59 protein-coding genes, 1 pseudogene and 1 riboswitch (1 of these 61 running past the window's edge) are annotated in these 57671 nt (G+C 38.7%); of the genes and pseudogenes, 11 read left to right on the top strand and 49 right to left on the bottom strand.

The features are described from left to right. On the top strand, positions 1–181 hold the 3' end of the coding sequence (locus M3600_RS11385) for a Gfo/Idh/MocA family protein (RefSeq protein ID WP_248574437.1). The gene continues 836 nt to the left of window position 1, outside the view; 181 of the gene's 1017 nt are visible here — the last part of the coding sequence; the start codon falls outside the window, past its left edge; the stop codon is at positions 179–181. 30 nt (positions 182–211) lie between these two features. Here M3600_RS11385 and M3600_RS11380 read toward each other — a convergent pair whose 3' ends face one another. Then, entirely contained in the window at positions 212–850 is a 639-nt protein-coding gene (locus tag M3600_RS11380) for a C40 family peptidase (protein ID WP_251646019.1), read from the bottom strand. A gap of 77 nt (positions 851–927) precedes the next feature. On the opposite strand from M3600_RS11380, the gene M3600_RS11375 reads away from it, so the two are divergent. Together M3600_RS11375 and M3600_RS11370 are read left to right on the top strand one after the other, a co-directional pair. After that, positions 928–3111 (top strand): diguanylate cyclase, encoded by a 2184-nt coding sequence (locus tag M3600_RS11375; RefSeq protein WP_251646018.1) that lies wholly within the window; start codon positions 928–930, stop codon positions 3109–3111. 135 nt (positions 3112–3246) lie between these two features. Next, the gene (locus M3600_RS11370; protein ID WP_251646016.1) at positions 3247–3816 is read left to right on the top strand and encodes a GNAT family N-acetyltransferase; all 570 of its coding nucleotides are present in this window, start codon (positions 3247–3249) and stop codon (positions 3814–3816) included. 60 nt (positions 3817–3876) lie between these two features. On the opposite strand, the gene M3600_RS11365 is transcribed toward M3600_RS11370, so the two are convergent. From M3600_RS11365 to M3600_RS11355, 3 genes are all read right to left on the bottom strand, one after another. Then, positions 3877–4158, bottom strand: coding sequence for a hypothetical protein (locus M3600_RS11365; protein ID WP_237941453.1), 282 nt, complete (start codon positions 4156–4158; stop codon positions 3877–3879). Positions 4159–4300: 142 nt separating this feature from the next. Next, on the bottom strand, positions 4301–4498 hold the full coding sequence (locus tag M3600_RS11360) for a hypothetical protein (protein WP_233313789.1): 198 nt from the start codon (positions 4496–4498) through the stop codon (positions 4301–4303). Between the two features lie 401 nt (positions 4499–4899). Continuing rightward, the gene (locus tag M3600_RS11355) at positions 4900–6357 is read right to left on the bottom strand and encodes an MFS transporter (RefSeq protein WP_251646015.1); all 1458 of its coding nucleotides are present in this window, start codon (positions 6355–6357) and stop codon (positions 4900–4902) included. A gap of 97 nt (positions 6358–6454) precedes the next feature. Here M3600_RS11355 and M3600_RS11350 point away from each other — a divergent pair, with 97 nt between their 5' ends. From M3600_RS11350 to wrbA, 3 genes are all read left to right on the top strand, one after another. Beyond that, positions 6455–6871 carry a MarR family winged helix-turn-helix transcriptional regulator gene (locus tag M3600_RS11350; RefSeq protein WP_233313787.1) on the top strand — a complete coding sequence of 139 codons (417 nt, stop codon included), beginning with the start codon at positions 6455–6457 and terminating at the stop codon, positions 6869–6871. A 168-nt stretch (positions 6872–7039) separates the two neighbouring features. Beyond that, positions 7040–8500: an aldehyde dehydrogenase family protein gene (locus M3600_RS11345; RefSeq protein WP_251646014.1), complete on the top strand. Its 1461-nt coding sequence runs from the start codon at positions 7040–7042 to the stop codon at positions 8498–8500. 29 nt (positions 8501–8529) lie between these two features. Next, positions 8530–9147 carry an NAD(P)H:quinone oxidoreductase gene (gene wrbA, locus M3600_RS11340; RefSeq protein WP_233313785.1) on the top strand — a complete coding sequence of 206 codons (618 nt, stop codon included), beginning with the start codon at positions 8530–8532 and terminating at the stop codon, positions 9145–9147. Positions 9148–9187: 40 nt separating this feature from the next. Here wrbA and M3600_RS11335 read toward each other — a convergent pair whose 3' ends face one another. From M3600_RS11335 to fni, 5 genes are all read right to left on the bottom strand, one after another. After that, positions 9188–9865, bottom strand: coding sequence for a glycoside hydrolase family 25 protein (locus tag M3600_RS11335; RefSeq protein ID WP_396953808.1), 678 nt, complete (start codon positions 9863–9865; stop codon positions 9188–9190). A gap of 55 nt (positions 9866–9920) precedes the next feature. Next, positions 9921–10526 (bottom strand): GNAT family N-acetyltransferase, encoded by a 606-nt coding sequence (locus tag M3600_RS11330; RefSeq protein WP_311315903.1) that lies wholly within the window; start codon positions 10524–10526, stop codon positions 9921–9923. Between the two features lie 268 nt (positions 10527–10794). Further along, a complete protein-coding gene (locus M3600_RS11325; RefSeq protein WP_251646008.1) occupies positions 10795–11352 on the bottom strand; it encodes a DUF6434 domain-containing protein in 558 nt (185 codons plus the stop codon). 103 nt (positions 11353–11455) lie between these two features. After that, positions 11456–11806 (bottom strand): hypothetical protein, encoded by a 351-nt coding sequence (locus M3600_RS11320; RefSeq protein WP_233313783.1) that lies wholly within the window; start codon positions 11804–11806, stop codon positions 11456–11458. A 140-nt stretch (positions 11807–11946) separates the two neighbouring features. Next, positions 11947–13017 carry a type 2 isopentenyl-diphosphate Delta-isomerase gene (fni, locus tag M3600_RS11315; RefSeq protein ID WP_233313782.1) on the bottom strand — a complete coding sequence of 357 codons (1071 nt, stop codon included), beginning with the start codon at positions 13015–13017 and terminating at the stop codon, positions 11947–11949. A 199-nt stretch (positions 13018–13216) separates the two neighbouring features. Between fni and M3600_RS11310 the strand changes: the two genes are divergently transcribed. Further along, positions 13217–13756 carry a GNAT family N-acetyltransferase gene (locus tag M3600_RS11310; RefSeq protein WP_237941460.1) on the top strand — a complete coding sequence of 180 codons (540 nt, stop codon included), beginning with the start codon at positions 13217–13219 and terminating at the stop codon, positions 13754–13756. A 37-nt stretch (positions 13757–13793) separates the two neighbouring features. Here M3600_RS11310 and M3600_RS11305 read toward each other — a convergent pair whose 3' ends face one another. The 4 genes from M3600_RS11305 to M3600_RS11290 form a co-directional block, all read right to left on the bottom strand. Continuing rightward, positions 13794–14540, bottom strand: coding sequence for an MBL fold metallo-hydrolase (locus tag M3600_RS11305; protein WP_233313780.1), 747 nt, complete (start codon positions 14538–14540; stop codon positions 13794–13796). A 329-nt stretch (positions 14541–14869) separates the two neighbouring features. After that, the gene (locus M3600_RS11300) at positions 14870–16585 is read right to left on the bottom strand and encodes a glycosyl hydrolase family 18 protein (RefSeq protein ID WP_233313779.1); all 1716 of its coding nucleotides are present in this window, start codon (positions 16583–16585) and stop codon (positions 14870–14872) included. Positions 16586–16986: 401 nt separating this feature from the next. Then, on the bottom strand, positions 16987–17595 hold the full coding sequence (gene thiT / locus M3600_RS11295; protein ID WP_233313778.1) for an energy-coupled thiamine transporter ThiT: 609 nt from the start codon (positions 17593–17595) through the stop codon (positions 16987–16989). A 105-nt stretch (positions 17596–17700) separates the two neighbouring features. Further along, positions 17701–17803, bottom strand: a riboswitch (TPP riboswitch). 51 nt (positions 17804–17854) lie between these two features. Next, positions 17855–19351 (bottom strand): aminotransferase class V-fold PLP-dependent enzyme, encoded by a 1497-nt coding sequence (locus tag M3600_RS11290; RefSeq protein ID WP_233313777.1) that lies wholly within the window; start codon positions 19349–19351, stop codon positions 17855–17857. A 104-nt stretch (positions 19352–19455) separates the two neighbouring features. Here M3600_RS11290 and M3600_RS11285 point away from each other — a divergent pair, with 104 nt between their 5' ends. Next, the gene (locus M3600_RS11285) at positions 19456–20415 is read left to right on the top strand and encodes a tyrosine-type recombinase/integrase (protein WP_251646006.1); all 960 of its coding nucleotides are present in this window, start codon (positions 19456–19458) and stop codon (positions 20413–20415) included. A 135-nt stretch (positions 20416–20550) separates the two neighbouring features. Here M3600_RS11285 and M3600_RS11280 read toward each other — a convergent pair. The 4 genes and pseudogenes from M3600_RS11280 to M3600_RS11265 all read right to left on the bottom strand — a co-directional run. Next, positions 20551–20808, bottom strand: a pseudogene (locus tag M3600_RS11280) (hypothetical protein); the annotation flags it as partial. Between the two features lie 122 nt (positions 20809–20930). Then, positions 20931–21887: a LacI family DNA-binding transcriptional regulator gene (locus M3600_RS11275; protein WP_251645997.1), complete on the bottom strand. Its 957-nt coding sequence runs from the start codon at positions 21885–21887 to the stop codon at positions 20931–20933. Between the two features lie 206 nt (positions 21888–22093). Beyond that, positions 22094–24253 carry a beta-glucosidase BglX gene (gene bglX / locus M3600_RS11270; RefSeq protein WP_233313774.1) on the bottom strand — a complete coding sequence of 720 codons (2160 nt, stop codon included), beginning with the start codon at positions 24251–24253 and terminating at the stop codon, positions 22094–22096. A gap of 112 nt (positions 24254–24365) precedes the next feature. Beyond that, positions 24366–25112 carry a sugar phosphate isomerase/epimerase family protein gene (locus M3600_RS11265; RefSeq protein ID WP_237941466.1) on the bottom strand — a complete coding sequence of 249 codons (747 nt, stop codon included), beginning with the start codon at positions 25110–25112 and terminating at the stop codon, positions 24366–24368. 212 nt (positions 25113–25324) lie between these two features. Here M3600_RS11265 and M3600_RS11260 point away from each other — a divergent pair, with 212 nt between their 5' ends. After that, the gene (locus M3600_RS11260; RefSeq protein ID WP_237941467.1) at positions 25325–25522 is read left to right on the top strand and encodes an aspartyl-phosphate phosphatase Spo0E family protein; all 198 of its coding nucleotides are present in this window, start codon (positions 25325–25327) and stop codon (positions 25520–25522) included. A 38-nt stretch (positions 25523–25560) separates the two neighbouring features. Here M3600_RS11260 and spoIIP read toward each other — a convergent pair whose 3' ends face one another. The 6 genes from spoIIP to M3600_RS11230 form a co-directional block, all read right to left on the bottom strand. Further along, on the bottom strand, positions 25561–26700 hold the full coding sequence (gene spoIIP, locus M3600_RS11255; protein ID WP_233313771.1) for a stage II sporulation protein P: 1140 nt from the start codon (positions 26698–26700) through the stop codon (positions 25561–25563). Between the two features lie 175 nt (positions 26701–26875). Further along, complete coding sequence (gene fabZ / locus M3600_RS11250; protein ID WP_233313770.1) at positions 26876–27295, bottom strand: 3-hydroxyacyl-ACP dehydratase FabZ; 420 nt, start codon at positions 27293–27295, stop codon at positions 26876–26878. Then, positions 27292–27897, bottom strand: a complete 606-nt coding sequence (locus M3600_RS11245; protein ID WP_233313769.1) for a lysophospholipid acyltransferase family protein — start codon at positions 27895–27897, stop codon at positions 27292–27294. Before M3600_RS11245 ends, fabZ begins: the two co-directional genes overlap by 4 nt. Positions 27898–28067: 170 nt before the next feature. After that, complete coding sequence (locus M3600_RS11240) at positions 28068–29108, bottom strand: sugar ABC transporter substrate-binding protein (protein WP_251645994.1); 1041 nt, start codon at positions 29106–29108, stop codon at positions 28068–28070. Beyond that, the gene (locus M3600_RS11235; RefSeq protein WP_237941469.1) at positions 29101–30834 is read right to left on the bottom strand and encodes a methyl-accepting chemotaxis protein; all 1734 of its coding nucleotides are present in this window, start codon (positions 30832–30834) and stop codon (positions 29101–29103) included. The genes M3600_RS11240 and M3600_RS11235 overlap by 8 nt, the downstream gene beginning before the upstream one ends. Positions 30835–31036: 202 nt before the next feature. Beyond that, the gene (locus M3600_RS11230) at positions 31037–31813 is read right to left on the bottom strand and encodes an alpha/beta hydrolase family protein (protein WP_237941470.1); all 777 of its coding nucleotides are present in this window, start codon (positions 31811–31813) and stop codon (positions 31037–31039) included. 188 nt (positions 31814–32001) lie between these two features. On the opposite strand from M3600_RS11230, the gene M3600_RS11225 reads away from it, so the two are divergent. Beyond that, positions 32002–32799, top strand: coding sequence for a histidinol-phosphatase HisJ family protein (locus M3600_RS11225; protein ID WP_251645986.1), 798 nt, complete (start codon positions 32002–32004; stop codon positions 32797–32799). Positions 32800–32944: 145 nt separating this feature from the next. Here M3600_RS11225 and manA read toward each other — a convergent pair whose 3' ends face one another. The 26 genes from manA to M3600_RS11095 form a co-directional block, all read right to left on the bottom strand. Beyond that, the gene (manA, locus tag M3600_RS11220) at positions 32945–33892 is read right to left on the bottom strand and encodes a mannose-6-phosphate isomerase, class I (protein WP_251645982.1); all 948 of its coding nucleotides are present in this window, start codon (positions 33890–33892) and stop codon (positions 32945–32947) included. Positions 33893–33995: 103 nt separating this feature from the next. Beyond that, on the bottom strand, positions 33996–34331 hold the full coding sequence (locus M3600_RS11215) for a hypothetical protein (protein ID WP_233313763.1): 336 nt from the start codon (positions 34329–34331) through the stop codon (positions 33996–33998). Positions 34332–34359: 28 nt separating this feature from the next. Next, positions 34360–36324, bottom strand: coding sequence for a DUF6449 domain-containing protein (locus M3600_RS11210; protein WP_237941472.1), 1965 nt, complete (start codon positions 36322–36324; stop codon positions 34360–34362). Continuing rightward, the gene (locus M3600_RS11205) at positions 36296–37201 is read right to left on the bottom strand and encodes an ABC transporter ATP-binding protein (RefSeq protein WP_251646225.1); all 906 of its coding nucleotides are present in this window, start codon (positions 37199–37201) and stop codon (positions 36296–36298) included. The genes M3600_RS11210 and M3600_RS11205 overlap by 29 nt, the downstream gene beginning before the upstream one ends. A 19-nt stretch (positions 37202–37220) precedes the next feature. Next, positions 37221–37583 (bottom strand): GntR family transcriptional regulator, encoded by a 363-nt coding sequence (locus M3600_RS11200; RefSeq protein WP_233313761.1) that lies wholly within the window; start codon positions 37581–37583, stop codon positions 37221–37223. Between the two features lie 399 nt (positions 37584–37982). After that, positions 37983–38318: a bh protein gene (locus M3600_RS11195; protein WP_251645977.1), complete on the bottom strand. Its 336-nt coding sequence runs from the start codon at positions 38316–38318 to the stop codon at positions 37983–37985. A gap of 127 nt (positions 38319–38445) precedes the next feature. Continuing rightward, entirely contained in the window at positions 38446–39351 is a 906-nt protein-coding gene (locus M3600_RS11190; protein ID WP_245399977.1) for a sugar-binding transcriptional regulator, read from the bottom strand. A 180-nt stretch (positions 39352–39531) separates the two neighbouring features. After that, positions 39532–40269, bottom strand: coding sequence for an SDR family NAD(P)-dependent oxidoreductase (locus tag M3600_RS11185; RefSeq protein ID WP_251645975.1), 738 nt, complete (start codon positions 40267–40269; stop codon positions 39532–39534). 22 nt (positions 40270–40291) lie between these two features. Continuing rightward, positions 40292–40945 carry an SDR family NAD(P)-dependent oxidoreductase gene (locus M3600_RS11180; protein WP_233313757.1) on the bottom strand — a complete coding sequence of 218 codons (654 nt, stop codon included), beginning with the start codon at positions 40943–40945 and terminating at the stop codon, positions 40292–40294. 14 nt (positions 40946–40959) lie between these two features. After that, complete coding sequence (locus tag M3600_RS11175) at positions 40960–42027, bottom strand: alcohol dehydrogenase catalytic domain-containing protein (RefSeq protein ID WP_233313756.1); 1068 nt, start codon at positions 42025–42027, stop codon at positions 40960–40962. After that, positions 41999–42457, bottom strand: a complete 459-nt coding sequence (locus M3600_RS11170) for a hypothetical protein (RefSeq protein ID WP_251645974.1) — start codon at positions 42455–42457, stop codon at positions 41999–42001. Before M3600_RS11170 ends, M3600_RS11175 begins: the two co-directional genes overlap by 29 nt. 59 nt (positions 42458–42516) lie before the next feature. Then, the gene (locus tag M3600_RS11165) at positions 42517–42795 is read right to left on the bottom strand and encodes a PTS sugar transporter subunit IIB (protein WP_251645972.1); all 279 of its coding nucleotides are present in this window, start codon (positions 42793–42795) and stop codon (positions 42517–42519) included. 24 nt (positions 42796–42819) lie between these two features. Continuing rightward, a complete protein-coding gene (locus tag M3600_RS11160; RefSeq protein WP_233313753.1) occupies positions 42820–44235 on the bottom strand; it encodes a PTS galactitol transporter subunit IIC in 1416 nt (471 codons plus the stop codon). A gap of 54 nt (positions 44236–44289) precedes the next feature. Then, positions 44290–44766: a PTS sugar transporter subunit IIA gene (locus M3600_RS11155; protein WP_251645970.1), complete on the bottom strand. Its 477-nt coding sequence runs from the start codon at positions 44764–44766 to the stop codon at positions 44290–44292. Positions 44767–44964: 198 nt separating this feature from the next. Next, positions 44965–46371, bottom strand: a complete 1407-nt coding sequence (gene lpdA, locus M3600_RS11150; protein ID WP_251645969.1) for a dihydrolipoyl dehydrogenase — start codon at positions 46369–46371, stop codon at positions 44965–44967. Positions 46372–46379: 8 nt separating this feature from the next. Next, complete coding sequence (locus M3600_RS11145; protein WP_251645968.1) at positions 46380–47711, bottom strand: dihydrolipoamide acetyltransferase family protein; 1332 nt, start codon at positions 47709–47711, stop codon at positions 46380–46382. A 15-nt stretch (positions 47712–47726) separates the two neighbouring features. Further along, positions 47727–48716, bottom strand: coding sequence for an alpha-ketoacid dehydrogenase subunit beta (locus M3600_RS11140; RefSeq protein ID WP_237941479.1), 990 nt, complete (start codon positions 48714–48716; stop codon positions 47727–47729). Between the two features lie 17 nt (positions 48717–48733). After that, positions 48734–49720 carry a thiamine pyrophosphate-dependent dehydrogenase E1 component subunit alpha gene (locus M3600_RS11135; RefSeq protein WP_233313748.1) on the bottom strand — a complete coding sequence of 329 codons (987 nt, stop codon included), beginning with the start codon at positions 49718–49720 and terminating at the stop codon, positions 48734–48736. 191 nt (positions 49721–49911) lie between these two features. Beyond that, a complete protein-coding gene (locus M3600_RS11130) occupies positions 49912–50268 on the bottom strand; it encodes a PTS glucitol/sorbitol transporter subunit IIA (protein ID WP_233313747.1) in 357 nt (118 codons plus the stop codon). Between the two features lie 26 nt (positions 50269–50294). Beyond that, positions 50295–51572 (bottom strand): NAD(P)H-dependent oxidoreductase, encoded by a 1278-nt coding sequence (locus M3600_RS11125; protein ID WP_237941480.1) that lies wholly within the window; start codon positions 51570–51572, stop codon positions 50295–50297. A 209-nt stretch (positions 51573–51781) separates the two neighbouring features. Beyond that, complete coding sequence (locus M3600_RS11120) at positions 51782–52720, bottom strand: sugar-binding transcriptional regulator (RefSeq protein WP_233313745.1); 939 nt, start codon at positions 52718–52720, stop codon at positions 51782–51784. 23 nt (positions 52721–52743) lie between these two features. Beyond that, complete coding sequence (gene srlE / locus M3600_RS11115) at positions 52744–53763, bottom strand: PTS glucitol/sorbitol transporter subunit IIB (RefSeq protein WP_237941482.1); 1020 nt, start codon at positions 53761–53763, stop codon at positions 52744–52746. An 18-nt stretch (positions 53764–53781) separates the two neighbouring features. Continuing rightward, entirely contained in the window at positions 53782–54312 is a 531-nt protein-coding gene (gene srlA, locus M3600_RS11110; RefSeq protein ID WP_233313743.1) for a PTS glucitol/sorbitol transporter subunit IIC, read from the bottom strand. A gap of 16 nt (positions 54313–54328) precedes the next feature. Continuing rightward, a complete protein-coding gene (locus M3600_RS11105; protein ID WP_233313742.1) occupies positions 54329–54754 on the bottom strand; it encodes a transcriptional regulator GutM in 426 nt (141 codons plus the stop codon). A 295-nt stretch (positions 54755–55049) separates the two neighbouring features. Further along, positions 55050–56258 carry an MFS transporter gene (locus tag M3600_RS11100; RefSeq protein WP_233313741.1) on the bottom strand — a complete coding sequence of 403 codons (1209 nt, stop codon included), beginning with the start codon at positions 56256–56258 and terminating at the stop codon, positions 55050–55052. Beyond that, positions 56251–56688 carry a MarR family winged helix-turn-helix transcriptional regulator gene (locus M3600_RS11095; RefSeq protein WP_237941483.1) on the bottom strand — a complete coding sequence of 146 codons (438 nt, stop codon included), beginning with the start codon at positions 56686–56688 and terminating at the stop codon, positions 56251–56253. The genes M3600_RS11100 and M3600_RS11095 overlap by 8 nt, the downstream gene beginning before the upstream one ends. Positions 56689–56875: 187 nt before the next feature. Here M3600_RS11095 and M3600_RS11090 point away from each other — a divergent pair, with 187 nt between their 5' ends. Continuing rightward, positions 56876–57313 (top strand): VanZ family protein, encoded by a 438-nt coding sequence (locus M3600_RS11090; protein WP_233313739.1) that lies wholly within the window; start codon positions 56876–56878, stop codon positions 57311–57313. Positions 57314–57671 lie beyond the last annotated feature (358 nt).

The raw sequence follows: 57671 nt of genomic DNA, 5'->3' as shown, positions 1-57671 counted from the left end.
AAAGAATTATGAAGGCAGCTGGACAGCTCGTGAAGGGCATTGGGGCTGTCTTGATGAAATGTTTGCTTCCATTGAGAACGGCAGAAATGCAGAAACAGACTGCCGAGATAACATAAAAAGCATGAAGATGGTCTTTGGTGCAGTGGAGAGTGCAAAAAAAGGGGTAAAAATACATTTTTAAAGCTGGCGGTTAACGCCAGCTTTTTTGGATTTAGCCGACAGCCTCTTCTTTTTCAAGTTCGATGTAGATTTCCTCTTCCCATAGAGCGGAAAGCTGTTTAATATGACTATCAGTAGAAAAATCCATCGGCATAAGGCCGTTCAGCGGCATTTTTGGTTTATAAAGACCGAGAACCTCCAGCGTTTCCCCAATCAGCTTGCTGCAAGTATAATCTTTGCTTCTACTATGGATAGAGAAGATTCTTCCTTCAATTACTTCTTCAATCATCTTCCATTCAGATGGGTTCGGTATGCCGTGCACTTCCTTTATGTACGTATATAATTTGTCCATGTTAACAGCACTATGTTTTTTTAGAGAACGAACTGCATAAACCGGTGGTACATAAGGGACTAGATCCGCTCCGTATGTCTTCAGGCGATCAATCAGCTTAACTAGCTTAGGACCGGTTTTATGATCATGCTCAAGAACATCTTCTAAGTTTGTTAATGCAGTAGATTCAAAGAAATACACCTCTCCCTCAGGATCGGGCCTTACAACCATGCCTACATGGGACCACTTGCTATGCTCTAATTCTTCCACTAGCTTGCAGATAGGATATTTGCCATTAAACAAAATGATATCTCCTGTTTGGAAGTCTTTTACAAGTTTACTATATAATTTACTTTTCATTTTTTTCCTCCACTGGTAGAGAGTTTAGAAAATCATGGTATAATTATACTACTAATTTACATTAGAGGAGTTATTTTATGAAAGTATTCTTTCAGAGTCGTCTTCTGTTCCTGCTGTTATTTATTGCTGTATGGACGGCATCTGCACACCTTGTATCAGCTGCTGAGATTAAGATAGGGAACAGCCTGAACGAACTAAATGCAACAAACAAGACTAGCATTTTTATTGATTATTCCGATAAAATCGCTCCTAATAGTATAGTAGATAAACAGGATGAGTTCCGTCCATTTTCCGAAGCCAACCCTTCCGGTAACATCAGCTCAGCAAGCTACTGGATAAAGCTTCCTCTGACTAATATGTCTTCAAGTGAAAAGGAACTTCTTCTTGAAATTAAAAAACCACATCTCAGCTCTGTTACTTTGTACAGAGAAGTAGCAGGCAAGCTGATAGAAGAAGACACAATTGGCTACAGTCTACCTTTCAATGATCGGAAAATTAAGCATAAAAATTTGTTATTTCCTATCACTTTGGAGAAAGATGGTGAACAAGTTTATTTTCTGAAAATAAAGACAGACACTTTCTTTCAAGCACCGATTGTCTTATGGGACCCTATCTCTTTTTCAACTGATAATTATTTTACCCAAACCGCAAACGGCATTTATTTTGGAGTAATGATCGCAATGATCATTTATAATACTTTTCTATTCTTTTCATTAAAAGAAAAAACGTACTTATATTATATTTTCTTTGTCATTGGCTTTACGGTTATGCAGTTGATTTGGGATGGTTATGCATATCAATTCTTGTGGGGAGATTCCCCATGGTGGGCATTGAGGTCTAATTCCTTTTTTATCATATTCACGTCATTATTTGCCCTGCAATTCACCAAACATTTCCTGCAGGTGAAAACAGCTGCTCTTTGGCTGTATAAGCTGACCAATTGGATTCTTGCTGTTTTCTGTTTGTCACTGCTTGCTCCGCTAATGTTTGCTCCATCGCTATCAACGATGATTAGCACGGTTGTGGCGACGATTTTTGTCTTTTATATTATTGCTGTTGCAATAATCGTGAGGGCTCATTCAAGAGAAGCTAAATATTATTTTGCAGCATGGGGTCTGCTCGTTTTAGGGGTTGTCCTAAACCTGCTGGCTGCCTATAAAATCCTGCCGCTCAATCATTTTACACTTATTGCTCCAAAAATTGGCGCACTAGTAGAGGTGTTTATTCTTTCTCTTGGTCTTGCTGACAAAATCAAAAGAATCAGCCTTGAAAAAGAACAAGAAACAAAAAAATACTATATTCAGTCGATGCTCCACAACTCTTATAAAAATATGGAAGCGATGGAAGAAACACCAGCCCTTATTGAGAGCGGGCTGACCGTATTGCAAGATGTGACAAAATACGAAAATGCTTTATTTTTAGAACGGGAAGAAGAAGGCTGGAGTGTTTATGCACATAAGGGAAATGCCATACAAACAGACAAATGGACTGTTTCAGAAGAGTTTATGGATAATCCTCAATTTATGACAAATATCCGTAATAACCCTTTTGGCATTCAAAATGATATTCACTCCTTAATCTCGATTCCGATAAAGGCTGCTAAAAAGGAAGGATTGTTTGTTGTATTTAACGAGCAAGAAGGAGAACTTCAGAAATTCGAAGCTAACATCATTACCGAATCGTTCGCCGATCATTTTCAGCATATTCTTACAAAGCTAGAAAACTATCAGAATTTGAAAGTTTCCGCCATGTTTGATCATCTGACTAATCTTTATAATCGGAAGTATTTCTTTGAGCAAATAACAGACCTTTATCAAATAACAGCAAGCCTGAATGACAGCTCTTCCCTGTTCTTAATTGATATTGATCATTTTAAAAATGTTAATGACACATATGGTCATATGACTGGCGATAAAGCAATTATTTTTGTAGCCAACATTATTCATAATATATGTCATAACAGTGGAATTATCGGCCGCTATGGCGGTGAAGAATTCATTGTTTTTCTGCCAAATACGTCCCATAACCAAGCTAAAACGATTGCAGAACAGCTTGTTCTTGCAATGCAAGACCAAGCAATGGAGCTTGAATTTGGCGGCAGTCTTCCGCTGACAATCAGTATCGGTATCAGCTCCGGTGAAACAAGCAAAACAAGTCTGCACCAGCTAATCTTAAATGCAGATGCCGCATTGTATCAAGCAAAAGCACAAGGAAGAAATCAGGCAGTTGTATTTATGAAAGAAGCGAAAAAACCAGTTTAATCGCATCAAGAGACACCAGTCATTAAATCGGTGTCTTTTTTTTACAAAAATTACCTAAGTATTCGAACAATAATTACATTTTTTATGCGTCATGCTATGATAATGATATATTATTCTTGAAGGGCGGTAACATACTTGGAAAAAACGCAAATTACTGTGAAGCCATTTCAGCAAGAACATATAAGCATCATAAATAAAACAAATGAACCATTCTCCATCATCGGTCGGCTGATTCCCTCATTTAATAATGGTAAATGGACTTATGAAGAAGAGCTGTATGAACATACGTCATATACAAAATTTCCTGATGATAACCTTGAATGGGATGATTATATAAACAAAGAGAATAAAATAATCTTTCTTGCCTTTATAGGTGATGAATATATCGGGCAAATCCGTCTAATTAAAGATTGGAATAAGTTCTGCTATATTGAGAATATTGCAGTGTGCAAAGATTATCGAAAAAATGGGGTTGGTAAAACATTGTTTGCAACAGCAGAACAATGGGCAATACAAATGAGCTTACGGGGAATTTCTCTTGAGGCACAGGATGATAACCTGCTAGCCTGTAAATTTTACATAAAACAAGGAATGGAACTTGGCGGTGTTGATACTTTAAAGCATGTCTTTCATCCAAATATTGATAAAACATTGTATTGGTATAAAGTCTTTCCCGAATATAAAGTTCCTGTAATTAATCGTTAAACTGACTTAAGATGCTTCCCTAACAGAGAGTAATTAGCTTTTGTTAGGGAGCTTCTTTTATTAAGGCTCCGAAATTCCATAGGCAAGTGCTAGGAAGAAGGTAACTACTCCTAACCCTAAAAACAGAACAGTGTTCGCTATTAAACTAAAAACCTTAAAAGATTTTTTACTTAATAAACCAAAAATAAACGATACAACAAATCCGACCAATATCAAAAGATATAAAAGGACTACTGTTCCTAACTCAAAAACTCGAGGCAGGATAAATATTACAAAGGCTGCTGCAACTAAGATAGCCGTTAATATAACGGATCTCATGCCCCAAATATCTTTCTCATTCATTTTTGTTCACCTCCATTCACATTAAAAAATTCCCGTTTGTTTATTATTGCATATATGTAATTATTTATCATTTTTTTGCATTATAGGTTTATTTCATTATAAAATTCTTTTTATAGTAATTTGCTTTATTCTCTGTACTCGCCTATAAAAAAAGAGCCTGTTTGCAAGGCTCTTGACACTCTTTAACTATTTCTGTAAACACCCCATGATATTTGTCTTGCTTGAGGTGCTGTGTTCCCACAAGAAGGGCATCTTGGGCTGTTTCCTCTTGATAAGTCAGAGCAATTCCAGCAATACCAATGGCCGCATTTGCTGCAAGTGCCTCCGTTTGCCTTATCATGCCCTGTACAAAAATGACATGCCATTTATTCTCTCCCCTTATGTCGTTTTATCTAATTAATCTCTACACTACTAATATATAAAATTGGCATGTAGTTTGTTCACCTAAATTGGAATTTAAAATCAGTGTGTTTATTAGCTTTTTTATTTTTTTATAAAGACGAATACACGTCGGAAGTTAAAATTTAGGTGTTCAGGGTTAAGTTATTAAAACATACGGTGCCATCTTAGGCAGGATAGCTGTTTTGCTAAAGACACATGGCAGTATCGGTTTAACAACTGAAGATGGCGCAATTGGTATGCAAGAAATTGTCCAAATCTTTTAGGACTGTCCATTACATAATCAAAACTTCACCATCCAATAAAAAAGCACTTGATTCGGATAACGAATCAAGTGCTTTTTTATGCGGTATTTTCCCTTCTCTTCATCCCTTTTCTGGATGAATAAAATCGAAGTCCTGTAAGGATTGCCCCTATGAAGCACAGAATACTTGATCCGATAAACACGACATGCATGCCTGCTAGAAATATGTCAGGCCTGTCAGGAATCAATGCTGTCACTCGGTAGCCTGCATGCAAGCTCATCACAGAAAACAAAGTGCTTGTTGCGACAGAAATACCGACGACCATTCCTAAATTTCTCACGAGCGAATTTATACTGCCAGCAATTCCGAGCTGTTTTCGATCAACTGTAGACATGACTAATGAATTGTTAGGAGATTGAAATAAGCCTGTGCTTGCTCCAAGCAAAACAATTAGTATCGATAATGTGAGAATACTGCTTCCTTCATGAAGAAATGTTAACCCTATCTGGGCGATTATCATTAAAATCAACCCAGCAAAGGTTATTATTTGCCCGCCAATCTTATCAGAAAGAGCTCCGCTAAACGGTGCAACAACTGCCATTGCAATCGGAAACAGCATTAAAATATAGCCTGCATGCAATGGTGATAGTCCTAAAATATCTTGTGTATAAAATGGTGCAAGTATATTGAAGCAAAAATTAGCAACAAACACGAGAAATCCACAAACGATGCTGATCGTAAACAGAGAATTCTTAAATAGGGAAAAGGACAGCATGGGGTTTTCCGTCCTTCTTTCAACGAGAACAAACAGGATAAACAAAATAATCCCTATCAAAACAGATAAAATAATAAAAATATTAGCATAACCATATTGCTGACCTAACAGAAGACTTGAAAACAGAAATAATATCGCAAAGGCAAACAAGAGGCTTCCAGGAACATCGATCTTCACTTTTGTAGTCGTCACGTCCTTTGGCAGGAGCTTCCAGGCAATCATAATCGCAATAATGCCAATCGGCACATTAAGCCAAAAAATATATTCCCAGCCTAAACTAGATAATATAACGCCGCCAAGGCTTGGTCCTGCAATGCTTCCCAATGACACAAAGGTCCCTATTAAGCCTAACGCTTTGCCCCTTTCTCTTGGAGGAAACACTTCTGTGACTATCCCCTGATTATTCGCCATCGTCATCGCAGCGCCAATGGCCTGTACTACACGGGAAAAAATCAAAAATCCTAAAGAATGACTAAATCCACAAAGAAATGACCCGATAATGAAAATAATTGACCCGATTCGAAAGATTTTTATTTTGCCAAATATATCCCCCAGCTTTCCAAAGAACAATATCGCCGTACAAATCATCATTAAATAACTGCTGACAATCCATTGAGATTGCGCAAGGGGCAAGGAAAGCTCTTTTGAAACAGTTGGAAGAGCAATATTTACGATACTGCCATCCAATGTTGCCATAAAGGTAAACAAATTTAAAATAATTAATATCGTCCAGCGTTTTTCATGACCATTTGCGCCAGCTTGAACTGTTGCCAACATCATCACCTCTATTCATTAGTTGCGCACGCAACAATTTTATTGTAATCTAATCAAAAAGCTTAAGCAATTGACTTGATAAAATATAAGCGAGTTGACGAAAATGAAGGAAGCACCTTTAGGAAGATTAATATCTGTCATTCACAGACAAAACCAAAAATATTTGCTCAAAGCATTTAAACAATATCAAATCGGCAATGGCGGACAATATGCGTTCTTGAAATGGATCATTCAAAAACCTGGGATAAACCAAGACGAACTTACATCTAAGCTGAAATTCGATAAAGCGACAACCGCTCGTTCTGTCCACCAATTAGAAAAAGCTGGCTACATTATTAAGGAAACGGCCAGAAAAGACCGGCGTGCAAATGAACTTTACCCCACAAAAAAAGCTATTGATGTATATCCACATATACAATTTGTTTTAGACCAGCTAAATAAGGAACTAACTAAAAACTTAACAGATGAGGAAAGAAATCAGTTAATGTATTTATTAAAAAAAATAGATAACGGCCTGTAATGAACTGCTCCCAGCTTAAGTCTGGGGCTTTTTTATTTACCATGCCTTATTATCATGTCTGTTATACAAAACCCGTTAACGTTTGCCGGAAATTTCATCGGGTAGAATAATATGGATGAAACTCAGCAAGACTAGGACAAGACTATATTTTAATCAGAGGTGTATATCTTGGAACATTTTGAAGAGCTAAACAAAAGTTTTATTGATGGCGTATGGACAGAAGGAAAAACAGGCCGAACATTCGAGGATAAAAACCCATATGATCAATCGCTTATCACTTCGTTTAGTTTGGCAACTGCCGACCAGCTCCGTGCTGCATTTACTTCAAGCGTTAAAGCGCAAAAAGACTGGGGCAATAGAACACCTGAAGAAAGACTTGCCGTCCTTAAAAAGGCAAGTGAATTTTTGCGTGATAACAGAGAAGAAATTGTCTCCATTATTTCAAAGGAGACAGGCGGAAGTTCGATTAAAGCAAATGTAGAATTTGACTTGAGTCTTAACTACTTAGAGGCTTCGTTTGATCTTGTAGACAAGATTCATCAAAAACGAGAGATGGCAGAAACAACCGAAGGGAAAAAAAACTATGTGTACAGGCTGCCATTAGGTGTTATTACCTCTATTTCGCCGTTTAACTTTCCGATGAATTTATCGATGCGAACAATCGCACCAGCTTTAGCCCTCGGAAATGCTGTTGTTCATAAGCCAGATGTGCAGACAGGCCTTGCCGGAGGCTCTATCATCGCTCGCGCTTTTGAGATTGCCGGACTGCCAAAGGGCGTACTGCAGGTCATCCAGTCAGACTTAGAAGAGCTGGGCGATGAGATGCTGACAAGTAAAGATTCTGGTTTAATCAGCTTTACGGGATCAACACCTGTCGGCAAACATATTGGTAAAATAGCAGGCAGTATGTTAAAACGAGTTGCTTTAGAGCTTGGCGGAAACAATCCATTTATCGTTTTAGCAGATGCAGATATCGATAGAGCTGTTGATGCAGCTATTTTCGGTAAATTCATTCATCAAGGACAAATATGCATGATTATAAATCGGTTAATCATTCATAAGGATCTTTATGAAGAGTTCGTGCAAAAGTATATAGACCGAGTTAAGCAGATCCCATATGGTGACCCACAGGACCCAAAAACCATCATTGGACCGCTCATCAATGAAAAGCAAGCAGATAAAGCGATGGCTATTATTGAAGAAGCTAAAAACGAAGGCTGCCAATTGGCTCTGGAAGGTGAAAGAATCGGTAATCTTTTAACACCATTTGTGTTTATTGATGTCGATAACAAAAGCAAATTGGCACAATCAGAATTATTTGCACCGATTTCGACGATTATTAAGGCAGATTCAGATGAACACGCCATTGAACTAGCGAATGACACAGAATACGGACTAAGCTCAGCCATCTTTACAAATGATCTTGAACGTGGCAGAGAACTTGGCTTGGCAATTGAAAGCGGCATGACTCATATAAATGACCAAACCGTAAACGATAGTCCTACTGTGCCATTCGGCGGTACAAAAGCAAGCGGTATGGGACGCTTCGGAAATGAATGGATTGCGGAAGAATTTACGGTGACGAAATGGATCTCTGTGCAGACGAAATTCCGCAAGTATCCATTTTGAACATAAATAATGAATAGGAGGAATTTTCAATGACAGTTAAACTTGCTATTGTTTACTACAGCTCAACAGGTACAAATTATCAGCTTGCACAATGGGCTGCTGAAGGCGGCAAAGAAAGCGGTGCGGAAGTAACGATTTACCGTGTTGAAGAGCTTGCTCCCCAAAGTGTGATCGAAGGAAATCCAGCTTGGAAAGCACATATTGAAGAAACTAAGGATATTCCTGTTGTCACACCTGAGGTAATTGAAAAGTCTGATGCTATTATCTTCAGCACGCCAACACGCTTTGGCAATATGGCAGCACAAATGAAACAGTTTTTAGATACAACAGGAGGAATTTGGTTCCACGGCAAGACGGTAAATAAAGTGGTCAGCGGGATGACTTCAGCCCAAAATCCACATGGTGGACAGGAAGCTACCATTCTTAGTCTGTATACAACTATGTATCATTGGGGTGCAATTGTCGCCACACCAGGATACACAGACCAATCCTTGTATGCAGCAGGCGGCAATCCGTATGGAACAAGCGTTACTGTAGACCAGAACAACCAGATTGTCGGTGACAAAGAAGTGTTTAAAAAAGCGGCAAAAGTACAAGCACAGCGTGTCGTTCATATAGCTGAATTGATTAAGAACGGTAAGCAATAACAAAACAGAGCATTCTTGACTTCAAGAATGCTCTGTTTCGTTATTTTCCGTATGCTTCAAACTCAAGGCTACTGCCATGAAATACATTCATATCAATAAATTTTTCTTCACCGTTATAGCCAGCCAGTTTTTCTTTATCTGTATATTGCCAAAAAATCCAATGACGATGATCTGCCAGAGAGGGATTTGTAAAAACATCGCGAATCCAAATATCTGTATCTTTAAAACCATTTTTTATATAAAGATTATATGCTTTTTGAGTCGCATACAGAATGACTCGTTGGCCGTAATGCTCTTCAAGCAATTCAATCATCGTACGCAATTCTTGTTCCACATAACTGCGTTTTGGAGGATTTTTGTAATTATTTCCATAAAACTCCACATCAATCACTGGCGGCAATGCAGCATTCTTTTTTGGGACTGTGTTAATAAAATTTTCTGCCTGTGTTTTGCCACTGCTGTCATAGCTGAAAAAATGGTATGCCCCAACTCGCAGGCTTGTTTTATTTGCTTCTAGCCAATTGTCAGAGAATTCTTCATCCACGAAAGAGCTGCCTTCTGTCGCTTTTATAAACGCAAAATCGATTGCTTGCTCCTCTATTACAGGCCAGTTGATATCCCCTTGGTAAGCCGAAACATCAATTCCCTTTACTGAATAATTATTTGCCTGAAATTCATTTGGGATAAAAATTCCCTGCCGCCATAAAATGGCAAGCATAAGAATGAAGGCAATAATGATAAATAAAAACACTAAAATCACTTTATGTTTTCTTTTAAATCCACTCATGTTCTAGAATACTGAAAAGCAATGAATCACGCCAACCATCACGTATCAGCATATCCTCCCTTAGTCTTCCCTCCTCCGTCATGCCTGATTTCTTTAAAACCTTTGCTGATCCAATATTTCTTGGATCACATGTGGCGTAAATTCGGTGAAGGTTTTTTGTTGAAAAACCAATCTCAATTAGCTTTTTGGCGAGTTCTGTTCCATATCCTTTGCCCCAATAATCAGGATGAATAATATAGGAAATTTCACCAGTTTGATGATAAATATCTCTGATGTTTAATTCTCCGGCACCGATTACTTTGAGGCTATCCGGAAGAAAAATACTGTAAACAAATCTCGTACGCGAATGATGCTGTGCATCTATCAGTACTTGATCAACAAATGCAGCCGATTCTGCTTCTGTATTAGGACCCCAAGGCTGATATTTGCATACGATATGTTGTGATGCATATTCATGAACAGCTTGCCAGTCTTTTCGCTCCATTTCCCGCAAAAGAATTTTCTCTGCTGCCACTTTTTTTCCCTCCTTCACTTGGATGCTCGTTAAAGATGAAATTCTCCATACTGTTTCCATATTGTTTTGATTCGGCACTTATACATGAAACTCCTTTGGAGTTTACATCTATCTTTCTATATGCTAAGTTTTTATTTCAAGCTGCACCTAAAGGAGGATGCAACATCAAATTTGGCCAGAAAGTTATTTATAAAAGCAAAATTCATATTGTCTTCTTTGATTATGGAAACGGGCTCGCCGAAATTCAAAACCCCTACACGAAAGCTATAATTCTAGCAAAATACGAAGATTTAATTGTGAGATTGAAATAAATGCCATCCCATTAGGATGGTTTTTTACTTGTGTTTTAACGTTTATATGCATTGCTGCCTGGCAGTTTCTTAATCGTATTCCATGCCTGAATCGCTTCATCGCGGCTTTTCCCTCTGTTGTTAGGATCTGCAAAAAAATCACGTATAAACCGATTATATTCAAATGGAGGAGCAATTTCTCTCTTATAATTTGGATCCTTTTTCCGTTCCTCCTCCTCATGCCATGCGGCGACAGCATCTCGATATGTTTTCCCTGCATTATTGCGAAAATAGTTTTGCATAAAAGTAGAAAAATGAAATTTTTTCCCTATTGCAGATACGAAAAATGCTCTTACCTGTTGACTGCAGCGATGGTTTTCGGTTATTACAGTATTTAATGATAAACTTTCCCGTTGCGTTTTTGGCGATTTTGTTCTTGCAGGCTTCCTGATTTCTCCTGTTTGTAGAAACACCTCTATTCTTTCTGTCAACTCAAGCTTAGACCCAGCTGCACTCAACCCATTTGTCCGGCAAAACTGCTGCAATTCAGTTTTCAGCCAGTAATACTCTTGGAAAGAAGCAACCGCAATTTCTGATGACAATTCCGGTCTCATTCCCCTCACCTCCATAGTTAATTATTTCCATTATAGAACATTAGTTCCTTTTTTACCATAAAAAAGAGAGCTGCCAATGCAACTCTCTCTAAAATTTTCCATATTAAAATGCGTAGCTGTATAACCCATAATATAACGGGCCAACAAATATAATAAAAAAAATGATGACAATAATAAACGGTACATCTTCCTCCGGCTCTTCGCCATAATGGTCGTTTAGAAAAACCCCATATAAGATTTCCCATGCCAGCCCTACAAAAAACACAATCTTCCAAATTAATGGTGTCCATATTTGTGTGTCTGTCACAAAGCCAAATAAGCCTATCCATGTTATGACAGAAAGGGCAAAGTCTATTTTTGACAAGGTTGTCTTATATTTTCCCTTTATTAAAAATCCAATTGCTGCTGTTCCCAGCAAGCCTATGTAAATAGTCCAAAATATAGTTGCAAACATGCTGTTCCTCTTTCTCCAAATTAACAAAAAACTAGTGCTTGAATATTGATAATATCATATTTACATAGCAGGAAAAAGAAAGGGCTATTAAAAAAAGTAAAAAAAGATATATTACTGAGCTAATATTTGGATTAGCCCAGTCATTTTGGTCGTCTTCTAGCTAACCCTTGCCAATCATGCCCTCTTGCTTCACTCCATTCTTTTACCCTTCCAGTTGCGACAATGGGGCAGCTGTGCAGGCTGGCAATAGATTTTGCTCCTTGCAGAACTAGAAGTGTCTTTAAGTGCTCTTTCCACTCTTCCAGTTCGTCTATCAATCCTACCACACCTTCATTATGAAGAATCTTTAAAAACGGGCCGGCGATTCCAGCTGCAGCTGCTCCTAAAGAGAAGCATTTGACTGCGTCAAGGGGGTTGCGTATTCCTCCTGAAGCAATTATAGTCAGCTTACCTAATACTGGCTGTGCTTCCAGCAAAGATACAGCAGCCGATTGGCCCCATTCCTTTAAATAAGCAAAATCACGTTTGCTTCTCCGCTCATTTTCAATATGGACAAAGTTTGTGCCACCCCTGCCCCCTATATCGACATACTGAATTCCCGCATCACTCAATTGCAACAATGTATCAGTGCACATGCCAAATCCTGTCTCCTTCACGATTACGGGCACATCCAATTTTGCCGCCATTTTTTCCAACCGCAGAAGTATATTAGTGAAATCCCGTTCTCCTTCTGGCATGACAAGCTCTTGCGGCACATTCACATGAACCTGCAGTGCATCTGCTTCAAGCATGTCTATTGCCTTAAGTGCGTAATCAATGGGAACATCTCCACCAACATTGGCAAACACAATTCCCTTTGGATTTTTCTTTCTCACAATTTTATAGGTATGTGCTAATGCTTCATTTCTGATGCCTGCATGCTGAGAACCAACTGCCATCGCAATCCCTGTTTCCATGCAAGCTTCAGCAAGAGCTCCATTAATCTCGCCTGACTTTTCACTGCCGCCTGTCATCGCATTAATAAAGATTGGATATGGGAGGGATAGTGGACCTATCTTGGTCTGCAGCTTTATATCTTCTATTCCAGTCTCCGGCAAGGAGCGGTGAATCAAGAATAAATCATCAAAATCAGCGTGTGGCAAGTAGTTCTGTTGTAAAGCAAGCTCAATATGTTCTTCTTTTCGTTTTTGTCGTATTGTTTTCTCATCCATAAAAAACAGCCTCAAATCTTTCCAACTTTATCCTTTACTCTCCCCCATTTGACTAACTCGTATTCTAGGCTGATTTTACTTTCATAAAGTTCTTTTTTGTGGTTTAGCTATCACTGTACAATAAGGTGAGAAACTTTAGATAATAATCCCCCTTTCTATATGATTTTTGCGTTATATTAGTAGTAAGGTGGTGGAAAGGATGTTATCTAGTACACATATACATATAAGACGATTTTCCTTAGAGGATGCAGAAAGTCTTTTAACGTATCAGAATGAGAATAAAGCTTTTTTTGAGAGATTTTCAATGGAGCGGGATCAGCACTATTATTCTCTTTTAAGACAGCAGCAATTAATTGCTGATTGGGAACAAAAATGGAAGGCAGACACTCACTATCAATTCGGCATATTTGAAAATGAAAATCAGAGACTCGTTGGAACAATCAGCTTGTTTCAAGTTGTAAGAGGCTCACTGCAAAGTGCATTTATCGGGTATTTTATCGATTACGCTCATAACGGCAAAGGTTATGGAACAGAAGCAGTTAAGCTTGTTGTAGAATATTCCTTTACAAGACTTAAGCTTCATAGAATCGAAGCAGGGGTAATGCCACATAATATCGGCTCAATCCGAGTATTAGAGAAGGCAGGATTTCATAAAGAAGGTATTGCCAGAAAAAATGTAAAAATTAATGGCAACTGGGAGGATCATCAAGTTCTCGCTATCATAAACCCTGCTGATTAGATAAGCAGACATGTATGAACATGTCTGCTTGAAAATTTTATGGAAACACAAGGGGCTGCTGTATCTTCACCATTTGTATTCCGTATTTTTTCTCTATTTCTACTGCATCAATGTCATCAGCATAATGCATACCGTATAAAGATGGAAGCGCAAGCTTGTCAGAATAATAAGCTATCACATCATCTATATAGGAATGGACCGGTGTTTGAATAAAGGAAATATCATGAAATAGTGCTTTCGTGTTTTCATCAAAATGTTTATCAAATAAAGCTTCCTCATGCTTGCCAATATCACTTGTATAAATGATATTAACATTATCATTCTTGTCAGACAGTTTAAAGCCCATTGAGAGCATATCTTTCGCATGTAAATTATCTGTTTTAATAAACTCTATTTCATAGTCATTGCCTAATTGAAAACCATCCTTTTCGTAATGCACGTGGAAATAATCGCTGAGCTGCAAACCGTCTGTAAATAATCCAGCTTTCAGCACATCCTCTATCCCTTCAGCTAGCTCTGCACGAATCCACAAGTTTGGCTTATAACTATACAGCCACATGCAGCGCTGCGCAAACTCCTCCAAGCCCCCGACATGATCTGCATGCAAATGGGTAATCACAATATCTGTTACATCCGTTTCTTTATAGCCAGCCGCAGGCAGACTGAAGCGCAACGTCGTACCGGCATCAACCAAAAGCTTTCTGTCGCCTAGTTCAAATATATAATTATTATGATAATGCTTTGTAAAAGCACCACCTGTTCCTAATGGATACACTTTAATCATGTAGGAGCCTCCTTAAATTGCTATTATGTACTAGTTTAGCTTATGTTTTTCTATATGCAAAGCGGCAAGGGTGAAAGATTCTTTATTTTAAAAAGCCATACAGAGACACTAATTCTTTACAATCTTACACTATTAGCTTTTGAACCCTCCATATCTTGAACGTCTCCTAAAACTGTGTCCTTTCATTAACATAAAGCAACGGACTAATCTTGACTGCATCCACTTGAAAATGAAAAGACAAAAGCACACCCTTTCATGATAAACCGAATCCAAAAGTTTTTGTCAGCATACTAAAAAGCCCTTCTTGCATAACCAAGAAGGGCTTTTCTTTATTTGCTGTTGTCTTCTTCTAAATCCATGGCTACCCATGCTGACTCGTCTGCAAAGTAGCGGGACCAGCTCGCAATTCCTGCCAAATCATACTCTTCTACAAGCTTTGCACGCTTAGATAAAGACAATTCATCTTCCAGCCAAATTTTATAGGTGGATTTTGTTTTTGAATCATAGTATTCGCCGTAGTTTTGGCCGCTTTCTTCATCATACGTTGGATTTACTTTATACGTATCTAACCATTCCTGCACCTTTTCCATGGAGAGACTCTCAGATGAGATTTCCCCGTTTTCCTTCTCTTCCCATAAACGTGCATATAATGGCACACCTAACACTAGCTTTTTATTCGGCACTTCCTCAAGCAAAGTCTTCAGGTTGTTCTCCACCCATGGAAGACTTGCAACACTGCCGGCTGTTGGTGAGGTTGCCCAATGCTCGTCATATGCCATAACAACTAAATAGTCGACAATTTCAGATAGATGATCTCTTTCAAAGAAAGCAGAGTAATTTCCGCCGGCAATGAATGTGATATCCATCGAGACTGTTAAACCTGCATCATGGAAGTAAGGCGTTGCTTCTCTTACGAACTGCGTCACATATTTGCCGTCCTCTTCATTTACATTCTCAATATCAATATTGATGCCGTCAAGGTTGTACATTTCACTGTATACAAGGAGCTGCCTGATTACTTTTTGTCTCGTCTTGAAGTCTTTAAAAACATCATGAGTCTTTTGAGGGTCAAAATCATTGGAGAATAACCCCCATACTTGATAGCCTTGCTTATGCGCCCATTTTACGTAATCCGCTGAGCCGAGATTGCTGACATTTCCTTTGTTGCCAGACAGCTTAAACCATGTAGGTGACACAACATTAACACCATCCATTTTAGGAATTTTTGAAGTGTCTGGATTCTGAGAATAAACAGCTTCCCATGTAAGGTTGACTGGACCGTCTATTTTTTTCAGCGCAGGCGTTTTTTCCTCTACTTCAGCTTTAACTGTTATCGTATCCTCTGTATTAACAAGGTCTTTTTTAATATAACCTGCAACCCCATTGCTCTTACGCACAAAATAGTAGTCGCCCTCTTCCTTCTCAATCGTTACAGCTTCCTTTTGCTCAAGCTCACCAGTATAAGCAGAAAAAAGAGTCGGTTCTGTACGAAGCCTAGCAAAATCATCACGCACTTGTTTAGTGCTGAAAGTTGCCGCTGTTTTTTCCGTACCATCTTTCTCCAATAAAATGGCATTTGTGTCCTCACTAAGTTGGGTAAACTGGTACGGATAAAACTCGATTAACGGTTCAACTGCTACATAAACTTCCCCATTATCATCCTTTATTGGATGAAACTGCAGATCCACCGTTTCATCATTTACAAAATACGAAACAGATTCAGATGGAAACTGAACCACTTTATCTTTTGTTGTCGCTATTACCGAATTGCTTTCAGAATCATATGTGATGCTCTCATCTATATTTTCTTGCCAGAAGCTCAAAGGCAAGTAAGCAGTCCCATTGTCTATTAATGCATTGCCAGCCTGTTTTCCATCTAAAATAATCGGGTTTTCTCCATTAAAGTATTCAGCCGTTTTAGAGCTTGCAAATGGATAGAATATAAAGAAGATGCTCGTCACTACCAATAGAACAGCAAATGCTAGTCCCAGCAAGAATTTATACTTGTTAGGCCTTTTTGGTGCTTGAAAAGATATTTCTGCCATTACCTTCCTCCTGTGATGCATATCAAATGATGCCATATTTTTTCTATTTTAATAGAAAGATATTTTTATTCTAACATGAAAAAAGAGCAGACAAAAGGAAGAGCCTTTTCCATTTTTCTGTAAGTGTTATTCTGAAGGTTTGACAAGCAGGCTGCCAAACATTAAGTCAGCGTCTGTTTGAATCGGAAAGGATCTTTTTAACGAAAAGTCTTCTAAATCATAGATATTATCATTTCCTTCGATAATATATAGATAATCTTTATAGATTTCCCTTTATTCTTATATAAGCTAATTTTATATATTTGTTAACGTTTTCAAAATGACCAAATTAGTGTACTTTGTGAATATTTAATGAATATTACATCCAAAAAGGAGCCCTCTTTAGGACTCCTCTCCAACCACTATTTAGCTTCTGTATTTCCGGCATGATACCCTGTGCGCCCAGCAGGACGATTGAGCACTAATCGCGGTGCTGCTCCAAGCAGAATAACAACGACAATGGCACATAGTATGGATGCACCGATGAATGGAACTCCATTGTAAAAGAGTGAATAGGCAAAGGCTGACTGACCTTTTGGTGCGTATTGAGCCCAGATTGTTACGCCAGCAAGAAAGTGCCAAAAATAACGGACAAAGCTTCCAAAAAGGATGCCGGCAACCATTAATAGTGACGCGGCGCCTTTTTCACCATTTTTTAATTTATTTTGAATAGCTGGCATGAACAGCCCGGCAAGCCCGATGCAGGCAAAGGCAAGGAAGTACTCAAGAATAACTTGCCAAAAAGCCAGTGCTTGTAAATCTCCTGTGACGATTTGCAGCAGCCCCCATAAAAAGCCGGCTGCAACGCTTGCTTTAAAACCCCAGCGGAAAGCAATGATAAAGATTGGCACCATTGCGATGGAAATAGAGCCGCTTGCGCCAAGATGTATCGATGGCAGCAAATCCAGTACTAGTGCAAAGGCTGCGAAGATGGCGATTTCAATTAAAACAACTAACCCCATTTTTTTCATAAAAAAATCCCCCTTGTTATATATGCATACCAAAGGGGAGATGAAGTAAGATTAATGTGTTTTTTCCGCATAAAAAAGTTAAGAATAAACTTATCTACTTAGCTAATTGTCTTTTAGCCACGATCCCTACGCTAGTATTAACTAACAGGTTCTAAGGGTCTGATCATTTAAGATCACTCTCAGCATACATGCTCCCCCTGTGGTTTGCTTTTTATTCAATTGTATATATTTTAGCATACACTTATTTAAAAAGCAGTTTCTATTTTAAGGAGGATTTAAAAATATCCGTATGATTATCATTACTTCGTAATGCACAAACATATTCATTGCTTCGAGGCATATAGCAGTAATCCTTCTGCCATTCTTCTTTATACATGATTATCTTTTTAAAAGCATGGATAATAGAATAAACTTCCTTATTGGTCATTGTCGGGTGAAGCGAGATTCTTATCCACCCTGGTTTATTTGTGAAGATGCCCTTTTGAATCTCTGCACTTATTTGCTTAGATTGCGCTTTACTCATACCAAGCAAATAGTGACCGTATGGGCCGGCACATGAGCAGCCGCCTCTTACTTGAATGCCGAATCGGTCATTCAAAAGCTTTGCTCCAAGATCAAAATGCAGCCCTTCACAAATTACGGAAATAATACCATGGCGGTTTTTATTTTCACCGTCCAGTATCGTTATTCCTGGTATTTTACTTAATTCTGTCATTGTCAAAGCGACAAGCTCCTGTTCACGCTGCTGCATTTTCTGGACATTCATTTCTTCCTTTAACTGAATAGCGAGAGCAGTCCTAATTGCTTGAAGAAAGCCTGGTGTTCCGCCGTCTTCCCGCTCTTCCAAATCCTTTTTATAAAGAATGTCTCCCCATCCGTTCGTAAAGTCAACTGTTCCTCCACCTGGATGATCAGGAATTTTTGCATGAATGAGCTTTTTATTCATTATAAGAACGCCGCTTGTACCTGGTCCACCTAAGAACTTATGAGGCGAAAAGCAGATGACATCTAGGAATGCTTCCTTATCCTCGGGATGCATATTCATGGTTTCATATGGGGCGGATGCAGAAAAATCAACAAGACAAATCCCGCCATATTGATGCATTAGTTTTGCTAGCTGATGATAATCAGTTTTTCTGCCCGTTACATTGGAGCAAGCAGTAAACGCTCCTATTTTCATATGCCTTTGCTTATGCAATAGAAGCAGCTCCTCTAAGTGACTGTAATCCACATCGCCATTGGCATCTGGCCGGATTGTGATTACTTCTGCCGCAGTTTCAAGCCACGACAGATAATTGGAGTGATGCTCCATATGTGTTACAAAAACAATTGGTCTTTCCTTAATAGTCAGCGTTCGTTTGTCCATATGTTTAATGCCGATTAATCTTTGAAATTTATTGATAACACCTGTCATGCCAAAACCATCAAAGATTAGAATGTCATCATCATTTGCATGCACGTGATTTTTAATGATGCTTTTTGCCTCATGGTAGGCATTTGTTATATAGGTGCCAGTTATGTTGGACTCTGTATGTGTATTTGCTACATAAGGACCAATTATGTCAACAAGGTTATCTTCAATTTTCCGATACAATCTTCCGCTCGCTGTCCAATCAGCATATAATAATTTTTGGGTACCATAAACAGTAGGGTAGGCAAAATCATCTCCGATAATATGTTTCTTGAATGAGCTAAAGTGTGATTCTAGCTCCGTCCCAATCACATATGTCGATTCTCCAATTTTAGCTCTTATCAACCTAAATCCTCCCTCTCTCTCACTTACTAACCTATGTTAAAATAAAGAAAGAAGTTAATCTAAATCCAGAAAAATTTTTTAAAAAAGAAAGGGGCTGAAAGCTTATGGCTATATTACCCGATTTTGCTCATGCTTTCCTAGAGGATTTGCACGAAGCCGGACGCTCTAAATTGACGCTAAAACAATACGAATCAGACTTGAAGAAGTTTTTTTCTTGGCTTGAAGCAGAACAGAAAAAAACGGATATGGATACGTTAAAGGCATTAAGAAAAGACGATATTCAAAAATACTTCGTCTACCTGCATAGTAAAAAACTTTCCCATGCGACGATTCGCCGGTTAGCGACAGTGCTGAGCCGTTTCCTGAAATATTATCAATGTATTGCAGCCCATGATATTCATAAATTATCACACACAGCACCGCTCCGTTCCTTAACAAACAATGATTTTATTGAGAGTGAGGAGTTCACTAAACTGATCTATACTATGAAACTTCGATACTCGGAAGCAACAGGAAAAAAAGCAGCACGAAATTTTTTAGTGGAGCGTAATGCTGCCATTGCATCCCTTATCAGAGCATTCGGGTTAACACCGACAGAAGTGTATGCCATAACGATGGAGCAAATGAATCTTTCGCAAGGAGAGCTTTCGATACCTTTTGGGACAACGATGAAAAAGTTTGCTGTTGAAAATCAGATTATGGAAGATATCAGGACATATTTTTATTCTATTCCGAAGCTGTTTCGCCCGAAATATCACTCTAAGGATCCGCTTTTCGTTGCTTTTAATAATGTGTCTCTATCCTTTCAATATGATTATGACAGACAGAAGCCAAAAGCTTTATCCGTTCGTGCCATCCAGGAAATGATAAAGGATGAAGTCAAGCGGGCAGGCTTGCGAAAAATATCAGCAGTGACCTTACGGAATACAGCAATTTTAGAGGAAATTCAGCAAGGCAAATCTGATGAATATATTATGGAACGCTTCTCTCTTACAAGTGAAGCAGCATTGAGAAGATATAAACAATACTTGCTTGCGATGGATGAAGAAGTCTCCTCCAAGTAAATAAGAGCAGATGGATAATTCCATCTGCTCTTTTTAATCAGGCAAAGTGGTCAACTTCTTTTTTATTAAAAATACCTTTTCTAAAAACAGTCTAATCCGCGGGTATTTATCCTTCTTCTCCCACTTGCTTATCATCGTTAATACACTTGTTTTCGTAGACGCATAAGAGCCTATTGCAGAATAACCATAAAACCATCCCATAAACAGACCTGCTGTTAAACTATGTCTATGGCTGAAAAAGACAGAAATTATTAGTCCTAAAATAAGAGCGGTTGTTGGTCTGAATTTTTTAGGAATAGGAAAAAGCCACTTTATAAGCTGTGTAAGTACCATCACAATCGGCACTGCCGCCACGGCATCCCAGAAATTCGTCTGTATTGTCGGAAAGTCCATCATAGCCCCCCTTAAGATAGAAAAGCTCCATGCTCTTATTTTGCTGTTGTTATAAGGAAATATGCGGGTTTAGTAAATATAAAAAAAGCCTCAAGTTCAAAAACTTAAGACTGTAATAACCATTACGAAGAACCGCCAACCGTTATCGTAACCTCAATTTGTTCATTTTCAACTGTTTCGTTTGATAGCAGCTTTAATAAATTATTAGCAGCGATACAACCCCATTCATAGCTGGAATAGCTGATGGTGCTTAATCTTGGCACCATATATTGTGCTAATTCAATATTATCAAAACCTACAAGGAACACATCTTTGCCTATTTTATATTCCTTATCCTGAAGATAATTATAAATCCCAACAGCCATTTCATCATTTAAGCAAAATATTGCAATCGGCTCCCTGCAGTCTGCAAAAATTTGTCTTGCTGCCTCTTCGCCAGAATCTTTTAGGAAATTACCTTGTATTTCAATCAGCTCCACATTTGGGAACGAAAGTAATTCCTCCCTGACACCTTCCAGCCGTTTTTTGGAATCATAAGAACCAGCAGGACCTGTAACTGCATACAGCTTGTTCACCTTATGATGAAGAAGCTTCCTTACAGCTATTCTTGCACCAGCTTTATTATCCAAAAGCACTCCTTTAATATTTTCATGATTAAGCTCCCTGTCGAGCACTACGATTTTATAGCTTTTGTCAGCATAATTAAGCAGCTCTTCGTCAGTAAATGCCTGATCTAAAATAATACCGCCATCTATAACCTTTTCGAGTAAAAGGCGATGAGATTGAACACCAGAGCACGCAATTAATTCATACCCCTTCTCATTTAAAGCCTCACGCATCCCCCGAAGCAGCGGACCATAGAAATATCCTCCATAATCAGCCAAGAAGACACCGATTATCTTTGTTTGCTTCACCTTTAGCATTCTTGCCGCAGCATTAGGAACATATCCTAACCGATCAGCAATTGCCAATATCCGGCTTCGTGTCTCTTCCGTTACTTTTGGGCTCCCATTAAGCGCATACGAAACGGTTGAAATCGATACACCTGCCTCTTTTGCGATATCCTTAATTCCTGCCAATACGAATCCCTCCAATCTTGTAAAAGTTGATATGTAAAATAAATCAATAATACTATTTTATCAAAATTACTAGGATAGTTCTTGTTGTGTGCAAGTTATTTTTTATGTAAGGAAGGGAGCCAGGAAATCGTCTGGATTTCCTGGCTCCGCTTATAAACGTTTTATTTTCCAAATAATCCACTGCAAAAACTTAGATGCCCATTAAATTAACTTTCTTTTGTTATCAACGCAAATCTCCCAGACAATACATCCTCACTGCTGCTGCCCACATACAATTCAAACAAGCCTGCATCACTAGTAAAGCTCATATCAGAATGGTAGTAGCGCAGCTGTTCTTCTGTAATTTGAAATTGGATGTCCTTTGTTTCCTTTGAGTTTAAGGTTACTCTTTGGAAGTCTTTTAGTTCTTTGACGGGACGGACTACTTCGCCTGACAAATCACGAATATAGAGCTGAACAATTTCTTCTCCGGAGTATTCTCCGGTATTTGTAATGGTTAGTGTGACTTGAACGGGTTTATCTGCGCTCATCTTATCGGAGGACAATCGCAGATTAGTGTATGTGAAGTTTGTATAGCTTAAGCCAAAGCCAAATGGGAGCAGCGGCTTATTTGGAATATCTAAATATTTGGATACATAATGATCACGGCTTACTCCGTCATAGGGACGGCCTGTATTATAAGCATTATAGTAAACTGGAATTTGCCCTGCTGAATAGGGAAAAGACATAGCCAGTTTTCCTGAAGGGTTCACTTTTCCATATAGAATATTAGCTATTGCAGCGGCTCCTTCTGTTCCAGGATACCATGCTTCGAGCACAGCATCAGCTTCATCTAGGACACCGTGTAAATCAAGGGGACGGCCGTTGAACAGGATGACAGCTATTGGTTTATTTAATGTTTTCATCTGTTTAATTAGCTGCAGCTGCGCCTCCGGTAAAGTGATATCACCACGGCTGCAGGCTTCACCGCTCATGGAAGCATTTTCGCCGACTGCAAGAATTAGTATATCCGCGGCCGTCGCTGCTTCTATTGCCTCAGCAACTTGTTCTTCTGTTATAGTTTCAACATTACAACCTTGTGCGACGGACAGATTTTCTGTCATTGTTTTTAGTGCTTCATGGAGGTTTACTGTCTTTTCGATTTCTCCTTTCCAAGACCATGCTCCTAAGATGTCCGATGATTGTGCGAAAGGACCAATGAGGGCGATTTTCTGCTGTTTGTCCAAGGGCAACACGTTCTCATTTTTTAAAAGAACACATGATTTCTCTGCCAGTTTACGGGCAACTTCTCGATTGCTCTTAGAAAGGATCACTTCTTGTTCCTTTGCAGCATCTGCAGCTCTGTAAGGATTTTGGAATAACCCGAGCTTATCTTTCAGCTTTAGAATGCGCATCACTGCCTCGTCTAATAATGCCTCTTCCACTTTCCCTGTTTCTATCAGACTTTGCAAGCTGCTGATATAGCAAGGGGTCATCATTTCAATATCAACACCAGCAGTGATTGCCATACGGGCTGCTTCTGCTTCGTCATCAGCGACTCCGTGGGGAATTAACTCTTTGACTGCGCCCCAATCTGATATCAACACACCATTAAAACCCCATTCCTCGCGAAGAATTTCTCGCATGAGCCACTTGTTGCCGCTAGCTGGAATCCCATCAACGGTGTTAAAGGATGTCATGACCATTTCACAGCCTTCATCTAGTGCTGCTTTATAGGCAGGCAGATAGGATTCTCGCATTTGGCGTTCAGACATGTTGACAGTGTTATAGTCACGGCCTCCTTCTGAGGCACCATAGGCAGCAAAATGCTTCACACATGCAGCCACTTTGCTGTAATCTTCCGCCAGATTACTGCCTTGAAAGCCTCTCACAAATGCTTTGGCAAAAGCACTGTTTAAAAAAGAGTCTTCCCCTGTCGATTCAAGCACTCGGCCCCATCTCGGATCACGGACGAGGTCAACCATTGGTGCAAAGGTGACATGTACACCAGCAACTGCTGCTTCACTAGCCGCGACCGCTGCACTTTTTTCTGCCAGCTCCATATCCCAAGAACAGCCAATCGCTAAAGGAATCGGAAAGATTGTTTTATAGCCATGAACGATGTCTGACATGAATAGGAGTGGAATTCCATGACGATTGTTTTTTAAATGCTCCTCTTGTATTTTTCGCACCGTTTCTGCTCCAGAAACACCTAAAACAGAACCGCTGTTTTTAACAACAAAGCCGCTGATGTTCATCTCTTCAAATGGACCAGTTATTTCACCTGCCAAGCCGTAATAAAAATTTCCGGCGAGCTGGATTAATTGTGCGACCTTTTCTTCTAATGTCATGTTATGAATTATTGACTTCAGATTGAGCTCAACCATCTTTCTGCCTCCCCTTATCCCTTTATCGAAACGTTTCACTAACGATTACAATTTGAATTATAAGCGTTTTCATTTCTGAGGTCAACTTAAAAACCAAGGGGAGGACTTAATACTATAAACTTGCTACTATTGTTTGTAAATTTTGCAAACCGATTTCGACACTCGCTAATGGTGGCTGAGTAAATGCTTCTTGTTCAACGATCAGCCACTCTGTACCATTCTCGTAAGCTTTTTCAACAATACCCTTTATATTTAAACTGCCATTGCCGACTTCTGTACTTTCCCGTTTACTAGCATCCAAGTCCTTCACATGGATTAGCGGAGTTCTATCCTTCCATTTGTCCAAATAGTCAATAGCATTAATCCCTGCGTATTCTAGCCAGTATGTGTCAAGCTCTGCATTTAAATAGCCGGCTGGCACTGCCTTAAACAGCCTATCAAGAATAAATTCATCATCATTGCGGGCAAATTCATGGTTATGATTATGATATAAAAGGGATAATCCTGCAGCTGCAATCTTAACACCTGTTTTCTGCATCTTTTCTGCAAAATCATTCCACTCCTCGATCGTAGGAAAGTTTGCCCAAGGACACACAATATATTTATTTCCAAGCTCTTGCTCAAATTCTATTACCTTGTCTGTGTTTTGCAAAATATCCTCCATGCTGATATGAGAACCGGCAATTTTCAACCCTAGCTCCTTTAATTTTGCTTTTATTTCTTGTGCACTTTTCCCGTAATAACCTGCAAATTCCACACCGTCATAGCCCATGCTTGCTACCTTTTCCAACGTCCCGAAAAAGTCTTGCTCAGCCTCCTCTTTTACACTCCATAGCTGCAATGCGATTGGCATTTTCATAGAATCTCTCCTTTTCATGGTTTGTATAAAATACTCAAGTACTTCTTTATATATTCGAACGTACTTTTCCTCCTCTTCTGTCTAAATAATCGATTATTTTTAAAGTGAGTTGCAAAAGTTTAAAAAACATTCATTATTTGTTCATAATTTGACAGTATGATAGGTTATAAGGCTCATTTTTGTAAGGAATAATGAATAAGGGAGAATACATCTTGCTGAAGGAAAGGGATTGCAAAGAGGAAAAGCTTAATAAGTTGCTTATTAAAATCAATCATCTTCGCTGTGAGTTGTTGCTAATTGCTTCACAGGAAGGTTTAGAGAGTCTTGCTGTTTTGAATATCAGCCAAGAACTTGATGTGTATATCGTCAAATACCAGCAAGTTCTCAGCAGCATAAAAATAAACAAGTAACAGCCTCCTTTCCAAAATGAAAAGGAGGCTAAGGTAGTTTACTGTTCTGTTGCACCGTTTTCTTCCCAATATATTTCGGAGAAGACGTCGGCAAAAGCTTCGATTGTCCTATTCAGTTCTTCTTGGTTATTGTCGACACCGCCTACTTCAAGAAGGATAGCTTTATCTGAGTAGTTTTGATTGTATATACCATTGCCTGAATCCTGACTTTTTCCAAATACGCCTCTGCTGATACCTGGATACTTAGCAGCAAGTTCTTCATGCATTTTTTTGGCAAAAGCCTGGTTTTTTTCATAGCCTTCATAACCTTCACCGACAACAAAAACTATCTTTGCATATGACTTGCCATTAATAGTAGCCGTTGTTTTATCTTTCCGCAATGAATCTCTGTGTATATCAATTAAATACGTAAGATCTTTGTTTTCTGCCATGGCTGTTTCTACAATTTCACTTGAAGCATTATAAGAAGCAGTATACTTCCACTTCCGGTCTAACAGTCTTTGATTCATATTTGTTTTATCATGCTGAACCCCTATCCCTTCGTTTTGCAGAAGGCTAGTTAATTTAGTACCAAGACTGACTACATTAACCCGTTCATCCGCACTGATTGCATCATCTGGGTCTTTAGCATTCTTCAACAGCGGCAAATAAGATTCTAAATTATGTGTTTGATAGATAAGAACCCGTTTTTCTGAGGAAGTTTGATTTGAATTGTTGTCTTCTGATTTTGGGGTATCTTCGGTAATTTTTTCTTCGTCTGCTTCCTTCGGATTTTTTAGTATTTCATCAGAAGGTGTTGATTCATACGGCAATTGGGCGATGGTTGTCCCTTCTTCAGCAACAATGATTTTTGTATGATAAAAGCTTAGCTGGGGCAGCTCTCGTCCTAATAGTGTTCTTGTATCATCAAGGCTGATATTTGTGGCAACCTGAAAGAATAGGTTTGATAAGGAAATAGCGCTTCCTTCCTTTGGAAAATAGTGATTTTCAAAGTTAAAGAGCTGGGAGTATAAATTGGTGGCATCGACCTTGTCGAGGGCCTCTCTTATATAATCAGAGGAGAATTTTTGTGAAACTAGTGAAGTCGTTGCACCAGAAATTAAGATAAAAACAAGGATGACTCCTAAAACAGTAGTGTAAATGTATTGGAAATAGTATTTTAATTTTGATATATGCATAGGTCGTCTCCTTTCTCTCTAAATTTATATTCAATTGTAAGAGATTTAGAAGAACGAATTTATTTAACTTTTAGTTGCTTTGGTTTATTTTTTTATTTATAAATTGAGTGCGTAAAATTTATTATAAATTTGTTAAAAAAGCGTATGTAGTAGCTCCCTTACATACGCGAAAATCTTATTTAAAGGAAAACAGCAGCTCTGTTTCACAGATTAATTCACCGCGAACGGTTGCGATTCCTTTTGCTTTGGCAATCGTTTTTTTGACCTTTGTGACGAAAACCTCCATACAAAGCTCGTCACCTGGAAAGACTGGTCTTCTTATTTTACAGTCATTTATTTTTGCTAATAACGCCCATTTGCCTTCATGTTTTTTTTCACTGTGAATGGCTACTGCTGTTACTTGAGCAATTGCTTCAATGATTAACACTCCCGGCAAAATAGGGCTTTTTGGGTTTTGACCTGTGGCAAATGTGTCTTCTTTACTGATTTGCTTAACACCTACAGCCATTTTGCCAGCCTTCAATTCCAAGATTTCATCTACGAGGGGCAGCGGATAGCGGTTTAAAATATCTTTTACAATGGCTAAATCAATCATTGCTTTTTCCCTCTTGCATCCAGCTGCAGCTGCAGACTTGCCATAACATCAGTCATTTCTTGCGTCAGCTCCGCAACATCTTTTCTCGAGCCGTCTTCCTTTTGCAGTAAAATCGGATCGCCGAACATTACTCTAATTTTATTTCCTTTTAGCAATCCCTTAAGATCTGTCGGACCGCTGTAAGCTGCTGGCACAATCGGCACTTTAGCAAGATTGGCGATTGTTGCTGCTCCTCTTTTCAGCGGAACATCCTCGGACGTTCTTGTCCCGCTTGGAAAGATGCCGACGATTTTCTTCTCTTTCAACAGTTTAACAGGCGTCTTAATACTGCTAGGCCCAGGATTTTCCCGGTCTACTGGAAAGGCGTTAATACTGTTAAGAAACTTGGCAGCATTAGGCTTTGTGAACAGCTCTTTTTTTGCCATGAAGTGAATCTGTTTCGGCAATAGTGATGTTCCAAGTGCCACAACATCGATCCAGCCAATATGAGAGCAGGCAACAACATAACCTGTATCCTTTGGCAGTTTATCCTTGTTTATCGCCTCACTGCGCCCAAATATTTTTAAAACAATATTGGCAAAATTACTTGTGAATGTATACATGTTAAATCTCCTTTATGTAAAAATACAACGAATTATTTATGATTAGTATAACATCTGCTCTTAGTACTAGATACTATATTTTTCTATACCTTTAATTATATACTATCCAACTGAAAAAGAGTAGTCTCATCTACACACAAAAGGAGCTCATTCCTAAGCTCCTTAAGTGATTATTCTAAGTCATCCTTGTTAATAAAATTATCCTTGATTACTGTATCCTCTATATTGCCTTTAGTGACTGCTACTGGATCGAGGAGAATTGCTGGAACGTCGATTTTGCCGTTGTTCACTGTTGCTGTTGTTTCGATTTCCTCCTGATTCCCCGCCTTCATCGCGATATTTGCAGCATTTTCTGCAATTGCTTGAATCGGTTTATAAACTGTCATTGTTTGTGTTCCTGCAAGGATGCGTTTAATTCCGTCAACCTCTGCATCTTGGCCGGATACTGGAATCTTTAAGCCGCTTGCCTTTAAGGCATTAATAACACCGCCGGCAGTGCCGTCATTTGCTGCGATAACTGCCTGAATGTCATTTTTATTAGCTTTTAAAGCTTGCTTCATGTTGCTCTCGGCTGTTTCTGGCTTCCATTCAGCTGTATATTGATCATATACAAGCTTAATTTGTCCTTTATCTATATACGGCTTCAGCACTTCCATAGCTCCTTCTCTGAAGAGGATGGCGTTATTGTCTGTCTCAGCACCGCCGATATAAGCAAAATTCCCTTTATTTTGTTTTTTCAAAATTTCTTGTGCCTGCAGCTGGCCGACTTTTTTATTATCATACGAAATATAATAATCAACATCAGCATTTTTAATTAATCGGTCATAAGATATTACTTTAACATCTGCCTTATGAGCTATTTCCACTATCTCGGCAGATACTTCGGCATTATGAGGTACAACGACTAAAACATCAACACCTTCTGCAATCAACAATTCAGCCTGTTTAATCTGCACACTGTCAACCCCGTTGGCAGCAAGTGTTTTCACCTCACCGCCAAGCTCCTTAACAGTCGTTTCAAAAGCATCTTTATCTTTATACCAGCGTTCTTCTGCGAGAGTATCGAGAGAGAAGCCGACATAAACTTTACTATCATCTTGTGAAAGCTTTATTTTAGCTGTTTCCTTAACTGTATCTTGAGAGCAGGCGGACAGAAGGGAAATGCTTAGTACCATTGCTCCTGCTGCTAGTTGTTTATGCAGTTTACGCATGTCCCTTTTCCTCCTTCTCTAGTTCAAATTTTTGAATCATATTGTTCATATCATCTACCATTTGCGTAATTTCTTTAAAGTTTGCCGTAATGCTTGTCATCATATCATTTTGCTGCATCATCGAAGCAGAAACTTCTTCAAAGGACGCTGCTGATTCTTCCGACACAGCTGCAATCTGCTCAACAGATGTACTTATGCCTGTGCTCGTTTTGCTGAATTCTTTAATGATTTCAGAAATGTTCATCGTTTTATCTGTCAGATTAGCAATGCCTGCCAGGATTTCATTAAAGGAGCTTTCCGTTAATTTAATTTGTTCTGCTCCTTTGTTTACTTCCTCATACCCTTTTTCAAGCTGAGTCAGAGATTCAATACTGTTTTCCCGAATGGCTGTTACTAATCCTGTAATATCATTAATAGAATCAGAAGTTTGCACAGCCAACTTACGCACTTCCTCTGCCACTACAGAAAAACCTTTGCCAGCTTCCCCTGCTCTTGCTGCTTCAATCGAGGCATTTAAGGACAGCAAGTTTGTTTGCTCTGCAATTGATTTAATAAATGTGACAAGTTCAGTAATATTAGCTGTATTGCTTTCAAGCTCTTTCATTTTCTTAACGCTGCTTGTTACAACTGTATTAATCGTATGCATCTGTTCTAAGGACAAATGCATCAGTCTGCTTCCCTCTTTGCTTGACGTTGTAACAGCCGCGGATGTTTTTACTAATTCATTTGCATTTTCATCTGCTTCGGCAATTTGATGATTGAAATCTTGCATATTTGCGGCAATCGTTGAGGCTGCATCTGCCTGGACATTGACCCCTTCTACTAGCTCCATTACTGTCGTTGTCATCATATCAATTGTTTCGCTTACCTCAACAGCTGCTTCTGATACTTCCATACTTCTTGAATCAAGATTTGTCGACATCCCAGAAATACCATGTATTGTCTCTTTTAAACTTGAGCCCATTTTATTAATAGATTTGGATAATTGACCAATTTCATCACTGGAATCTTCCGCAAGTGGTGCAATAGCGAGCTTTCCATTTGCGATGGAATCGCTTACCTCAATGACATGTTTTAACTGACTTTGTACTCTTCTTGAGATGATGATTAAAATAGCACTGGAAACTACAATTGTCACAACAGTCAATACGCCGACAAGCAAGCTAGTTCTGCTTACAAGGGCTTTTAATGCAGTTATTGACTGATTATTTTCTGCAGCGACAAGCTTGTTCAACTGCTCCCCTTCATCTGTTACCTTTACTTTTAACTCTGTGATTTCTTTTTCCAATTCTTTATATGCTGTTGTATTAAAGTCCTTCACGTTCGGAACAACAGAGTTGAAAAATATTTCATCAATTTTTTGGTTATTTTCAATCAGCTGTAAATATATTTTTTTCGCTTCTTCGCCTTCTATACTACTCTCGACTTTAAGTGCAGTCGCTGTAAACTTTTTACTTAATTCTAAGTATTCATCAAGTTTTTGATCGTTTGCATCAAGAAAATAAAGCGGTATTTGCGTATTTTTCTCTTGAAATAACGCCACTAACTCCATTGTGTTAATACTTAGCTCGTTTTTGCTGCTTACTTCATCGTTGTTCTTGGACATCTTATTTAAGGATACAAAGGTTATTGATATAGAAGTGATAAATAAAACAAGTGTCAACAAAAACACAATTCCATATTTATAGCCTATTCTAAGATTTTTGAATTTAAATTTTTCTGTCAAAAAGAGTCCCTCCTATCTCTACCGGTAATATCGACAGCCGCAAACAAATGTTGAATAGGTTATGAAAAAAATTTTTCCTCCCAAAAAACATGATAAAAAAACAGCAATAAAAAAAGGATTCTGTCTGCAGAATCCTTCGCACTACTAAGTTTTCGTTATCCTAATCTCTCAGTTTAGTATGTTTTTAGAGTAAACGAACAAATCACAACATTTGTTTATTAAGCCATTGAACTGTCTTCTCTATCAGTTGTTCATAATGACTGGCACAAGAAAAAGTATGCTCTCCGTTTTCTATGATAAAAGCTTCTGCTGTGCCATTTGCACGTTGTTCGTAATTCCGTTTATATTCTTGGAGGTAATCATGGGGAATATCTGAATCACCATTGCCATGCAAAAGCAGGACATCACCATTAAAGCTGGTGCATTCTTGCAAAGGCTGATACTTTTTCATCGACTGAAAGAAATAGCCTGAAAGTGGATAGCCGTAAAAATCGATTGTCTCGGTTTCTGTTAAAGCGGAAACCTCATCCGCTCCGACTATTTTCGCTAAATCTTCATACGGGTTTCCAACGGCTGCCCACTGGATTAGCTTGCTTACTCTGTCATCTCTGTTCGCTTGAAGCAGTGTTACAGCGCCTCCTAAACTGTGACCAAGAAGAATAATTTCGTCTGTTTCCTCTTGTCGGCATGCATAGTCTATCACTGTTTTCGTTTGAGCAATCAGGTCACTCAAACCAAATTTGCCGTACTCGCCTGTGCTTTCACCGCAGCCTGCATAATCAAATCGATACACAGTATAACCGTTATTTACAAGCTCTGCTGCTGATTTCACAAAGAGACGATCTACTCCAATTCGGCTGCCAATTAAGCCATGGCAAATCAGGATAACATGATTATTTTTATTAGCTCTGTTTCTTGGATAGTCGATGGAAAGGGCAAGTTCTTCTTGCTTCCACATTAGCCTTTGATGAATTGTCATTCGTTTACCTCCCATAATCCCCTTAAATAAACTTTTCTTACAGGTTTACTTGGTTTTAATATACGCTTTTTTCTTATCTTTATATTATAGAGGGAAAACTGTTTTTTTGTCAAAAAGAATTAAATAAACTGACATGTAATTTATACTATGAAATAATAGATAGAGAGTCTTTTCATTTAGGAGGAATTATGCAATATTATACCGATTATCATCATCACTCCAATCATTCCTTTGATTCCAAAGCCGATATGGAGGAAATTTGCCAAAGCGCAATCCATAATGGCGTTTATGAAATCTGTTTTACAGAACATTTTTCTGTCAACCCGAACGCGCCTACCTTTGGGCACATGGAGTGGGAAAAGTATTTAAACGATATTAATAAATGCAAGGAACTGTTTAAAGGAAAACTCACGATAAAGCTCGGGATTGAATTATGTGAACCTCATCAAATGATGGACAGCTATCATCGTGTGCTGTCACCAATACCTTTTGATTTCATATTAGGATCTGTCCATAATTTAGGTGGCACAACCCTTAGAAAGTTTATGAATGCACATCCTGAAAAGGATATATACGAAGACTATTTCCTTGAACTAAAGGAAATGGTTAAAAATGCGGATATTGATGTTATCGCCCATTTTGACTTAATGAAACGCTATGCTTTTTCTACAAGAGGTTTATATGACTTTACTAAGCATAAAGACTTAATCGCTGACATTTTGACAATCGCCATCAACAGGGAAATCGGTCTTGAAATTAATACATCCGGCTTAAGAACAAGCCTTGAGCTCTCTATGCCACATGATGACATCTTAAAGCTGTATAAAGAATTAGGCGGACAGCTTCTGACAATCGGTTCTGATTCCCATCATGCCGCAACAGCAGGCGCAGGTTTTAAAGAAGGAATCGAGCTTGCAAAGGCATGTGGATTTACCCACTTCTACACATATTCTTTGCGTAAGCCGACCGCTGTTAAAATTGGCTGATTGAAAGCTTTCCTTACGAGGTGATTTTGCACCTCGTTTTTGTATATATAATCAGATTATTGGTAATGACTCCATCTTATAAAAAGCCACTTTTTCTGGTGATTTTCAACAAAAAAAGAGGTGCCCTATGCACCTCTTTTCGACATTATAGATAAGAAACTATCAATTCACTGCTTCCTTCCAGTTCAAAGCTGCCAAAATCGCTAGGCAGTAGGAAGTGATCGCCTTTTTTAAACGGATAAACAGCAGAATCTTTTTTAATGCTGCCTTCCCCTTCAATGACACTGCATAGAAGAAATGGTTTTGTCTGATTGTTTATGCTCGAACCTTGTAGTTCCCATTTCTCAACAGAAAAGTAAGGGCACTCAATAAAGGTGGTTGCTGTTAAGTCACCATTTGTTTTTACCTTCACATCATACTCGTCCGCTTTATGAGGAACTGTTGTAACAGCAACTGACTGTTCAACATGCAGCTCTCTAGTATTGCCGTTTGCATCCTTCCTGTCATAATCATAAACACGGTAGGTTGTATCGGAATTTTGCTGTGTTTCCAGTATAATTATGCCTTCGCCAATTGCGTGAATAGTCCCACTTGGCACGAAGAAGAAATCACCTTTTTTAACTGGCACTTTATTCAGCAGCTCAGTCCATTTATTTTCAGTAATCATGCTGGCTAATTCTTCTTTTGTTTGAGCATGGTGGCCAAAAATAATTTCAGCACCTTCCTTGCAGTCTACAATATACCAGCATTCTGTTTTTCCTAGCTCTCCATTTTCATGAACTTTTGCATATTCATCATTCGGGTGCACTTGGACAGATAAATCTTGATTGGCATCCAAAATTTTTGTCAGTAAAGGAAAACGGTCTCCTTCGGCATTTCCAAATAGCTCACGGTTGTATTCCCATAATTCACCTAGAGTCTTACCAGCAAACTGGCCGTTTTTAACAACGCTCTGTCCATTTGGATGAGCAGAAAAAGCCCAGCATTCACCTGTAGTTTCTGTCGGTATATCGTAGCCGAAGCTGCGAAGCTCCGTTCCTCCCCAAATACGGTCCATAAAGATCGGATTAAAAAATAGCGGTTCAAAATTCATATAGTTTTAGTGCTCCTTTAAATGTTTGTTTTCCAAATTTATTCTACCATATAATGGGGCAATTTCTATCTATTTTCAAAATAAGAAAACAAAAATGGCAGGATTAACATCCTACCATGCTTCCGAGCTTTTTTTCTGCTTTGCTTTCTTTTTTAGTTGAGCTTAACGAGCTAGCTTCACTCTCCTTCATACGGCGCAGGAGCTTCTCCTTTTGCTCAACTGTTGAATTTTTACAATTGATTGCCGTGCGAACTGCGAGCTTCTGCACATATTTCTCCCATTCTGCTTGAGCCATACTTGTTTTATCAAGACTGGAAGTTACCGCCTTCTGCACGACAAGCTCCGCTAATTGCTGCTGCTTAATAATACAGAAGACAGAGCGGAAAAGCTTCTGGGCAAGGACTGCAATATATGCTTCGTTTATGTAATTGTCAGTCATTTGCACCTCCGCCTTTCCTGTCATTCACTTATTTTTCCAGACTATTTTTAATACTTTCTGGTAAGTTTTCTTCCGTAATGTAATTTACTTCTAATCCATATTGATCTCTTGTCTTTACATATACGGCATATTTTTCTTTCCCATAAGAATAGGTTGAAATAATCTCTTTTTGTAAGCTTTCTGTATTTACTTCTACTTTATTTGAAAGCTTATCTAGTTCTTCTTCAATATTTTCAGGAACATAATCATAATCACGGTTAATATCAATCCCTAAATCACGAGCTTTAAACACAACAACTTTTTCAACAAATTCCGGTTTGATGGTCAGTTCATTATGATATCCATGCTTTTTTAACCATGCAATCGTTTGTTTATCTTTTAAGGTTATAAAACTATCATAATAATTGTAATTATTTTCATCATTCTCTTTTAGGATAGAAATACTTGCAGAAGAAATATATCTGGTTTTCATATCCTCATATGACTCTTTCTGCTTGTCAGCAGTTAACGCAGACAAAAAGCCTTTAAGTTCTTCGGGATTAGTTATGGTAATAGCTCCGCCTTCATAAGAAAATTCGAGCGTTACCTCTGTAATATTCGTTTGTGACTCAAAATCATACACTTGCTGCTTATATTCCTTTGATTCATAAATCGGCTTAAGCCATTTACTATAATCATCTTGATTAATTGTGTATGTTCTTGTCACTTTCTTATTATTGTTGAGCTTATATTCTATTGTCAGCGGTATTACACTTTCCCCATATATTTCTACTGTGTTTTGTGTTTTAATCAATTCACGTTGCATCTCTATAACTTTTTCCATGTTTTCTGAAGAAGACAGTTTCTTCATTGCCTCATCTGTATACGTCATACTGTCATTTATAGCTACGCTTTTAATGTCATTCACTTCTGGAATGTATTGTTCATATTTGTTAATTAAGAATGGTGAAACTCCTGCCACAATTACTACTGCAATAAAGAAATAAGCATATCCTTTTAGGCGGTTGAATACTCGCCATGATTTTTGGATAAACATTTCACCAATCAAATAGCCAATTAATGAGCCGATTAAAAGACCAAACAGATGAAAACCGATGCCGTTATTCATCACTTGAAAATACAAACCAGCCAAAAGCATAAAGCAAATCGTGACTGTGTACTTAAACAATCCTCTCAAGTTACGGAATGTCAAGGTCTGATATACAGTTTCAGCATTGCGTCTTTTGTAAAGAAGCATTGCAGCCACATAAAAAATGACTGATACGACGATATAAGCTATACAAACCTTTAAGTCTGAATAATTGCTGTAGATGATGGCTGGTGCCAGTATCGGTGACAAATATATTAATTTGTCAGAGATATATTTTTCGAGAGGAAAACCATACACATAGGTGCTGAAGTTATAAAAAACCATAAAGATAACTCCTGCTGGAAATAGCAGAAAAAGAGCTGTAAACAATCCTTGAGTAATGGATAAACCTGTAAGCATGCCGACAAAGATACAAGCAAAATATATTACCGATGTATAAACAGTAAAAATGCCAATCCAGCTCCAAATACTTTTAATAGAAATAAATATTCCTAGATCAAAAATTGAATAAGCTGCCATTAGAATTAAACCATTTAAAACTACTGGTAAAACTAACACAATAAAGCCGTTCCAAGTAAAAAAATGAAACAGGAACTTTCTGCTGACAGGCAAGCTGTGCATTAAATCGCTAAATGCTTTATTTTGTATATAACGAAACAGAAAAATGCCAAGCAAGATAGGAGTCAACAATAAGACACCCATTTGAATCTCTGGAATGACATCGAAAATCTGTTCAAATACTATGTTATTTCCCCATTCTTTGTATTCCTTTTTGTCTAAGAGAACTAGATGCATTGGTATCGCAAAAAACAAGACTAAAAAAGAAAGAATACCAATCCAGCCGACATTGCGGAAGATTAATAGATATAATTGCTTATAATATAAAGGTTTCTTTGATGGCATAATCTAATTCCTCCATTTGATAAATAAAAATCTCTTCTAATGTAAGAGGCAAGATATCCAGCAATAAGGGCGATAATAGCTCAATCTGTTTGACAATTGCTTCTCTATCTCCTTTAACGATAAGCATGCTGACACTTCCACGCTGTTCAAAATGAACAATGTCTAAAGAATCTTTCAATAATTCTTTTGGACCTTGTTCGGAAAAAGCGACTTGGATTTTGTGGAAATCAAGCTTTATATCATCAATATCATTTTCAATCAAACATTTTCCTTTATGAATAATGCTGATATGGTCACATAAATCTTCCACTTCTGAAAGATTATGAGAAGAAATGATAACCGTCATTTCATTTTCTGCGACTTGGTTTACGATTAGTTTCTTTACTTTCGAACGTATAACAGGATCCAAGCCGTCAAAAGGCTCATCTAATATTAAAATTTCCGGCTGTGTGGAGAAAGCAAGCCAAAAAGCGATCTGTCTTTGTACACCTTTGGAAAAATGATGGATTTTTTTATTTTTGTCTATAGCTAGCTGATCTCCCATTTTATTGAATAATTCATCATTCCAATTGGAGAACTGTTCCTTGTAAAAAGAAGCCATTTGTTTTGTTGTATAATGCGGTAAAAAAGAAGGATAGTCTGCAATAAAGAACATCTTCTGTTTCAGGGAAGTATTTTCAAATACCATCTCTCCATCTACTGTTACCGTTCCTTCTTCCTGCTTATAAATTCCCGCTATCATTTTTAAGATTGTTGTTTTTCCTGCCCCGTTGGAGCCAAGCAGTCCATAAATGCTACCTTTTCGTATATTCAAACTCATATGGTCGAGAATGATATCCTTATCAATGCGCTTTACGACTTGTTTTAATTCAATCATCGGCATTATTCCCTCCCCCTTAATTAATCAATTTCCTGATATGCATAAGCAAATCCTCAGGCTGAATGCCTAAGTACAATGCTTCTTTCACCGCTTTTTCCAACCTCTCTAGCGCCTCTTTTATTTTGCTGTCATCTTGAACGAACTCAGAAGCCTTCACAAAGCTGCCCTTTCCTTGAACGGAATAGATGTAGCCTCTTACTTCGAGCTCACGATAAGCCTTTTGGATGGTATTCGGATTAATCGTCAGCTGTGTCGCCATCGTTCGAACAGATGGAAGCTGTTCATCAGCCTTCAGCACTCCTGTCACAATCAGCTCGATCAACTTTTCCACCAGTTGTTCATAGATAGGTGTCCTGCTTCTTATATCCAGTTCAAACATATTCAGCCCCCCATCTGTACTAAGTGTACTATTATGCGTAATACAGTTATTATATTATATAAAAAGCTCTAAAAAAAGAACTAAAATGAATTTTTTTCCTTTATTTCCATTTTCATTTCTTGTCAGTTTGCCATTTCACAGAGCAAATATACCTCTTATTAGCAAGAATACCATGTAATATATTGCTGAGATTTCCCATACAGGAATGGTGCGTTTCACTTTTGACATACATCTTTGTTCATTTTTTGTTTTAACAGCAGATTATTTAAATTAAATTAATATTTTTATTGCTTGTCCCTAGTTTCTGCAAAGATCAATATTCCAATTTAGAAAAGCAGTATTTTTTTCTTCATAAAAAAACAGGATAGATAACTATCCTGCTGCGGTATTTTAAGCTATTTAGTTGCCGTCTTTAAATTTCTTTAATGCCGTTCTTGTTTCATTCATATATCTTTTAAGTCGATATGGTTTGCTTAGCGCACGTTTTGGAAATTCTCCAAGAAATTTATTTAAATCATCTCTGTATTCTTGGGTTAGTCTAGTAGGTTTTGTAACAATTCGTTTATATATTTCTTTATATAGCTCTCTTTTCGGATTCAAATGCATATCAAGTTTACGGTGGCAATTTGTACACTCTGTACTAGAGATTTTATGGTTTAAATATTGAACACTGTGCAGAGTTTCATCTTGACAATGTGAACAATATAGGAAGACATCTAATTTTGTGATTTCCATCGTAATCTCTCCTTATCCTTAATGAGGAAAATTGATTCCGTATTATGATGCATCGTAAATACCACTAATTAACATTATTATATTCGATTTTTTCTGGATTAGGTACAAGATATACAGAAAAATTTACTCACGTTATGTTTTTTATAATAGCATTTGCAGTTAATTCATCGGTAATCAATACATCAATAAACTTGCCCTGTAATGCCCCTAATATACTTGCAACTTTATGTTCCCCTTCCACAACTGCAATTACATTTTTGATTCCTTTAAACTCTTCCAACGTAATGCCGATTACTTTTGTATTTAACGAATCATTGATAGGCTTCCCGTTTTGATCGAAAAAGCGGAAGCCGATATCGCCAATTGCACCTACGTCTCGAAGTTGGGCAAGGTCATTTTCTTGTAAATATCCTAGTCTCAATAATGTTGAATCATCAAAAGGATTTCCGATTCCGATGAGAGCAACATCTACATTCCTGCCTATTTCTAAAACTGTTTGAATATCCTCCATCCCCATCAGCCGCTGTTTTAGTTCTTCTGTTTCGACAATGGCGGGTGCATACAAATAGGCACATGTACTTTGGAGTTTTTTCGCTAATTCGTTTGCCAGTTGGTTTGCATGGATTTGTACTTGTTTAACTCCCATCCCTCCTTCTAATGGAACAACGGTAATATCTTCTTTTCGCTCAAAAGGATACTCCTGTACGAGATTAGCTAACGTTTCTCCCCAAGAGATTCCAATACTTTTAACGTCTTTCATATTGTTAGAAATATAGCTGGCCCCCGCTTGACCTACTTCCCGTTTTGCTCTTTCTGCCGATAGCCCATTATTAGGAACAACAACAGCATCTGCTAGGTCAAAATATTGCTCCAGCTTTCTTTCTAATTCTACAGTGTGCACACTTTCATCCTTTATATATATCTTAACGATTCCTTCATCCTTTGCCCTTTGCAATAACTTTGAAATAACTGGTCTTGAAACACCTAGTTTTTGGGCAATTTGTGCTTGTGTCCAGCCGTCATTATAGTACATGCTGGAAACCTTCACTAATTGTCGTTTTTCTTGCCATTCCACGCTTCATCATCTCCTCTTTCTACAGCCAATCCGTAATTACAAATGTTATGTATAAGAACATATTACAGCATATTTTTAGGAAAATCATTACGTCTTATCATAAAAAAACCGAGAATTATGATTCTCGGAGAAACTGGTTTATAAGACACTTTTATATGTTCTTCCGCCATCTAACAGCAAGATTTGGCCATGCACATATTTGCCTTCCTCACTGCTTAAATATTTTACCGCCTGACAAACATCAATTGGTGTACCAAGCCGTCCAATTGGAATGGCTTTTTTCAGCTCAGCCTTTGATTGTTCTGTCGGATATAAAATATCGAGCATATCTGATTCAATTACCCTTGGTGCGACAACATTTATATTTATATGGTTATTTCCCAATTCTTGAACAAGGGATCTCATTAACCCAAATGCCCCGCCCTTTGAGGCCGTATATTGGATTCCGCCGCCAGTGCCAGTAATAGCAGATCCTGATCCAATAATAACAATGCTTCCGCCGCTCTCGATCAACGGATATATGAATTTAATGCTGTAAAAAAGACCGTGCAGGTTTACAGCCATTGTTTTTTGCCAAACAGCCCAATCCATTTCAAGTAAGCTGATTGATTTTGTAATACCTGCTGAGTAAACAAGTGTGTGAATGGTGCCAAACCTCTTTTTTATTTGTTCTGCAAGGAGTTCGATACTTTCCCAAGAACTAGCGTCTGCTTCCAATGGAATAAGAGTATTTTGGCCGTTTTCTAGAACTAACTGTTCCAAGGATTGTTTATTAATATCTGCAACAGCAACCTGATGTTTATCTGCTACATAATGTAACGCAATTTCCTTGCCGATGCCACTTGCTCCGCCTATAATAAGAATATTTTTTTTCATATACAGCCCCTCAAATCATAAACTATTCTTCATCCAAATAAGCTGAACATGCTAGTAACGTCTTATTTGCTACTGCTTCGATCATGTGTCTTCTACTCTTTAAAGGGAGTGACTGATCATGTAGCTTAACAGGAACACAAACTTCCTTCACCTTTATGCCCTTTTCTTTAAACTCTCTTGCCAAGCCCTTTGTAAATGAGTTTAATGCACTTTTGGATGCCGCATAATGAGGACCAATATCTCCTGTAAATGCCGCTTGTGAAGTTATATTAATAATGGTTCCGCTGCCATGCTCTATCATGGCTGGGAGAATTTCCTGACAGCATAGAAAAGGTGTATCCAGATTTCTTTGAAAAGCAGCTAACCATGTCTGTGGTGTCAGCTGATCAATTGTAAAGCTATCCTTCTTTTCTGCCAGATTGATGAGAATATCTATTTTTTTATCTTCTGCGATGATTTTATTGACTACCGTTCGAACCTCTTCACGTGAGTCCAATTTACTTATAATAGTGGTTGTATTCACATAATGCTGATTGGAACCTGCTGTATTTTCGCTAAATTGATGACTCCAAACCTTAGCGCCATTCTTTACAAGCTTTTCGCAAATAACGGTACCAAGACTATCATCCGCTCCTGTTACTAGTACTATTTTTTCATTTAACCTTAAATCAACCATTGCTCCCCCTCTTTCTATGGTGTTATTAGCACTTTCAAAACACTTGCAGTAGGATTATGTGCCGTTGCGATTGCTTTATCTAACTCTGCTAACGGAAAGCGGTGGGTAATCATCCTTTCTACATCAAACACTTTATTTTTCAACATATACACAGCTTTTTCATAATTATATGGATTGGAAGAGTAGGAGCCGATTACTTTAATTTCATCATTAAAAAATTTTGCTGCAGGTATGGCTACCTCTGTGTCTTTAAATGGTGCAAAAACTAATACGGTCCCGCCTCTTGCAACACATTCCAATGCTTCAGGTAAAAGAGAGGAAATGCTGGCGGAAATGATGATGATATCTGCTCCCCTTCCATTTGTCAGTTCTAATACTTTTTCTGCTACATTTTCCTTTTGACTGTTAATAGCCTCATCAGCACCGAACTCTAGTGCTTTATCCAAACGAAAAGGATTAATATCACTGACAATAATGTTGGAAGCATATAAGGCTCTGGCAATTTGTACTTGCAGGAGGCCAATTTGGCCAGCGCCCATAATAAAAATCGTATCTCCTGGGTGTGTATCTATTAATTCAAAGCCATGAAGACAGCAGGCGATTGGTTCGACAAGCGCTCCTTGTTCATAGCTCATTCCGTTTGGAAGTAGCCCCATCGTATGTTTTACATGCAATGCTGGCACACGGATATATTCAGAAAATCCGCCTGGATCTAGATTGGTTTGTTTAAATTGCGCACATAAGCTGAACGAACCTCTCTTGCAATAATGGCAGGTGAAGCATGGAACATGGTGAGCGACAAATACTCTATCACCCACTTTGTAATCCTTTACTTTAGCACCTGTTTTCACTATTTCCCCTGAAACTTCATGGCCAAGAACAGTTTCAGGCGGCACTGTTTCGTCGATTACTTTATGAATATCTGTTCCGCATAGTCCGCAATACTCCATGCGAATTAACACTTCCTCGTCACCGATAGTAGGAATATGCCGCTCTTCATAGTTTATTTGTTCCTTGTTATAGTAAGCAGCAACTTTCATCGGCAGTGCTCTGTCATTTTGACTGTACGGTTTCACCTTCATGCTTTTCACGTCCTTCTGCTTGTGCTTTTATTATGGTTAATAATTCTTGATACCCATCGAGCTTATTAGAAATCCAATAGCGGCCTCCTAACAGACGGAAATTGCCAATTCTGATAAAGGATTTTCCTACATATCCATAATCTTTAACGGTAAATTCTGTGACCTCTTGCCATTTATACTCATGCTTTCGCCAAAACCCAATAAATGCGATTGCCTCAGAAGAGACAGTAATTTGCGAAGGGTTATTTAAACCAATAACAGAGGAAACAAATAATAGAGGCATCACGATTAAAACAAGCAAATAAATACCCTCTGAACCATTATTTATTAGGCTGTTTATAGCCCAAATAAACATGCCAATCATTAAGATCACAGGAAAAATAATAGAAAACCAAAATACTGTTGTACTGTAGCGATAGTGCTTCATCATCTCTCCTCCATTTTAAAAAAGCAAAAAAACACAACATCGTTTTTTTGCTTTTTTATCGCTTATTCTAAATGGCTAATAATCTTTTCCATATCTGCATCAATTCCAACCCCTGTCAAAAAAGAGATTGTTTGTATAACTGGTGTTCCGCCTGTATTACTTACTGGTGTTGTTGTGACAATTAAATCTGCACCTGCCGCTTTAGACGGCACCTCCGATACTTTACATTGCTCCACAATAACATTAAATCCTTTGTTTTTTAATATTTCTTCTATTTTTTTCGCTACGACTGTGGATGTGGCAACTGCTGTACCACAGGAAACCAAGATTTTTTTTGCCATTGTAATTCCTCCTATAATAAATAATTAAGCTTTAAAAGCAGTTTCATCTTCCTCTAGTTGAACAGGCTTTAATGTCTTCGCATCTAATCCCATTTCTTTCGCATATTGTTTTTTAATGTCATTTCTGACCCAATACCAGAGCGAGGCGTACAAAATCGCAGCTATAATCGCACCGATAAAGTATGGATTGCTTGGGTCAAGCAATCGGACGATAATCCATGGAATGACGTGTGATCCTAAATCTATACCAGAAATTTGTGTAGCTCCCTCTGGGAAATCAAAGCCGACTGCTCTTCCCATCGTTGTTGCTAAATCTGCAAGATTAGTAGCAATAAAGAAGACGATCATCAAGGTGACGATACTGTTAATAATGCCGCGGATAATATTGCCGCGTGCTGCTGCGACTGCCCAAACGACTGTAAAGGGAAGTACTGCAAAATCCGCAAAAGGCAGCATACCGTTATATGGTAAAATTACAGCTAATAATAAGGTAATAGGAACCATGATTAGTGCAACCGCCATATTTGATGCTGTTCCGATAACAATCGCTGTATCAAGCCCAATATAAACATTCTTACCAGGGAACTTTTTATTGATTAAGTCGCGGGCTCCTTCTGAAATAGGGATTAGTCCTTCCATTAATAGAGCTACCATTCTTGGCATCAAAATTAATACTGCAGACATCTGAATCCCTAATGTTAGAATTCCTTTAGCATCGTATCCACCGAGAAAACCAATCAGCAATCCAAGCACTAATCCCATTACGAGGGGCTCTCCAAAAATCCCAAATCTTTTCTTTAATGTTTCAGGATCTGCCTCGATTTTATTAATTCCTGGTATTTTATCCACAATCCGGTTGCTAGCATATGTGATGGGAGCAAAGTTAACTGTTTCCGAGTGAGCCATTGAGACTCCTTTTAACCCAAAGTGGTGTTCGACAGCCGGAGCGGTCCAGTCCGCCAATTTGAGGGTTATCGCAGAAACAATTAATCCAACTGCTATAGCTAAAATCATGTTATCGTAGGCATAATAAGTGACCGAGGCAGCGAAGATTAAATGCCAGAAGTTCCAAATATCAACATTTAGCGTTTTTGTTAAATTCGTTGACAGCATGATTACATTTAAAACCAGTACTAATGGAATCATTAATGGTGCTACAGGCGTTCCAAAGGAAATAGCAGCACCGATTGGCCATCCCACATCAAGAATATCTAAATTTAATCCTAATTTCTCTACCATCGCTTGGGCAGCTGGTCCGATTGCCCCCGATAAAAGCCCGATAACAAGATTTACACCTATGAAACCAATCCCAATGGTTATACCTGCTGTAAATGACTTTTTAAAGCCTTGCTTTAACAGTAAGCCAAATACTGTCATAATGATCGGCAGCATAATAGATGGACCTAAATCTAATACAAAATCTACAGCTTGCTTAATCATAAAAAGACCCCCTCACAATAGATAGCGCTTACATTTCTGGTGAAAAAAAAAGTGCTAAACACTTATCTGATTTATTTCCCTGTCTAATACAGAAAGCAGCTCTTTAGCAGATGCTGCATTTTTCAACTGGGACATGGCAGCTTCATTTTGAAAGACACCCATTAACCGTTCGAGCATCACAAGCTGTTTAGTAGGTTCAGATATTGCTAACATCAAGACAATCTCCACATTCACTGGTGTATCTGTACTGCCCATTACGATAAATTCTACTGGGTGCTCTAATACTGCCACAGCAATCATCGGGGTGACTACATGTTCTGGATCAGTATGGGGAATTGCCACGCCCATCGAAGCAAGAGGCAAGCCTGTTGGAAAAATCCTTTCCCTTTCTAAAATAGAAGCTAAAAAAGTATCTTTAACATAATTGTATTTCTTTAGCTTTTCATAAAGCCTCGTCATTACCTCCTCCCTATTTGCAGCTTTAACATGCAATTGAATTACCTTTTCATCTAATTGAATTAACTTTTCCATTGTTGTCTCCCTCCTTTCGTTTGTAGTGATTTTTACTTTTGTTCAATAGCGTTACATTTGTAATCATCATAAAATACAGAACCTGTTCAGTCAAGACATTTTAAGAAAATTCTTATTATTTAATTTCGTCTATTCCTCTTATTATTTTAACTGCACAAAAAAGCCTATTATTACTAGGCTTTTTTGTTGCGAATATGATTAGATAGCCGAATGTATTTCTTTATTCGCTTTTGATTTGTAGACTGCATTCAGCGCTGCTTCATAGAAGGTTTCTGAAATTGTCGGATGTGGATGAATCATGGAAGCTGCTTCTTCTATTGTTCCTTCTAGGTACATAAAAGCTGAGGCGTTTGCGATCAATTCTGTTACATTTCCACCTGCCATAACGACACCGATAATCTCGCCAAACCTTGCTTCATAAATGATTTTAGTAAATCCTTCTGGCTGACCGGCACTTATTGCTTTCCCGCTCCCGCCAAAATTAAATGTCTCTATTTTCACGTCCATTCCTTGCGCTTTTGCTGCTTCTTCTGACAAACCGACAGATGCAATCTCAGGAAGGGTATAAATGCAGCGCGGCATTACTTTATAGTCAATAAGGTCTTTTCTTCCTGAAGCATTATTTACAGCAACTATTCCTTCTGCACTTGCAGCATGTGCTAGCTGCCATCCGCCAATGACGTCTCCGATCGCATACACATTTGTCATGCTTGTTTCCATTTGGCTATTGACTCGAAGAAAAGGTCCGTTCGTTTCTAATGAAAGCCCTGTAACTGCTGATAGATTCGGCCTGCGCCCAGTACATACGATTAATATATCTGTGTGAAGCTTTTGCTCATTCCCCTTTTCATCCTCACAGACTACTAGTTTCGTCCCTTCAGTTTCCTCTACTCTCTGCACTTTAGCATTTGTATGGATGGTAATCCCTTTTTTCTTGAGACTACTAGTTAAGAACTTGGAAGCTTCGATATCCTCTGTTGGGATAATCTTGTCAGAAGCTTCGATAATGCTTACTTCTGCTTGTAAGGCAGCAAAGATAGTTGCAAATTCTACTCCAATTACGCCACCGCCGATAATGACGACCGATTTAGGTATCTCTTCCAAATCGAAAACTGTATCACTAGTTTCATAGGAAACAGTTTCTAATCCTGAAATCGGCGGCACCGCAGGGACAGAGCCAGTTGCAATAATGATTTTATTGCCCTTAATAGTCTCTTCCTTACTAGCTGATTGAATCATTACTTTTCCATCAGGCAGTACTGTTCCATAGCCGTTATAAGCATCCACCTTTCCTTTTTTTAAAAGGAAAGCAATACCGTTGCGAAGGCGTTTAACGACGTCATCTTTTCGGTTCTTCATTTTACTTAAAGATAACTGAAGCGGTCCTGAGTCAATTCCCCACTCTTTCCCTTTTTCGATTTGTTCAATAATTTCAGCATGCTTTAAATATGTTTTGGAGGGAATACAGCCTCGATTCAAGCATGTTCCACCGAGAAAGTCTGCCTCAATAAGGGCTGTCTTTTGTCCAAGTTCTGCTGCATGCAGAGCCGCTGTATATCCACCCGGTCCTCCGCCGATAACAACAATATCATAGGTTTTCACCACTATACCTCCTATGCTAATAACTCATATGGGTTTTCCAATATTTGCTTTAATTCTGTTAAAAACGCTGCGGCCGGGGCTCCATCGATTGCTCGATGATCAAAGGAGAGACTTAATGTCATCATTGGCCGAATTTCCAGACTGTTATTTATAGCTACAGGTTTATCCTGAATGCGGCCGACTCCTAATATGGCACTTTCAGGCTGATTAATGATCGGCGTAAAAGCATCAACTGCATACATTCCAAGGTTGGAGATCGTAAAGGTAGAGCCTTTTAGTTGTTCTGGGAGCAGCTTATTTTCACGCGCTCTCTGTCCGATATCTTTTGCCTCCATTGTAACTGCAGTGAGTCCTTTTGAAGAAACGTCTTTTATGACTGGAACCATTAAACCGTCAGGAACCGCTACTGCCAAACCGATGTTAATTTCTCTGTACTGAACAATTTCGTCTCCTACTACAGATGCATTCACATGAGGATGACGACTTAATGCGGTCCCTGCCGCTTTTATGATAATATCTGTAAACGATAAACGAAGGCCTGTTTGTTTTTCGACAACTGGTAAGAGGGATGTTCTCAGTTCTTTTACTTTGGTCATGTCTGCTTCTGTGGTTAATGTAACATGTGGTGCGGTATAAGCGCTTTGTGCCATCCTTTCGGCAATAACTTTTCGAATCCCAGACATTTTCTTCCGTATTTCCATTGATTCTAGCACTGGTTCTGATTCCATTGATTTTGCTGGCAGCGCTGATAATACGTCTGCTTTCACAATCTTGCCCTGTGCTCCGCTTCCAGCAACAGTATTTAAGTCCACTTGTGCTACTGCAGCTATTTTTTTCGCAAGTGGTGTTGCCTTTGTATTATCTTCTAGTTGTAGCAACACATCTTTTTTATGAATGCGGCCGTTTGGTCCGCTTCCGTTAATGAAAACTAAATCTAGTTTGTTTGTGCGGGCCATTTGCCGAGCAGCTGGAGTTGCCCGAGGTTTTTCTTCCGTTTGTATGTGATTATGGGAGAGTTCTTGTTGAATAGAAACTGATTCTGCTTGTTCTCTCACGTCTGTTTCACCGCCAGCAATGCCTGGCGAATTGGCAGGCACTGCTTCACCCTTTGCACCGATATAGCCAACAATATGGTTAACTGGTACCTCCGTGTCAACATCGACATATTTTTTTAACAACACACCATCATCATAGGCTTCTACTTCAATGTTAATTTTATCTGTCATTATTTCAAACAGCGGTTCACCGATTTCGACAGTCTCTCCTTCTTCTTTAAACCACTGCAGAAGTGTCCCGACTGCCATCGTGCTGCTTAACTTAGGCATAAATATTTCTTTTGCCATATTGGCTTTCCCTCCTTACCTGTTCTTCACTGTTTCTTTCACTGCCTCAACAATATCGGGAACTTGGGGAATGGCAGCTTTTTCTAATTTCGGGTTGTATGGAATCGGGACATCCTTTCCTCCTAACCGTTTAATTGGGGCATCTAAATAGTCAAATGCTTCGCTCTCTGCAATAACACTGACAATTTCTCCACCAAAACCGCCTCGCTTTACTGCTTCATGAACTACAATTAATCGTCCAGTCTTTTTGACAGATTGTATAATCGTGTCTGTATCTAGTGGAACAAGCGTACGCGGATCAATGACTTCCACACTTATGCCGTCTTTTTCCAGTTCAGCCGCTGCCTCGAGTGCTTTATGAACCATGATAGCGGTTGCAACAATTGTCACATCTGTGCCGCTCCGTTTAATATCTGCCTTACCTAACTCGATTTTGTATGATTCTTCTGGCACGTCTCCTGTTGTTTTATACAAAAGCTTATGCTCGTAAAAAATAACGGGGTTATCATCATCCATTGCCGCTTTTAGCAATCCTTTAACATCATAAGCTGTCGCAGGCTGGACTACCTTTAAGCCGGGGATGTGGGCCATCCATGCTTCTAAGCTTTGTGAATGTTGAGCAGCTGCTCCTGTTCCTGAACCAGCAGGTGTGCGCAGCACCATTGGCACCTTGCCTTTACCTCCAAACATATAGCGTGTTTTCGCCGCTTGATTCACCATTTGGTCCATAGCTATTGTAATAAAATCAGAGAATTGAAGCTCCAATATTGGACGCATTCCTGTTAAAGCTGCACCAATGGCAGCACCTGCAATCGCTGCCTCTGAGATTGGCGTATTACGAACGCGCTCCGGTCCAAACTCCTCAATCATACCCCGAGTAACGCCAAAGGCTCCTCCGTATACACCGATGTCTTCACCGAGGATAAACACATCCTCGTTTTCTCGCATTTCTAAACTCATTGCTTCCCTGACTGCCTCTAAATAGGTTATTTGTCTAGTAGCCATTTTTTAGCTCCTCTCTTTTAGGCATATACATCTTCTAGTAATCTATCAAGGGATGGTTCTGGACTGTTTTCAGCGAATGTTACAGCCTTTTCAATCTCTTCATAGGCTTCTTCCTGAAGCTGTTTAGCTGTTTCTTCTGTTAAGACACCACTATTGATTAACGTGTCTTTAAAGCGTTTAATTCCGTCCTTTTCGCGCCATTCCTTCTCTTCTTCCCGAGTCCGGTATTTTTTTGCATCGCTTTTAGAGTGGCCTTTCCAGCGGTATGTTTTCATTTCAATTAAGGATGGTCCTTTAGAATTGCGTGCATGCTCAACCGCTTCGTGAACGGAATTCATTATCTCAATCATGTCAAGACCGTCCACTACTTTGCCAGGTATGCCGTAACTGCCGGCTCTGTCGGCAATATTTTCAATCCTTGTCATATCTTTGACTGGGCCGGACATCCCATACTGATTATTTTCGCAAATAAAAACTACCGGCAAATCCCAAATCGCTGCTAAGTTCAGCGATTCATGGAAGCTGCCTTCATTTGATGCACCATCTCCAAAGAAGCAAAGCACCACATAATTCTCATTTTTTATTTTGGAGGTAAGAGCTGCTCCGACTGCTAACGGAAGCCCGCCGCCGACAATCCCATTGGCGCCCAGATTGCCTTTTTCTAAATCTGCAATATGCATCGATCCGCCTTTTCCTTTACAGTAGCCTGTTTCTCTGCCAAAGAGCTCTGCCATCATCTTGTTCACATCGCCTTCTTTCGAAATACAGTGGCCGTGCCCGCGATGGGTGCTGATAATCTTATCTTTTCTGCTAATCACTGCAATGGATCCAGCAGCAGACGGCTCTTGGCCAACACATAAATGTGTTGTTCCATGGATCATTCCTTTCGCAAAAAACTGGTCAACTTTTTCATCGAAATACCGAATTAGCCACAGTTCTTTATACAGCTCTTTTAATTTCTGTTCTGTAATCATTTCAGGAAGCTTTAATGTTTTAATCTTCATTATTGTTCCTCCCTTTACATTTGTTCAATACTGTTACATTTGTAAAAATCATATAATGTATTGCTCTTCTAGTCAAGGGAAAAGCGTGTATTTTCTGATATTTTTTACTAATCAAAAATCAATTTAAAAGAGGATAAAAAAAGGGAAAAAGAGCTCAAGTTTATATACTTGATTCTCCCTTTCCCGCTTGTTTATTTTACTGAAATTACTGTTCCTTCATTAATAGAATTTGGGAAGGAATATGGTGCAGCAAACACAGCTCCAGGCAACACTTCATCTACTGGTTCTTGAAAATAGATAGATATATGCCCTAATTCCTTGAAATTCTTATTTGCATGATCTCCTAACGCTGTAATAGTAAAAGTCTCGTCTCCAAATGCAATCGTGCCGCCATGCTTTAATGGCTCACTATCCAACAGCTCAAATTCATGAATAACTGCCATTTCTCGAAGTTCCTTCGGTGCCTGTGGCCCGAATAATATTAAGATTTTATCTTCTTTAAATGCGGAAACTAATACACCTATTTCTTTTACGACTGATGTTGTCATCCTTAATCCTCCTATTGGTTCATTACTTATAGTGTCACAAGCGGCCGTTGTTCTAAATTAGATGGAAAAAGCTGATCTTGTAATGCTCTTAATTTCCAAACCGTTGTATTTGTATCTAACTCTATATCATCAAAAGTCAGGAACGTTCCTGTTTTTATATCCCGTTTTGCTATTACTTTTCCACTAATTAAACCAATTGGAATATGACCATTTTTCTTCATATCAGAATGCGTTTCCAGAACACCGCGAACACTGTATCCACCAATGCCGTCTAATGTTTCTCCAGCTTTTATATCTCTTTTAGCGACCGTTACTGTTTCAGATATAGGCGCCCCGAGTGGGTGAATGGAAGAGTCATGCTCTAATACTGCTTTTGCAATAGTGATCGGCGTTTCTAAACTAGCCAAATGATAAGGGCGGTAAAATACATAATGAGGACCTTTGCCAACTTTTAAGTAGCGCAGCTCTTCATCAACTGGTTCAAGCTCACTTTTGACAATGACAAAAACCCCTGGTGCTAATCCGTTTACATACTCTACAACCCCAAAGCTGTTTAATACCCCGCCATTTTCCTTTAAGTCCAATTTATCAGCAACATCCTGCACTGTTGCTGATACACCGTGCATGCCGACCTTATCTGGAATTAACCCAATCGCATTACTTAACAGGTTCATTTCTGCCATTGTTTTTGTCCCATCTTGAAAGGCCGCTAGCATATGGGCACTCATGTTTTTACTTTTTGCTTCAGCAGCTGCTGTATCAGGGTTTGATAACGGGTTAAATGGATTGTTTTTCCCTTTGCCGGCAACAAGCACTTCCAATCCCATCGTTTTAGCAAATTCATATAATTCTAGTGTAGCAGCAGGCTCATCACCGGCTGAGCCTGTATAAATTAGTCCGGCATTGCTGAACATTTGATACATGATGGAGCCAATTGTTATATCCACTTCTACATTGAGCAGAACGATATGTTTTTTAGACCTTAACGCTTCTAATGAAACATTTGCGCCTACTTCTGGAACACCAGTGGCATCTACGATTACTTCCACATTGTTTGACTGAATGACTTTACGATAATCGTTTGTAACTACGATAGAATCCTTGCGGGCAGATTGAGAGGAATAGAAATCAGCAGCTCTTTGTGCTGCCTGAACATTTACATCACATATACCTGTTACGATCATACCGGGAATTTTGGAGATTTGCGCAATCATTCCAAAACCCATCTGGCCTGCACCGATAACTCCGACTTTAATGGGTGCATTTTCACGTTCTCTTTGTAAAAGCTTTGTGTAAATTGACATTAATAATTCCTCCCTCGTATTTGTAATGCGCTTACAATTTAATATTTTAGAAATACAAATGTTATATAGTCTAACAATATAGTGAACTTTATTACATTTGTTCCAACCCTTATCATTTGTTCCGCATTTTCAGTTTAAGGTGTTAAATAATACCTGTCAATGGTAATTTTCGAATAAATCAGAGTTCATATGCACGACTTCAACTCTTGCTAGCCTTCTACAAGGGCAGTTCCAGTTGCTTCATCTGTAATCAGCACATGAATTAAACTACCCTCCAAGGCAGCTTTTATGGCTTGAACCTTTTCCAGACCGGAAGCTACACCAATAACGAGCGGTATTGCTTTTAATTTTTCCAGTTCCATTGCTATCACTCTGTCATTCCAAGCATTTTGAACAGGCTTGCCAAACTTATTAATAAAGTTATAACAAATATCGCCGACAATTTCTGAGTCATTCGTGATTTGCAGATGATCAGAGCCCATGTACGATTTTACCATCGTCGAATCCTCTGGCCGGCCGCCTATACCTACAATGGCAATATGTGATTGTTCTGCTAAATGAAAAATAGACCGGATAGAAGGCTGGCGTATTAATACTTCTCTCGCTTCCTTTGTGTCTACCATTACTGGAACATGCAGTAACTCATACTTCGATTGAAGGGCATTGCCGACCTTTGAGACAATACTGTTCGAATGAATGTCTACTCGCTCGTTCCCCATCCCTCCGACTAATGGAACAACGGTTGCTGTTGGATAGTGCTGCACAGAACTGATAGCCTTTGCCACTTCATTTAATGTCGTGCCAGAGGACATGCCAATAATCTGGCCATCTCTGATAACACGATGTAAATACTCACTGGCCGCTTCGCCTAATTGCTTTTTTGACGTCTCCTTGCCAACACTCTCTATGCATACTACTTCCCTTAATGCATAAAGACGCTCTATTTTCCGTTCAATATTTCTAAATTGATGAATATGGTCATCATGAATGATAATTTCGACAATACCATCTTCCCTCGCTTTCGTTAACAGCTTAGAAACGAGGGACCTGCTGATTCCAATTCTGTCGGCAATTTCCGATTGGGTGGCACCTTCCTCATAATACATTTGGGCAATTTTAACGAGCATCCTTCTATCCTGTTTAAACACATCGACCCTATCCTTCCACGTATTTAATACATGCCAAAACTAGCAAAATAAGCAATGACTACAGCAACAACACCTGTGATCAAACGACTGTAAAGAATCGCAGGTACTCCGTAGCGAACTGTTTCTGGCTTAGCTTCGCCAAGAGACAAACCAACAGGAATAAAATCACAGCCAACTTGCCCATTAATGGCAAATAGGGCAGGAAGAGCATATTGGGGCGGAATATTGCCTAACGCTATTTGCGAACCGATTAATACGCCAATAACTTGGGCGATTACGGCGCCAGGTCCTAACACTGGAGATAAGAAGGGCAATGTACAGACAACCGCTATGACAAGCAGCCCCCAAAGGGAACCAGCAAGAGGAGTAAGTGCCTGTGCAATCCAATCGCCCACACCTGTATAATTAATAATTCCCATGAGCATACTTACAAACGCCATAAAAGGCAGAATATTCTTTAGCAAAATATCCATTGTGTCCCGGCCAGCTTGATAAAATGTGCCTGTGACATTGCCAATTCCTTTTGAGAAACGCAGCAAGATATTTTCTTTTTGTTTTGCTGCAATGTTTTGTTTTAATTGTTTATAGTTCTCCTGGAATTTGTCTTTATCTTTAGTATCAAATTTAGGACGCTCTGCTGCTTCTTCGGCACTTGCAGATTGATTATAGCTTTCTGAAATCGCCACATCTTTCGTTGTTACACCTGAAACAAAAATATCATCGGTTATATATTTGGACAGCGGACCTGATGGAGAGGAAGGAAGAACATCGACTGTCAAAATTCGTTTCATTGGGTAAACGCCAATCCGTGCAGTTCCGCCACAGTCAATAACAACACAGGCCATTTCTTCTTCTGGATAGGAGCCTTTAAAGCCATCTACTGCCTCAGCACCAGTTAACTCTGCTATTTTTGCGGCAACTGGATGAATCCCTCCGCCTGTAATCGAAACAATTTTGCTCTTTTTAGAATCTGGTTCCACATACAGACCAACACCCCAGCCGCCTGAGCCTTTGGATACGAAAACACCGCGATAAGCTGTCATATACAATCTCCCCCTTTTCTACGCTATATCAGCGCCATCCTTTTTCGCTAAATATTTTGTGATTATTTCAGTTACGATTCCACGAATCAAAATAATAACGACACCAACGATAAAGTAACGGACAGCTAAGTCTGCTATCGGCAGCCCTAATTCTTGGATGCCGTTAGCAATTCCTAAATAGACAAAGAGCTCTCCTGCATTTGCATAAGGAAATAAACCTGTGACTGGATGAACGAATGATACGGCTGAATCGTAGAAGGCGGGCTTTTGCTTTTCTGGTAAAAAACGGCCAAAAGTATATGCCATTGGGTTTGTTAACATAAGAAGTGATAGAATTGGCATGAGTGTATAGCGAAGGATTGTGTATTTAGCAGCAAACTGAATGATTCGTGTAACTCTTTCTTCTCCAACAAATTTCATCATTGCATACGTGAATGTTAATAGAACGACGAGAGTAGGAACAATGCCTGTTACCAGCCCCATAAAGGTTTCCCCGCCTGCCTGAAACATCCCAATAAAATGCTCTCCTAACCATTTGATCCATTCCATTGTTTGACCCCCTTATTTATACTCCTAATGACACCTTTTTCTTAGCGATTGTTAATAATGCATTTTCACTTGCCTGTAACAATGCCTTTCTTGAGGAAGGAAGTTTATTTTTGCCCTTATTAGGAATCTCATCATGGATGTAGCTGACAATTTCCCCAACATGCTTGCCTTTATAGATTTCCATCGCCTTAAATTTAGTTAAGACTGACATCCCTTTTAACAAGTGACATTCATGAATGATATAGTTACTATCAACAATTAAGACAGCAATTGCTCCGTGCTTAAGCTTTCCGCGTGTCATTCCTGAGAACATAAAAAAACCATCCTGACCTTTGTAACCGCTGACAATTTTATCGATATTCTTTTTGTATTGCTTAATCTGAAACAGCGATAAAAGATATTGCACAATAAGTATCAAACAAAGTATAAAAGCTAACTGCATATAAGCCCCCTTCTCCTCCCCTTATTTGCTTGTTATTGAGCCTCCTCACCCTAAATAATAGCGCTTTCATTTTTAAGTTAAAAAAACTGTAACATCTGTCACAGATAAACACTTTAAGGTTCTTCATGTCACATTTGTTACAGCACTTAACATTTGTTATACCCTTAGGATAATAAAAAGTTCACACATTTGTCAATAATCAAAAAAATATTTTTTAATTTTTCTGCAAATGGTTAAAAGCTCTTTGTTTCCATAAAAAAACCTGAGCAAATTAATTTGCTCAGGCATTCAAGATTTATCCAGCTTTCGATACATTGCTCATTAACTTAGCCTGTTTTGCCGCTTTTCCATGTAGGAAATAATAAACGACAAGTGCTAATAAGATATAGAAAGTACTGTAGAAATATAGCGAACCGAAGCCAATCATGTCTCCGACAAAACCTACTATAAAGGACCCGATTCCGATACCGCTGTCGAATAATGACAGGAAAGTTGCTGTTGCTAAGCCGCGCTTTTCTGGAGCAGCTTTTTGAATGGCGATTGTTTGGAAGCTTGGAAAGAGCGTTCCATAACCTAAGCCAATTAACGCTGCTGCAAACAAGAAGAAAAAGGCTGTGTTTACATTGCTCAATGTCAGCATTCCTATAGCAAATAGCAGAATGCATGGATAAACAATCACATTTGCACCATAACGGTCAAACCAGCGTCCTGCAAATGGTCTGCCGATCAGCATGATTATAGCATATACGACAAAGAAGTAGCCTGACACACTCTGCAAGCCTTTGCCGTCTGCATATACAGACACAAAGGACAAAATAGATGAATAAACGATTCCAAACAGTGCAGCAACAATGCTGATCGGAATAGCAGACGGTTCGAGAATGCCGCCGAATTTAGATGGAGTCTTTTCTGCCGGTGCTTCGCTTGCGGGAACTGTATTTTTCGGCAGTTTAATAAATAAACCTGTTAGGATTGCAAAAACCGCAAATATTACAGCCAGCAAAAATAGTGTATCTGCTCCCCATGAATTAATGGCCATCAAACCAAGGAACGGCCCTGCAACCATCGCAAGGTTCATCGACATTGAATAATAGCCCATTCCTTCGCCTCTTCTGGAGTTGGGAATAATATCTGCAACAATCGTTCCTGTTGCAGTAGTTGCCATCCCGAATCCGATGCCATGAAAGGCACGGACAATCAGTAGGCTTCCGACAGATTCAGGCAAGAAATAGAATAGCGCCACAAGAAAGAAGATCGCCAATGACAGTACAAGCAGTGTCTTCTTCCCGTATTTTTGCATCAGCTTGCCTGCGAACGGTCTGATGACAATGGCTGTCAGCAAGAACATTGTCGTGATCAGACCTGCGCTTGATTGTTTCCCATGCAGTTCATTGATGGCATAAACGGGCAGAGACACCATTAAAAAATAAAATGTTAAAAATAAAAAAAAGTTGCTAACCCAAATATTAATAAAACTTTTCGTCCAAAGTGTTTCCTTACTCAAATTCCTTCCCCCTAGTTGATAAATCCTGATTCCAATCTGAAATCAATGTCAGTAATTGCTGTTGAGATGCGGGATTTAATGGCTGAATCAGCTCCTCGTTCATTTGCAGGACTGCTTTTTCCCATTCTGGGTACTTCTCCAACGCTTTTTCGGTAAGCTCAATCCTTTTTGTGCGTTTGTCGATTCCCTTTACTTGTCTCACATAATCATTTGCTACTAATTTTTGCACCGTTCTTGTAATCGGCGGTGCCTCAATTGCTAAATAATCGGAAATTTCCTTCTGTGTCATAGAACCCTTTGTTTTAAGCAAAAAGAGAACAGTCCACTGTGAACTGTAAATATCGAACGGCTGAAGTGCATCATTCAATGATTTTGTCATTTGTCTGGCAAGCTGGTTTATCGAGTGAAATAATTCATGAACATCATTCATAGCAGCAGGTGCTCCTAACTTATAAGGTTAAATTAAAATTAGTTACCTAAGTAACTATATCAAGAAGAAAACAATTCATCAATAGGTTAAATGCATTTTTTTAGCTAATTTCTGTACAAATCTTTCATTTTTCTTATATAATGTTCGGAAACTGCTGTGAATTTTTTCATTATAAGGAGCAAGAGTAATGGAATGTAGACGAAAGATTTTCAGAGGAATGTGCTTCTGTTTATTTGCTGTATATATAGTAATTTTATTTTATTTATTGTTTTTTTCAGGGTACAGACAAGCAGTCAAAGGAACTGTTGCTTATAATTTCATTCCATTTAGAAGTATTCTTGCAGACATAGGCGGATTGTCTTCCTTTAATCTGGGGTTATGGACGAATAATTTATTCGGAAACATCCTCGCTTTTATGCCGTTCGGGTTCTTTATTCCCCTTCTTTTTGCTAATGTCCGCAAGCTTTCCTCGGTTATTGGCTGCGCTTTTGCCTTGTCTGTTTCTGTCGAACTGCTTCAGCTTGTAACAAGGATAGGTGCTTGTGATGTGGATGATGTTATCCTTAATACACTTGGGGGATTTTGCGGATATTGGCTGTGGAAAGTAATGAAACGTGCTTTTTAATCAGCAAATGAGGATGCTACAAAACAAAATATAACCTATCTAAACAGGAATATTTTAAAAAATAAAGCTTGGGATTATAAATAGTAGATAACTTTATCATTCGTTCAGTTCATTGCGCTTTTTGCGGGGAGGAAGCTAAAGCCTCCTCGTCTTCGCCTGCGGTGTCTCATCCACCTCTATTTCCCACAGGAGTCGAGTGCCCTCCGCCCCACAAAAAAACCAAACTATTTATAAAATGTACCCTATAGAGTAGACACTTAAAAAAAGTCTACCTATAGGGTATTTTTTTGTATAATTATGTAACACAACTAGAGAAACATGGAGACGGAGAAAATAATGAGTAAAAAGATTTTCACAG

Origin of the sequence: Niallia sp. MER 6 (genome assembly GCF_023714395.1) — a bacterium.
Taxonomy (GTDB): Bacteria; Bacillota; Bacilli; order Bacillales; family Cytobacillaceae; genus Niallia.
The sequence above is the reverse complement of the archived record's forward strand: the minus strand, read 5'-3'. Positions and strand labels throughout refer to the sequence as shown.

Bases quoted from the DNA above. Each gene is read 5' to 3' on its own strand.
- M3600_RS11380 (WP_251646019.1), bottom strand. From the start codon at position 850: ATGAAAAGTAAATTATATAGTAAACTTGTAAAAGACTTCCAAACAGGA.
- M3600_RS11375 (WP_251646018.1), top strand. From the start codon at position 928: ATGAAAGTATTCTTTCAGAGTCGTCTTCTGTTCCTGCTGTTATTTATT.
- M3600_RS11365 (WP_237941453.1), bottom strand. From the start codon at position 4,158: ATGAATGAGAAAGATATTTGGGGCATGAGATCCGTTATATTAACGGCT.
- M3600_RS11360 (WP_233313789.1), bottom strand. From the start codon at position 4,498: ATGATAAGGCAAACGGAGGCACTTGCAGCAAATGCGGCCATTGGTATT.
- M3600_RS11355 (WP_251646015.1), bottom strand. From the start codon at position 6,357: ATGATGTTGGCAACAGTTCAAGCTGGCGCAAATGGTCATGAAAAACGC.
- M3600_RS11350 (WP_233313787.1), top strand. From the start codon at position 6,455: ATGAAGGAAGCACCTTTAGGAAGATTAATATCTGTCATTCACAGACAA.
- wrbA (WP_233313785.1), top strand. From the start codon at position 8,530: ATGACAGTTAAACTTGCTATTGTTTACTACAGCTCAACAGGTACAAAT.
- M3600_RS11335 (WP_396953808.1), bottom strand. From the start codon at position 9,865: ATGCTTGCCATTTTATGGCGGCAGGGAATTTTTATCCCAAATGAATTT.
- M3600_RS11325 (WP_251646008.1), bottom strand. From the start codon at position 11,352: ATGAGACCGGAATTGTCATCAGAAATTGCGGTTGCTTCTTTCCAAGAG.
- M3600_RS11320 (WP_233313783.1), bottom strand. From the start codon at position 11,806: ATGTTTGCAACTATATTTTGGACTATTTACATAGGCTTGCTGGGAACA.
- fni (WP_233313782.1), bottom strand. From the start codon at position 13,017: ATGGATGAGAAAACAATACGACAAAAACGAAAAGAAGAACATATTGAG.
- M3600_RS11310 (WP_237941460.1), top strand. From the start codon at position 13,217: ATGTTATCTAGTACACATATACATATAAGACGATTTTCCTTAGAGGAT.
- M3600_RS11305 (WP_233313780.1), bottom strand. From the start codon at position 14,540: ATGATTAAAGTGTATCCATTAGGAACAGGTGGTGCTTTTACAAAGCAT.
- M3600_RS11300 (WP_233313779.1), bottom strand. From the start codon at position 16,585: ATGGCAGAAATATCTTTTCAAGCACCAAAAAGGCCTAACAAGTATAAA.
- thiT (WP_233313778.1), bottom strand. From the start codon at position 17,595: ATGAAAAAAATGGGGTTAGTTGTTTTAATTGAAATCGCCATCTTCGCA.
- M3600_RS11285 (WP_251646006.1), top strand. From the start codon at position 19,456: ATGGCTATATTACCCGATTTTGCTCATGCTTTCCTAGAGGATTTGCAC.
- bglX (WP_233313774.1), bottom strand. From the start codon at position 24,253: ATGGTTGAGCTCAATCTGAAGTCAATAATTCATAACATGACATTAGAA.
- M3600_RS11265 (WP_237941466.1), bottom strand. From the start codon at position 25,112: ATGAAAATGCCAATCGCATTGCAGCTATGGAGTGTAAAAGAGGAGGCT.
- spoIIP (WP_233313771.1), bottom strand. From the start codon at position 26,700: ATGCATATATCAAAATTAAAATACTATTTCCAATACATTTACACTACT.
- fabZ (WP_233313770.1), bottom strand. From the start codon at position 27,295: ATGATTGATTTAGCCATTGTAAAAGATATTTTAAACCGCTATCCGCTG.
- M3600_RS11245 (WP_233313769.1), bottom strand. From the start codon at position 27,897: ATGTATACATTCACAAGTAATTTTGCCAATATTGTTTTAAAAATATTT.
- M3600_RS11240 (WP_251645994.1), bottom strand. From the start codon at position 29,108: ATGCGTAAACTGCATAAACAACTAGCAGCAGGAGCAATGGTACTAAGC.
- M3600_RS11230 (WP_237941470.1), bottom strand. From the start codon at position 31,813: ATGACAATTCATCAAAGGCTAATGTGGAAGCAAGAAGAACTTGCCCTT.
- M3600_RS11225 (WP_251645986.1), top strand. From the start codon at position 32,002: ATGCAATATTATACCGATTATCATCATCACTCCAATCATTCCTTTGAT.
- manA (WP_251645982.1), bottom strand. From the start codon at position 33,892: ATGAATTTTGAACCGCTATTTTTTAATCCGATCTTTATGGACCGTATT.
- M3600_RS11215 (WP_233313763.1), bottom strand. From the start codon at position 34,331: ATGACTGACAATTACATAAACGAAGCATATATTGCAGTCCTTGCCCAG.
- M3600_RS11210 (WP_237941472.1), bottom strand. From the start codon at position 36,324: ATGCCATCAAAGAAACCTTTATATTATAAGCAATTATATCTATTAATC.
- M3600_RS11205 (WP_251646225.1), bottom strand. From the start codon at position 37,201: ATGATTGAATTAAAACAAGTCGTAAAGCGCATTGATAAGGATATCATT.
- M3600_RS11200 (WP_233313761.1), bottom strand. From the start codon at position 37,583: ATGTTTGAACTGGATATAAGAAGCAGGACACCTATCTATGAACAACTG.
- M3600_RS11195 (WP_251645977.1), bottom strand. From the start codon at position 38,318: ATGGAAATCACAAAATTAGATGTCTTCCTATATTGTTCACATTGTCAA.
- M3600_RS11190 (WP_245399977.1), bottom strand. From the start codon at position 39,351: ATGTACTATAATGACGGCTGGACACAAGCACAAATTGCCCAAAAACTA.
- M3600_RS11185 (WP_251645975.1), bottom strand. From the start codon at position 40,269: ATGAAAAAAAATATTCTTATTATAGGCGGAGCAAGTGGCATCGGCAAG.
- M3600_RS11180 (WP_233313757.1), bottom strand. From the start codon at position 40,945: ATGGTTGATTTAAGGTTAAATGAAAAAATAGTACTAGTAACAGGAGCG.
- M3600_RS11175 (WP_233313756.1), bottom strand. From the start codon at position 42,027: ATGAAGGTGAAACCGTACAGTCAAAATGACAGAGCACTGCCGATGAAA.
- M3600_RS11170 (WP_251645974.1), bottom strand. From the start codon at position 42,457: ATGATGAAGCACTATCGCTACAGTACAACAGTATTTTGGTTTTCTATT.
- M3600_RS11165 (WP_251645972.1), bottom strand. From the start codon at position 42,795: ATGGCAAAAAAAATCTTGGTTTCCTGTGGTACAGCAGTTGCCACATCC.
- M3600_RS11160 (WP_233313753.1), bottom strand. From the start codon at position 44,235: ATGATTAAGCAAGCTGTAGATTTTGTATTAGATTTAGGTCCATCTATT.
- M3600_RS11155 (WP_251645970.1), bottom strand. From the start codon at position 44,766: ATGGAAAAGTTAATTCAATTAGATGAAAAGGTAATTCAATTGCATGTT.
- M3600_RS11145 (WP_251645968.1), bottom strand. From the start codon at position 47,711: ATGGCAAAAGAAATATTTATGCCTAAGTTAAGCAGCACGATGGCAGTC.
- M3600_RS11140 (WP_237941479.1), bottom strand. From the start codon at position 48,716: ATGGCTACTAGACAAATAACCTATTTAGAGGCAGTCAGGGAAGCAATG.
- M3600_RS11135 (WP_233313748.1), bottom strand. From the start codon at position 49,720: ATGAAGATTAAAACATTAAAGCTTCCTGAAATGATTACAGAACAGAAA.
- M3600_RS11130 (WP_233313747.1), bottom strand. From the start codon at position 50,268: ATGACAACATCAGTCGTAAAAGAAATAGGTGTATTAGTTTCCGCATTT.
- M3600_RS11125 (WP_237941480.1), bottom strand. From the start codon at position 51,572: ATGTCAATTTACACAAAGCTTTTACAAAGAGAACGTGAAAATGCACCC.
- srlE (WP_237941482.1), bottom strand. From the start codon at position 53,763: ATGACAGCTTATCGCGGTGTTTTCGTATCCAAAGGCTCAGGCGGCTGG.
- srlA (WP_233313743.1), bottom strand. From the start codon at position 54,312: ATGGAATGGATCAAATGGTTAGGAGAGCATTTTATTGGGATGTTTCAG.
- M3600_RS11105 (WP_233313742.1), bottom strand. From the start codon at position 54,754: ATGCAGTTAGCTTTTATACTTTGTTTGATACTTATTGTGCAATATCTT.
- M3600_RS11095 (WP_237941483.1), bottom strand. From the start codon at position 56,688: ATGAATGATGTTCATGAATTATTTCACTCGATAAACCAGCTTGCCAGA.
- M3600_RS11090 (WP_233313739.1), top strand. From the start codon at position 56,876: ATGGAATGTAGACGAAAGATTTTCAGAGGAATGTGCTTCTGTTTATTT.